General features: G+C 70.6%; 50 protein-coding genes and 2 pseudogenes (1 of these 52 running past the window's edge). 28 read left to right on the top strand and 24 right to left on the bottom strand.

All coding sequences use genetic code 11. The annotated features are described in order from the left end of the window. From BLR33_RS06620 to BLR33_RS06600, 5 genes are all read right to left on the bottom strand, one after another. Positions 1-1,673, bottom strand: partial view of a thiamine pyrophosphate-requiring protein gene (locus tag BLR33_RS06620; protein ID WP_093783345.1) — the 5' portion only. It extends 145 nt beyond the left edge of the window; the window shows 1,673 of its 1,818 coding nt (coding positions 1-1,673); its start codon is at positions 1,671-1,673; its stop codon lies beyond the left edge, outside the window. A gap of 168 nt (positions 1,674-1,841) precedes the next feature. Further along, complete coding sequence (locus tag BLR33_RS06615; protein ID WP_245771223.1) at positions 1,842-2,717, bottom strand: DUF3152 domain-containing protein; 876 nt, start codon at positions 2,715-2,717, stop codon at positions 1,842-1,844. Between the two features lie 293 nt (positions 2,718-3,010). Beyond that, positions 3,011-3,514, bottom strand: coding sequence for a PASTA domain-containing protein (locus BLR33_RS36680; RefSeq protein ID WP_093783344.1), 504 nt, complete (start codon positions 3,512-3,514; stop codon positions 3,011-3,013). Then, positions 3,511-4,035 (bottom strand): SigE family RNA polymerase sigma factor, encoded by a 525-nt coding sequence (locus BLR33_RS06605; RefSeq protein ID WP_407639655.1) that lies wholly within the window; start codon positions 4,033-4,035, stop codon positions 3,511-3,513. The genes BLR33_RS36680 and BLR33_RS06605 overlap by 4 nt, the downstream gene beginning before the upstream one ends. Positions 4,036-4,266: 231 nt before the next feature. Further along, positions 4,267-4,992: an SDR family oxidoreductase gene (locus tag BLR33_RS06600; protein ID WP_093783760.1), complete on the bottom strand. Its 726-nt coding sequence runs from the start codon at positions 4,990-4,992 to the stop codon at positions 4,267-4,269. A gap of 97 nt (positions 4,993-5,089) precedes the next feature. On the opposite strand from BLR33_RS06600, the gene BLR33_RS06595 reads away from it, so the two are divergent. Then, positions 5,090-5,680 (top strand): TetR/AcrR family transcriptional regulator, encoded by a 591-nt coding sequence (locus BLR33_RS06595; protein ID WP_093783759.1) that lies wholly within the window; start codon positions 5,090-5,092, stop codon positions 5,678-5,680. A 144-nt stretch (positions 5,681-5,824) separates the two neighbouring features. Here BLR33_RS06595 and BLR33_RS06590 read toward each other — a convergent pair whose 3' ends face one another. Next, on the bottom strand, positions 5,825-7,024 hold the full coding sequence (locus BLR33_RS06590; protein WP_093783343.1) for an MFS transporter: 1,200 nt from the start codon (positions 7,022-7,024) through the stop codon (positions 5,825-5,827). A 162-nt stretch (positions 7,025-7,186) separates the two neighbouring features. Here BLR33_RS06590 and BLR33_RS06585 point away from each other — a divergent pair, with 162 nt between their 5' ends. The 5 genes from BLR33_RS06585 (at position 7,187) to BLR33_RS06565 (ending at position 12,324) form a co-directional block, all read left to right on the top strand. Next, positions 7,187-7,828 carry a CGNR zinc finger domain-containing protein gene (locus tag BLR33_RS06585; protein WP_093783342.1) on the top strand — a complete coding sequence of 214 codons (642 nt, stop codon included), beginning with the start codon at positions 7,187-7,189 and terminating at the stop codon, positions 7,826-7,828. A 591-nt stretch (positions 7,829-8,419) separates the two neighbouring features. Next, positions 8,420-9,613: an acyl-CoA dehydrogenase family protein gene (locus BLR33_RS06580; protein ID WP_093783341.1), complete on the top strand. Its 1,194-nt coding sequence runs from the start codon at positions 8,420-8,422 to the stop codon at positions 9,611-9,613. Between the two features lie 111 nt (positions 9,614-9,724). Continuing rightward, positions 9,725-10,843 carry a zinc-dependent alcohol dehydrogenase gene (locus tag BLR33_RS06575; protein WP_245771221.1) on the top strand — a complete coding sequence of 373 codons (1,119 nt, stop codon included), beginning with the start codon at positions 9,725-9,727 and terminating at the stop codon, positions 10,841-10,843. A 126-nt stretch (positions 10,844-10,969) separates the two neighbouring features. Beyond that, positions 10,970-11,458, top strand: coding sequence for a flavin reductase family protein (locus BLR33_RS06570; RefSeq protein WP_093783340.1), 489 nt, complete (start codon positions 10,970-10,972; stop codon positions 11,456-11,458). Further along, positions 11,455-12,324, top strand: coding sequence for a Gfo/Idh/MocA family protein (locus BLR33_RS06565; protein ID WP_093783339.1), 870 nt, complete (start codon positions 11,455-11,457; stop codon positions 12,322-12,324). The genes BLR33_RS06570 and BLR33_RS06565 overlap by 4 nt, the downstream gene beginning before the upstream one ends. Before the next feature lie 31 nt (positions 12,325-12,355). On the opposite strand, the gene BLR33_RS06560 is transcribed toward BLR33_RS06565, so the two are convergent. Then, on the bottom strand, positions 12,356-12,697 hold the full coding sequence (locus BLR33_RS06560) for an ArsR/SmtB family transcription factor (protein ID WP_093783338.1): 342 nt from the start codon (positions 12,695-12,697) through the stop codon (positions 12,356-12,358). 141 nt (positions 12,698-12,838) lie between these two features. On the opposite strand from BLR33_RS06560, the gene BLR33_RS06555 reads away from it, so the two are divergent. Then, positions 12,839-14,299 (top strand): MFS transporter, encoded by a 1,461-nt coding sequence (locus tag BLR33_RS06555; RefSeq protein ID WP_176930167.1) that lies wholly within the window; start codon positions 12,839-12,841, stop codon positions 14,297-14,299. A gap of 52 nt (positions 14,300-14,351) precedes the next feature. Here the strand turns inward: BLR33_RS06555 and BLR33_RS06550 are convergent, their stop codons facing one another. Continuing rightward, a complete protein-coding gene (locus BLR33_RS06550; protein WP_093783337.1) occupies positions 14,352-16,007 on the bottom strand; it encodes a purine-cytosine permease family protein in 1,656 nt (551 codons plus the stop codon). 214 nt (positions 16,008-16,221) lie between these two features. Continuing rightward, the gene (locus BLR33_RS06545; RefSeq protein ID WP_093783336.1) at positions 16,222-16,824 is read right to left on the bottom strand and encodes a TetR/AcrR family transcriptional regulator; all 603 of its coding nucleotides are present in this window, start codon (positions 16,822-16,824) and stop codon (positions 16,222-16,224) included. Positions 16,825-16,898: 74 nt separating this feature from the next. Between BLR33_RS06545 and BLR33_RS06540 the strand changes: the two genes are divergently transcribed. Next, entirely contained in the window at positions 16,899-17,945 is a 1,047-nt protein-coding gene (locus BLR33_RS06540; RefSeq protein ID WP_093783335.1) for an aldo/keto reductase, read from the top strand. Between the two features lie 330 nt (positions 17,946-18,275). Next, positions 18,276-19,103, top strand: coding sequence for a YhjD/YihY/BrkB family envelope integrity protein (locus BLR33_RS06535; RefSeq protein WP_093783334.1), 828 nt, complete (start codon positions 18,276-18,278; stop codon positions 19,101-19,103). Between the two features lie 206 nt (positions 19,104-19,309). On the opposite strand, the gene BLR33_RS06530 is transcribed toward BLR33_RS06535, so the two are convergent. Genes BLR33_RS06530 through BLR33_RS06520 form a run of 3 tightly spaced genes read right to left on the bottom strand, consistent with a single transcriptional unit; the run spans position 19,310 to position 21,202 of the window. Next, complete coding sequence (locus BLR33_RS06530) at positions 19,310-20,086, bottom strand: GAF and ANTAR domain-containing protein (RefSeq protein WP_093783333.1); 777 nt, start codon at positions 20,084-20,086, stop codon at positions 19,310-19,312. Continuing rightward, complete coding sequence (locus BLR33_RS06525) at positions 20,083-20,796, bottom strand: ANTAR domain-containing protein (RefSeq protein ID WP_093783332.1); 714 nt, start codon at positions 20,794-20,796, stop codon at positions 20,083-20,085. Before BLR33_RS06525 ends, BLR33_RS06530 begins: the two co-directional genes overlap by 4 nt. A 4-nt stretch (positions 20,797-20,800) precedes the next feature. Continuing rightward, on the bottom strand, positions 20,801-21,202 hold the full coding sequence (locus BLR33_RS06520) for an STAS domain-containing protein (protein ID WP_093783331.1): 402 nt from the start codon (positions 21,200-21,202) through the stop codon (positions 20,801-20,803). 413 nt (positions 21,203-21,615) lie between these two features. On the opposite strand from BLR33_RS06520, the gene BLR33_RS06515 reads away from it, so the two are divergent. The 3 genes from BLR33_RS06515 (at position 21,616) to BLR33_RS06505 (ending at position 24,784) form a co-directional block, all read left to right on the top strand. Then, positions 21,616-22,656 carry a fatty acid desaturase family protein gene (locus BLR33_RS06515; protein ID WP_245771220.1) on the top strand — a complete coding sequence of 347 codons (1,041 nt, stop codon included), beginning with the start codon at positions 21,616-21,618 and terminating at the stop codon, positions 22,654-22,656. A 79-nt stretch (positions 22,657-22,735) separates the two neighbouring features. Continuing rightward, entirely contained in the window at positions 22,736-23,278 is a 543-nt protein-coding gene (locus tag BLR33_RS06510) for a GNAT family N-acetyltransferase (RefSeq protein WP_093783329.1), read from the top strand. Positions 23,279-23,899: 621 nt separating this feature from the next. Next, a complete protein-coding gene (locus tag BLR33_RS06505; protein WP_093783328.1) occupies positions 23,900-24,784 on the top strand; it encodes a SigB/SigF/SigG family RNA polymerase sigma factor in 885 nt (294 codons plus the stop codon). Positions 24,785-25,158: 374 nt separating this feature from the next. Here BLR33_RS06505 and BLR33_RS06500 read toward each other — a convergent pair whose 3' ends face one another. From BLR33_RS06500 to BLR33_RS34680, 8 genes are all read right to left on the bottom strand, one after another. After that, positions 25,159-26,595 carry a tyrosine-type recombinase/integrase gene (locus tag BLR33_RS06500; RefSeq protein WP_107408847.1) on the bottom strand — a complete coding sequence of 479 codons (1,437 nt, stop codon included), beginning with the start codon at positions 26,593-26,595 and terminating at the stop codon, positions 25,159-25,161. A 140-nt stretch (positions 26,596-26,735) separates the two neighbouring features. Then, complete coding sequence (locus tag BLR33_RS06495; RefSeq protein WP_093783327.1) at positions 26,736-26,993, bottom strand: helix-turn-helix transcriptional regulator; 258 nt, start codon at positions 26,991-26,993, stop codon at positions 26,736-26,738. 282 nt (positions 26,994-27,275) lie between these two features. Next, on the bottom strand, positions 27,276-27,986 hold the full coding sequence (locus BLR33_RS06490; protein ID WP_093783326.1) for a hypothetical protein: 711 nt from the start codon (positions 27,984-27,986) through the stop codon (positions 27,276-27,278). A 70-nt stretch (positions 27,987-28,056) separates the two neighbouring features. Beyond that, on the bottom strand, positions 28,057-29,040 hold the full coding sequence (locus BLR33_RS06485; RefSeq protein WP_093783325.1) for a hypothetical protein: 984 nt from the start codon (positions 29,038-29,040) through the stop codon (positions 28,057-28,059). Further along, on the bottom strand, positions 29,037-29,939 hold the full coding sequence (locus tag BLR33_RS06480; RefSeq protein ID WP_093783324.1) for a helix-turn-helix domain-containing protein: 903 nt from the start codon (positions 29,937-29,939) through the stop codon (positions 29,037-29,039). The genes BLR33_RS06485 and BLR33_RS06480 overlap by 4 nt, the downstream gene beginning before the upstream one ends. Before the next feature lie 96 nt (positions 29,940-30,035). Beyond that, positions 30,036-30,422 (bottom strand): hypothetical protein, encoded by a 387-nt coding sequence (locus tag BLR33_RS06475; RefSeq protein ID WP_093783323.1) that lies wholly within the window; start codon positions 30,420-30,422, stop codon positions 30,036-30,038. A gap of 197 nt (positions 30,423-30,619) precedes the next feature. Beyond that, a complete protein-coding gene (locus BLR33_RS06470; protein ID WP_143031650.1) occupies positions 30,620-31,399 on the bottom strand; it encodes a helix-turn-helix domain-containing protein in 780 nt (259 codons plus the stop codon). Between the two features lie 197 nt (positions 31,400-31,596). Further along, complete coding sequence (locus BLR33_RS34680) at positions 31,597-32,802, bottom strand: helix-turn-helix domain-containing protein (protein WP_143031649.1); 1,206 nt, start codon at positions 32,800-32,802, stop codon at positions 31,597-31,599. Between the two features lie 814 nt (positions 32,803-33,616). Here BLR33_RS34680 and BLR33_RS06460 point away from each other — a divergent pair. The 5 genes from BLR33_RS06460 to BLR33_RS06440 all read left to right on the top strand — a co-directional run bounded on the left by BLR33_RS06460 (position 33,617) and on the right by BLR33_RS06440 (position 39,861). Then, positions 33,617-35,008, top strand: coding sequence for a helix-turn-helix domain-containing protein (locus tag BLR33_RS06460; protein WP_245771218.1), 1,392 nt, complete (start codon positions 33,617-33,619; stop codon positions 35,006-35,008). After that, complete coding sequence (locus BLR33_RS06455) at positions 35,005-35,733, top strand: HAD family hydrolase (RefSeq protein WP_093783320.1); 729 nt, start codon at positions 35,005-35,007, stop codon at positions 35,731-35,733. The genes BLR33_RS06460 and BLR33_RS06455 overlap by 4 nt, the downstream gene beginning before the upstream one ends. Positions 35,734-36,190: 457 nt before the next feature. Then, complete coding sequence (locus tag BLR33_RS06450) at positions 36,191-36,694, top strand: chromosome partitioning protein (RefSeq protein WP_093783319.1); 504 nt, start codon at positions 36,191-36,193, stop codon at positions 36,692-36,694. 149 nt (positions 36,695-36,843) lie between these two features. Further along, complete coding sequence (locus tag BLR33_RS06445; protein ID WP_143031648.1) at positions 36,844-38,910, top strand: P-loop domain-containing protein; 2,067 nt, start codon at positions 36,844-36,846, stop codon at positions 38,908-38,910. A gap of 267 nt (positions 38,911-39,177) precedes the next feature. Further along, entirely contained in the window at positions 39,178-39,861 is a 684-nt protein-coding gene (locus tag BLR33_RS06440; RefSeq protein WP_093783317.1) for a hypothetical protein, read from the top strand. Between the two features lie 246 nt (positions 39,862-40,107). Here BLR33_RS06440 and BLR33_RS06435 read toward each other — a convergent pair whose 3' ends face one another. Together BLR33_RS06435 and BLR33_RS06430 are read right to left on the bottom strand one after the other, a co-directional pair. Continuing rightward, the gene (locus tag BLR33_RS06435; protein ID WP_093783755.1) at positions 40,108-40,320 is read right to left on the bottom strand and encodes a DUF397 domain-containing protein; all 213 of its coding nucleotides are present in this window, start codon (positions 40,318-40,320) and stop codon (positions 40,108-40,110) included. A 34-nt stretch (positions 40,321-40,354) separates the two neighbouring features. Then, positions 40,355-41,248 (bottom strand): helix-turn-helix domain-containing protein, encoded by an 894-nt coding sequence (locus tag BLR33_RS06430; protein ID WP_093783316.1) that lies wholly within the window; start codon positions 41,246-41,248, stop codon positions 40,355-40,357. A 275-nt stretch (positions 41,249-41,523) separates the two neighbouring features. On the opposite strand from BLR33_RS06430, the gene BLR33_RS06425 reads away from it, so the two are divergent. The 8 genes and pseudogenes from BLR33_RS06425 (at position 41,524) to BLR33_RS06390 (ending at position 49,233) form a co-directional block, all read left to right on the top strand. Further along, on the top strand, positions 41,524-42,027 hold the full coding sequence (locus BLR33_RS06425) for an ATP-binding protein (protein ID WP_245771217.1): 504 nt from the start codon (positions 41,524-41,526) through the stop codon (positions 42,025-42,027). Continuing rightward, positions 42,024-42,467 carry a DUF6415 family natural product biosynthesis protein gene (locus BLR33_RS06420; protein ID WP_143031647.1) on the top strand — a complete coding sequence of 148 codons (444 nt, stop codon included), beginning with the start codon at positions 42,024-42,026 and terminating at the stop codon, positions 42,465-42,467. The genes BLR33_RS06425 and BLR33_RS06420 overlap by 4 nt, the downstream gene beginning before the upstream one ends. Positions 42,468-42,567: 100 nt before the next feature. Next, entirely contained in the window at positions 42,568-42,843 is a 276-nt protein-coding gene (locus BLR33_RS06415; RefSeq protein ID WP_093783314.1) for a hypothetical protein, read from the top strand. A 315-nt stretch (positions 42,844-43,158) separates the two neighbouring features. Continuing rightward, a complete protein-coding gene (locus BLR33_RS06410) occupies positions 43,159-43,332 on the top strand; it encodes an FxLD family lanthipeptide (protein WP_093783313.1) in 174 nt (57 codons plus the stop codon). Positions 43,333-43,567: 235 nt separating this feature from the next. Next, positions 43,568-46,516, top strand: coding sequence for a lantibiotic dehydratase (locus BLR33_RS06405; protein ID WP_093783753.1), 2,949 nt, complete (start codon positions 43,568-43,570; stop codon positions 46,514-46,516). Next, positions 46,513-47,781, top strand: a complete 1,269-nt coding sequence (locus BLR33_RS06400) for a lanthionine synthetase C family protein (RefSeq protein WP_093783312.1) — start codon at positions 46,513-46,515, stop codon at positions 47,779-47,781. The genes BLR33_RS06405 and BLR33_RS06400 overlap by 4 nt, the downstream gene beginning before the upstream one ends. A 21-nt stretch (positions 47,782-47,802) precedes the next feature. Beyond that, a pseudogene (locus tag BLR33_RS37095) lies at positions 47,803-48,114 on the top strand (thiopeptide-type bacteriocin biosynthesis protein); the annotation flags it as partial. A gap of 60 nt (positions 48,115-48,174) precedes the next feature. Continuing rightward, positions 48,175-49,233 carry an SDR family oxidoreductase gene (locus BLR33_RS06390; protein WP_093783311.1) on the top strand — a complete coding sequence of 353 codons (1,059 nt, stop codon included), beginning with the start codon at positions 48,175-48,177 and terminating at the stop codon, positions 49,231-49,233. A gap of 291 nt (positions 49,234-49,524) precedes the next feature. On the opposite strand, the gene BLR33_RS37090 is transcribed toward BLR33_RS06390, so the two are convergent. Further along, positions 49,525-50,265, bottom strand: coding sequence for a ricin-type beta-trefoil lectin domain protein (locus tag BLR33_RS37090; protein WP_407639654.1), 741 nt, complete (start codon positions 50,263-50,265; stop codon positions 49,525-49,527). Positions 50,266-50,995: 730 nt separating this feature from the next. On the opposite strand from BLR33_RS37090, the pseudogene BLR33_RS06380 reads away from it, so the two are divergent. Together BLR33_RS06380 and BLR33_RS06375 are read left to right on the top strand one after the other, a co-directional pair. Continuing rightward, positions 50,996-52,235: pseudogene (locus BLR33_RS06380) on the top strand (IS256 family transposase). A gap of 229 nt (positions 52,236-52,464) precedes the next feature. Next, on the top strand, positions 52,465-54,429 hold the full coding sequence (locus BLR33_RS06375; protein ID WP_093783309.1) for a SpoIIE family protein phosphatase: 1,965 nt from the start codon (positions 52,465-52,467) through the stop codon (positions 54,427-54,429). A 42-nt stretch (positions 54,430-54,471) separates the two neighbouring features. Here BLR33_RS06375 and BLR33_RS06370 read toward each other — a convergent pair whose 3' ends face one another. Next, entirely contained in the window at positions 54,472-55,143 is a 672-nt protein-coding gene (locus tag BLR33_RS06370; protein WP_093783308.1) for a TetR/AcrR family transcriptional regulator, read from the bottom strand. A gap of 308 nt (positions 55,144-55,451) precedes the next feature. Between BLR33_RS06370 and BLR33_RS06365 the strand changes: the two genes are divergently transcribed. Continuing rightward, positions 55,452-57,671 (top strand): MMPL family transporter (locus BLR33_RS06365; protein WP_176930164.1); only part of this gene is annotated, 2,220 nt, incomplete at its 3' end.

Raw genomic sequence — 57,671 nt, 5'->3', positions numbered from 1 at the left:
AGGTCGGCGTGCGGCGGGATCGGCGGTACGGCCGGGTCGGTGCGGAAGTCGATCACGAACGGCCGGTCGGCGGCCAGCGCCCGCTGCCAGGCGTCCACCACACCACCCGGCTCCTCCACCCGCACCCCGTCCAGGCCGATCGAGCGGGCGAAGTCCGCGTACGGCACATCGGGGATGGCCTGCGAGGGCAGGAACTGCGGGGCGCCGGCCATGGCCCGCATCTCCCACGTCACCTGGTTGAGGTCCCGGTTGTTGAGCACCGCGACCACCAGGCGCGGGTCCTGCCAGCGGTCCCGGTACTTCGCCGCCGTGATCAGCTCGGCCATGCCGTTCATCTGCATGGCGCCGTCGCCGACCAGCGCGATCGCCGGCCGGTCCGGGTGGGCGAACTTCGCGCCGATCGCGTACGGCACCCCCGGGCCCATGGTGGCCAGCGTCCCCGACAGCGAGCCGCGCATGGCGCCGCGGATGCGCAGGTGGCGGGCGTACCAGTTGGCCGAGGAGCCGGAGTCCGCCGAGAGCATCACGTCGTCGGGCAGCAGGGCGTCCAGCGCGTGCACGACGTACTCCGGGTTGACCGGGTCGGCGTCCACCGCGGCCCGCCGCTGCATGACCTCCCACCAGCGGGCGGTGTCCTTCTCGATCTTCGCCCGCCACGCCCCGTGCCTGCGCCGCTTCAGGTGCGGCAGCAGCGCCTTGAGCGTCTCCTCGGCGTCCCCGACGAGGTTGACCTCGAAGGGGTAGCGCAGCCCCACCATGAAGGGGTCGATGTCGATCTGCACCGCCCGCGCCTGCCCGAACTCGGGCAGGAACTGCGTGTAAGGGAAGCTCGACCCGATGACCAGCAGGGTGTCGCAGTCGCGCATCATCTCGTACGAGGGCCGGGTGCCCAGCAGGCCGATGGAGCCGGTGACGTAGGGCAGGTCGTCCGGGAGCACGTCCTTGCCGAGCAGCGCCTTGGCCACACCTGCCCCCAGCGCGTCCGCGGCCTGCTCGACCTGCGCGCGGGCGGCCCGCGCGCCCTGCCCGACGAGGATCGCGACCTTCTCGCCCGCGTTGAGCACTTCGGCGGCCCGCGCGATGTCCTGCGGCGCCGGCTGCGGCGCGGAGTGCGACATGCCGAGGCTGGAGGGCACCATCTTGAAGGCGTGCGAGGGCGCGGAGTACGGCAGCTCCTGCACGTCGGCGGGGATGATCAGGGCGGTCACGGTGCGCTTGGCGTACGCGGTGCGGATCGCCCGGTCCAGGACGTTGGGCAGCTGCTCGGGCACGGTGACCATCTCGCAGAAGTCGGCTGCCACGTCCTTGTAGAGGCTGAGCAGGTCCACCTCCTGCTGGTAGCTGCCGCCCATCGCGCTGCGGTTGGTCTGGCCGACGATCGCGACCACGGGCACGTGGTCGAGCTTGGCGTCGTACAGGCCGTTGAGCAGGTGGATCGCGCCGGGCCCCGAGGTCGCGGCGCACACGCCGACCTTTCCGGAGAACTTCGCGTAGCCGACCGCCTCGAAGGCGGCCATCTCCTCGTGCCGGGCCTGGACGAACTCCGGTGTGTTGTCGGCGCGGCCCCACGCGGCGAGCAGGCCGTTGATGCCGTCCCCGGCGTAGGCGAAGACGCGCTCGACATCCCACTCGCGCAGGCGCTGCAGTACGTAATCGGACACCTTCTCGGACATGCCGCTCCCTTCCTTCGCTGCCGGCGGCCGGCCGGCAGGGCGTAGGCGCACGCCCTTCGCCTGCCCGCGCCGGGAGGGCGCACGCAGACCCCGGGGGGAAGGGACTGCTCGGCGATCGCCGTCGCGGCCCCGGGCCGGGCCGCGCGCAGACCTCGGGGCGGCGACGCCTCAGCGCTCGGGCGGCCCGGTGACGTAGTGGCCGTGCGTGTCGTAGGGCCAGGCGTTGGCGACGCAGCCCTTCAGGCCCTTGATCTGCTGCATCATCACCGGGGCGAGCTTTCCGGGGCCCGGGCACGTCACGTGCTGGTGGCCGAGGAAGTGGCCCATCTCGTGGTTGATGATCAGCGCGCGGTAGTCGTGGATCGGGCCGTCGAAGGTGGGGGAGCCCTCGACCCAGCGCCGCAGGTTCACCACCACGCCGCCGGGCACCTCGCAGTCGTACTGGCCGCCGGTGTCCTGGTGGATGCCCGCCCAGCACAGGTCGTCGGTCGTCTTCGGGGTGGCGATGCGCACCTTGAGGTCGTAGCGGCCCGAGCTGACCAGCTGGAAGGAGGAGGTGCCGTCGTGGGTCCAGCCGCGCGGGGCGGCGAGTATGCCCGCGATCTCCTGCGCCGCCCGGTCGGGGGAGATGTCGATGCCCTTCTCGACCTGGACCATGTAGCGCAGCGGCTTGGGGCCGCGGCCGACGACCTTGCCGCTCGCCCGCGCGGTGACGAAGGTGCCGGGGCCGGACTCGGGGAGCCCGTCCCCGGGGGGCGCCTCGGTGGCCGGCTGCGTGGCGGAGGGGCGGGGAGCGGTGTGCGTGGCGGTCGGCGCGGGGGCCTTGGCGCCGGTGGCGCCGCCGCCCGGGTGGTGCAGGACGGCGACGCCCACGGCGGCGACCACGCCGAGGAGGGTGAGCAGGAGGAGCGGGCGCCTGCGGCGGCCCGTGGCCGGCGTGTCGGCGCGCAGGCCGTTGCCCGTGCCGTTGCCGGTACCGCCGCGGGTGCCGTCGTACGTCTCTGCGGCCTGCCGGCCGAGCGGCGGTGGGGTCTGCTGCTGCAACGGGTAACTCCTCTGTCACGTCTGTCCCATGGGCGCGAGGCTCAACCCCGCCCATCCTCCAGACGCCCCCGGCCCTCCTTCCCGCTGCGCCCCCACCCGGCCCACCCCTGTGATCCCCCTCACGCCACCCCCGCGGCGGTCAACCAATGCGCTGATCACGGCTTTTGGGGCCTGCGTCCGGCAACTCGCCCATGACCGTTCTGTGTTCCGGCTGTGGCGGAGCCTGGTGGACCGTGGTGGAAAAGGCCGAGCGGCGGCCCCTGGGGGAGGGGGCGCCGCTCGGCTCGGGGTGGTCAGCCGCAGAGGGTGAGGTCGACGTGGTCGCCGGCGTGGACGACCGCCGGTGCGAGCGGGGAGACGGCGATGACCGAGCCCGGCTTGCAGTTGTCGACCGCCGCGTGGGTGATCGTGCCGGGCTTCAGGCCCGCCTGGCCCAGCGCCTGCGTGGCGTCGGCCAGGTCCATGCCGCCGATGTCGAACGGCTTGACGTAGGGCACGGTGGTGACGTTGCCCTTGGCCGGGGTGGTCGTGGTGGCGGCGGGCCGCGCGGTGTGCGAGCCGGTGCCTACGGTGGCCAGGGCGGTGCCGCCGCCGGCCGCGATGAGGACCGCGGCGGCCGCGGCGACGAAGCCGGCCCGCCGGCGGCGGGTGCGGCTCTTGATGCCCGCGGCGTCGAAGTGCGGCACGGGGGCGGTACGGGCGAACTCGTTCATGGCGGTTACCAGTTCCTGTTCGAAGAATGCGAGGTGGGCGTCACCCTCGCGGCCGTCGGAAGGCGGGGAAACGTAGCCGGTCATCCGGTACTGGCTCCTTTCCGGGGCCGCGATGGCGTCGAAGTTTCGGAGAGTGCGGGAAACTGGGCCCGGAGCCTTTCCAGCCCCCGGGTGAGCTGGGACCGTACGGAACTCGGTGATATCCGCAGGTCCTCGGCGATCTCGGCGTCCGAGAGGTCGTGGAAATAGCGCAGTACCACGACGGTCCGCATGCCCATCGGCAGGCGTTGCAGCGCACGGACCAGTTCGTCCCGGGCATCGACGCGTCCGTAGTCGTCCCCCGGCGCGGGCCGGTCGTCACCGGTGTCCTGCTGGGGTACGACACGGCGGAACCGCTGCCACCGGTCGTTGGCGAGATTCACCATGATCCGCCGCACATAGGCGTCCGGAGCGTCTTTCGCGGCGATGGTGCGCCAACGGCGGCAGGTGCGTTCCAGGGTTTCCTGGACCAGTTCCTCGGCGGCCTCGCGGCTGCCGGTCAGGACCAGGGCCGCGCGGAACAAAGCGGCCGATCGGGTCTCGACGAAGGAGTGGAAATCCTCCACCGCCTTCGCCGTTCCCGCTTCGGCCGATTCCGTTCCGGAACGACCGCGCAGCGGATTCCATTTCCCAGCCGGAGCCACACCGCTCCTCCCTTCCTGTCCCCCCACTGACTCCGTAGCGCCCTCATTTGCTGCACGCGCGGCTTGAGACCTGCGTCACACAGCGACGCTTTCGGTCCGACCGTGCGGCGGGCGTGCGTTCCGGGGCCCGGCGGCCAGGCGGGACCTGTCGGCCTAGGCGCCGGCGAGGAGGGCGCCTCCGTCGACGGTGAGTACGGTTCCGGTGACGAAGCGGTTCTCCATCAGGTAGAGGTGCGCCGCGGCGATCTGGCCGGCCTCGCCGATCGACTTGGTGAGCGTCCTGCCGGCGAGGGCCCCGAACAGCGCCGTACGCTGCGGCTCGGGGACCGCGTCCCACAGCGGGGTGCGGACGGCTCCCGGCCGGACCGCGTTGACGCGGATCGGGGCGAGTTCGGCGGCCAGCCCCCGGGTCAGGCCCTCCATGGCCGCGGCGGCGCCGGCCGCGAGCGCCGTGCCGGGTGCGGGGCGGACGGCCACCGTTCCGGACGTCAGCACGATCGAGCCGCCCGAACGGATGCGCCCCGCCGCGTGCTTGACCGCCGCGACGGCCCCCCAGAAGCGGACCTCGAGCAACTCCCGTGCGGCCTCCAGGGGTACGTCCGCCAGCGGCTGCGGGCGCACCGTGTCCCCGGCGGTGTAGACCACGTGATCGAGTTCGCCGACGCGGTCGAACAGGGCGGCCACCTCCGCCTCGTTGCGGGTGTTGACGACGGTCCCGTCGCAGGCGTCCGGCAGCTGCGCGAGCGCGGCCTCCAGGCGCCCCTGGTTGCTCGACGCGATCGTGACCGCCGCTCCTGCCGCTGCCGCGGCGCGGGCCGTGGCCAGTCCCATCCCCGAACTGCCGCCGATGACGACGATGCGCTGCCCGGAAAGATCCATGGTGCCCACTCCTGCTCCTCGAACGGTGATGACTCACTGAGTCGTCACCCTAGCACCCATGACGACACACTGAGACATCACTGCTAAAGTGGTGACCATGCCGCGATGGGACCCGAACGCCGAGGACCGGCTCCGCGACGCAGCACTGGAGCTGTTCCTCGAACGCGGCTACGAGAACGTCACCGTCGCGGAGATCACCGAGCGGGCCGGGCTGACCCGCCGCTCGTTCTCCCGCTACTTCGCGGACAAGCGGGACGTGCTGTTCGCCGGGTCCGACCGGCTCCCGGCCGACCTCGCCCGGTCCGTCCGGGCCGCCGACGACACCCTCCCTCCCTTCGAGGCCCTTCTGGCCGCGCTCGTGGACGCCGCCGGCGCCCTGACCGACCAGGCCCCCCTCGCCGCGCAGCGCCGCGCGGTCGTCCGGGCCAGCCCGGAGCTGCAGGAACGGGGCCGGACCAAGTTCGCCGCCGCGACGGAGGCGGTGGCGGACGCGCTGCGGGACCGGGGCTGCGCCGCGTCGGAGGCGACGCTGCTGGCGGAGGCCGGCGTCGCCGTCTTCCGCACCGCCCTGGAGCGCTGGACCGACCGGCCGGACGATGCCGACCTGCCGACCCGCATCAGGCAGGCCGCCGCCGAACTCGCCACCCACCTGGCCACGGTGAACCCCGCCACGCTGCTCCACCCCTGACCCCCGGGACCGCCCACGGACGAGCGCCGCTCGCGCTCAAGGGCCGGACCGGCGATGCCCTGCCGGGGGGTCGGGCGGGGAGCCCCCAAGAGCAGTCGGCGCAGTCGGCCGCCCAGGAAGCAACCACCCCCTGCGCGGTGTCGATCAGAGCGCCACCTTGTCCGCGCTCTCGGCCGGGGTGTCCTGCGGTGTGGCGCGGCTGCGGGCCGCAAGGTGGACCACGTGGCGGGCCAGGGCGAGCGCCGGCAGGACGGCGAGCAGTTCGCAGACGCCTGGCCAGCCCAGCAGGTCGTACGCGCGGACTCCCAGCCATGAGCCCGCGCTGCCGCCCAGGAAGGCACAGGTCATGTAGGCGGTGTTGAGGCGGCCGCGTGCCTCGGGGCGCAGGACGAAGATGCGGGCCTGGTTGGCGACCTGACCGCTCTGCATGGAGACGTCCAGTACCAGCATGCCGACGGTCAGCACCACGATGCCGAAGGCGCCTCCGGCCGATCCGAAGGCAAGGATGCCAGAGGCGAGCAGCGCGCCCAGGATGCAGACCAGATTGATCGCGTCGGGGCCGTCGCGGTCGGTGCGGCGGCCGGCGATCGGGGTGCAGAACATGCTGGCCGCGCCGACGAGCGCGATCAGGCCCACCGCCGAGGCGCCCAAGTGGTACGCCGGGCCGGTGACGTAGAGCGTGAGGCTGGTCCAGGCGGCGCTGAAGCCGGCGAAGACGGTGGCCTGGTACACGCACGAGCGCCGCAGGTCGGGCTCCTCGCGCAGCAGCCGCAGCGAGGCGGTGACCAGGCGCGGGTAGCGCTCCTGGGAGGTCGGGACGGTGGCGGGCAACACGGCGGTCATGACGGCCGCGAGGATCAGGATCAGGGCGGCGGCCACCAGATAGGGCGCTCGCCAGCCCAGCCACTGGCCGAGCACCCCGCTGAAGGTGCGGGCCAGCAGGATGCCGCCGATCAGGCCGCTGAGCAGCGTGCCGGTGACAGCGCCCCGCCGGTCGGCCGCCACCAGGCCGGCCGCCATCGGGATGATGATCTGCGGCACCACGGTGACGGCGCCGACGACCGCGCTGGCGACGACCAGTACGGCCAGGTCCGGAGCCGTACCGGCACCGATCAGGCCGAGGCCGGTGATACCGAGCAGCGCGGGGATCAGCTTGCGGTGCACCAGCCGGTCGCCGAGTGGCACGAGGAAGAAGATGCCGACCGCGTAACCGAACTGGGCCGCCGTCACCGCCGCTGCCGCCAGGCCGGTGCGCACCCGAAGGCCGTGGGCGATGAGCGGGGTGATGGCCTGCGGGAAGTAGATGTTGGCGACGCCCACGCCGCAGGCGAGCGCGAGCGTCATGACGAGCGACCGTTTCGGGCCGGTGGGGGACTCGTCGGCGGGCCGGACTAATCGGCGATCGTTCACCAGGAGCACCTCGTGGAGTCGCGTGTCAGCGGGAACCGGTTTTACCGGTTCTGACGGTACCAGTCCGACCGGTTCGCCGGGCAGTAATGTGGGGCCATGCCAGTCGCCGCCGAGGTCCCCGCCTTCCGTTCGGGAGCCGGGCGGCTGTGCCTGGACTTCATCCGGACGCTGCGCCACCGGGACAGCGCGGAAGCCGTGGAGGAGCTGCCCGGGCTGCGGCAGTTGGCCGCCTGGGTGGAGCGCTTCGGCCCGCCCGGACTGGAGCCGGCGGACCGTGAGGCCTGGCCGGACGGCGCCGGCGGCGTGCCGTACGACGAGCGGGCCCGGACCCTCCGTGAGGCGGTGCACCTGCTGATCGCCGCCGCCCGCGGGCCCGAGGGGCCGGCGGGCTGCCCGGCCGGCGCACGCGAGACCGTCAACACCGCCGCCCGGTCGCCGGTACCGGCCCCATGGCTGGACGCCTCGGGAAGACTGCGGTTCTCCGCCGCCGACCCGGTGCTCGCGGTGCTGGCACTCGTCGCCCGCGACGCCCTCGACTTGGCGGCCTCACCGGACATCGACCGGGTGCGCGCGTGCGCCAACTCGGGCTGCGGGGCGCTGTTCATCGACAACTCCCGGCCCGGCCGCCGCCGTTGGTGCTCCATGAACACCTGCGGGAACCTGGCGAAGAAGTCCGCCCTGCGCGCCAGGACCGGCGCGGCCGACACCGGTGCCGTGGCGGAAGAGCCCGGCCGGTAGCAGCCCCCACGAGGGCGGCGAGGCACGGTTGACGTGCGTGGCGCCGGCCAACGGCTCCTCGCGCGGCCCGCCCGGCGTGCGTACCCGGCCGCACGCCCGGCCTTCGGGCCTCCCGTACCCCTCCCGGCCGGCCTTGTGCGGCGCCCCCCTCCGCCGTTGCCGCCCGACAGGTCGACGGTTCCGGCCATGTTCTGCGGCGGATCGTCCCCGGGCCGCCCGGATGCCGCGTGGAAACCTTTTCCGAACGTGGCCGTAAACCAGGCATGCCTTCGCCGTTGCAGACCGGAATTTTCGGGACAATGCCCAGCCGTGCCGGAAACGGCAGGGGAATCCCCGGAAACGTTCGGGACATTGCCCGGTATCGGCGGCCGGTGGACCGTTTTCAATTGATTACTCAACGAATCTCTGCGATCGGGTCCCACCCTGCGGGTTCGGTCCTGGTCGATCTCCCGCGGATGCAATCGGCGCGGTTGTCCAAAAGAGCCCGCCGCCACTCTCGGTGGGTACGCGACCGGCTACCTCGTGCTTACCATTGCGATGTTCGTACGCATGTACTCGTACAGACGTACTCTGATGTGACATGGGGGTTTCATGGATGCGCAGCCATCGGTAGGCGCGCCGGCACTGCCGGCCCGACCACCGCGTACGCCGGACACCGCGTACTGGCTGGACCGGGCCGCGGCGGTACTGGGAGCGGTCGACGCGGACCGCGACAAGGCCGAGGTGAACCGGGCCTCATCACCGCAAGTCTTCGCCGAATTGTCCGAGGCCGGCCTGCACCGGATGTGGGTTTCCCGCGCCCTGGGCGGAGGCGGGGCAACACTGTCCGCGGGTATCGCGGTCATCCAGCTGATTTCCCGCCACGACGCCTCGGTTTCCTGGCAAGTCGGTGTTCAAGGAGCCATCGGGAGGATCTCCGATTACCTCCCTGAGGATGCCGCCCGCACCATCTTCTCCACGCACGACAAGCTCGTGGTGGGATCGGTCCATCCCACCGGCACCGCCGAACGGGTCGCCGGCGGCTTCCGGCTGTCGGGCAGGTGGGGCTTCGCCTCCGGCTCCGCGGGCGCGGCCTGGATCGTGTCCGCGGCCCGGGTCACCGAGGGCGGCGCTCCCACCGGCGAGGTGCGGATGCTGTTCACGCCGATCGCCGACGTCACCATGCTGGACACCTGGTACACCACCGGGCTGGCCGCCACCGGGTCGCACGACTACGCGATCCACGACGTGTTCGTGCCCGAGGACCACACGGTGGACGGCGCCGACATGACCCGTCCCGCGGCCCCCCGCGCGTCGCGCGGCTACGGCATCGGCTACTACGACTTCGGTCCCTTCACCGCTGCCGCGACCGTCCTGGGCATCGCGGACCTGGCCCTGGACACCTTCACCGAACTCGCCGCCTCCAAGGTCCCCTCGGAGGGCAAGGTCACCCTCAAGAACAGCCACACCGTGCAGGACCGGCTGGCCAGGGCCCGGGCGTCGGTACGCGCGGCGCACACCCTGGTCGACGACGCCGCGTGGCACGCGGAGCACCACGGGGACACCGGGGGCGACGAACTGTCCGCCCTGGTACGGCTGGCCTGCACGTTCGCCGCGCAGAGCGCCACAGAGGCCGTGGACGCGGTGTACGAGATGGCCGGCGCGACCTCCACCTACCGCTCGCACCCGCTGGAGCGCTGCTTCCGCGACGTCCACACCGCCGTGAAGCACATCACTCTCGCCCCGGCCAACTACGAGATGGTCGGCGAGTACCTGCTCGGCGGCGCCCTGCGCGCCCGCCGGTAGGACCACCGAGCAAGGAAGCGCCTTCGCACGTCCGCTGCTCCACGCCCCGCCCGCGACCCACCCGGTGCACGGCGGTGGCTGGACGACGCCTACGAAAGGGCATCCGTTTCCATGAGCATCAGCACCATGCTGGACGACCTGGCCTCGCCCGCGGAACCCGCGGTACCGGCCACGATGAAAGCCGTCGAGCTCCTCGCTCCCCTGACACCGGCGCTGTCGACACTGCCGGTCCCCGGTGTTCCGGCCGACGGCCTGCTGCTGAAGACGCGCTGCGTCTCCATCTGCTCGACCGACATCTCGTACTTCGAGGGACACCTCTTCCCGGACGTCTACCCGGTCATCCTCGGGCACGAGTACCTCGGCGAAGTCGTCCAGATCGGCCCCGACTTCGACAGCTCCACCCCCATCGCCATCGGCGACCGCGTCGTCTACTGGGGGCAGACCGACTTCGGCGGCTTCGCCGAATACCGCTCGGTGCGGCCCATCTTCTCCGGCGAGACCAAGTCGGACGTGTACTGGGCCGACCGCTACTTCCACGACGACCGCATGGCCTCGGCCGTCAAGGTCCCCGACGACCTCGACGACCTGCACGCCTCCCTCATCGAGCCCACCACCGGCGCGCTGCGCTCCTTGCTGACCAACCCGCCCGCCCCCGGCGACCGCGTCGCCATCCTGGGCGCCGGCCCCATCGCCGTCATCGCCGGATCGGTCATCAAGCGGCTGTTCGCCCCGCACGAGGTCGTCTGCGTCGACCTCAACAAGCACCGCAACGTCTTCGCCAAGGGCCAGTTCGCCGACCACGCCTACGTGCCCGAGGAGTTCGAGGAGACGGTGCCGCTCAACAGCATCGACTACGTCTTCGACACCCTGCCGACGGTCAAGGTCGACGACGAGGACCAGGACCCGAGGCGGGTGGCCATGCGCAAGCTGGCGCCGCGCGGCAAGTACGTGCTGTACGGCGCCTCGCAGGAGATGCAGAAGTTCGACACCTGGCTGATGCTCGCCAAGGGCATCAACATCACCGCCGCGCCGTTCGACGTCCACTCCTTCCCCATGCACCGCACGGCCAACGTCATCGCGTCCGCCATGCACATGATCCGGTCCGGCATCGTCGACGCCGGCGCGCTGCAGACGCAGGTCTGCCCCTTCGACGACTACACCCAGCTCGTCGAGATCCTGCGCAGCTACCGCTCCACCCACCACATGAAGACCGTCATCGACTTCCGCTGACGGATCCCCTGCCGGGCCGAGGTGCCCGCCCGCCGACCCGACCGCTCCCCCCGGGGCGGGGCGGGCACCTCGGCCCCTCCGGCCGGACCGGCCGCGCCGTCCCACCGCGAGAGGACCCGCGAACCCATGTCCGTACTGCCCGAGTTCTTCAACGCCATGGCCACCGTCCCGTCACCGGTCGCGGTCGCCACCACCGTCGACGCCTCCGGAAGACGATGGGGCTTCACCGGAAGCTCGTTCACCTCGCTGTCCGCCGACCCGCCGCTGATCCTCATCTGCCTCGGCAAAGGCGCCTCGACCCACGCCGCGTTCACCACCTGCGACCGTTTCCTGGTCAACGTGCTCTCGGCCGGGCAGGCCGAGGTGGCCCGCCGCTTCGCCACATCCGGCATCGACCGCTTCGCGGCCGGCGACATGTCCCCCTGCGAGTCGCAGCTGCCCGGACTGCCCGAAGCCACCGCCCGGTTGTCGTGCACCCTGTACTGCGTCATGGACGGAGGGGACCACTCCATCGTCGTGGGACGGGTGGAGCAGGCCACGCTCACCGGCGAAGCGCCGCTCGTCTCCTGCAACCGGTCGTTCACCCGCATCGCGCAGGAACCGAGCGTGGTGTGAAGCCCCTGCGCATCGCCCTGCTCGGCACCTCGCACGTCCATCTCGCCGACCACCTCGCCGCCCTGGACCGCCCCGGCCTGTCCCGCGCCGCCGGTCTGCCGCAGGCGGACGCGGTGATCCTGGGCGGTTCCCCGGCGGACCGCGAACGGCTGCTCGCCGAGATGACCGATGTCCACCTGCCCGTACTCGCGGAGAAGCCCCTCGCCAGGTCCGCCGACGCCACCGCCGCCCTGTTGCGGCGGTGGCAGGGGCACCTCACCACGGCGATGTTCCTGCGCTGCAGCCCGGTGTTCGCCGCGCTCCGGCACGCGGTGGCGGCCGGCACGCTGGGCGACATCGCGGCCGTACACGCCGATTTCAGCCATCCGGGCTGGTGGGACGGCGTGTTCACGGGCGCCGCGGCCTGGATGGGCGACGAGGAGCAGGCGCCCGGCGGCGCCCTGGCCGATCTGGCCGTCCACCTGCTGGACGTGCTGCTGTGGATACGACCCGACTGGCCGCTGACGGTGTGCGCGGCGGACAGGACCCGGTCCGCTCGCGCCGGACCGGTGGTGGCGGGATCCGCGCTGCTGCGCTGGGGGCCCGCGCTGGTGACGCTGCACACCGGGTGGACCTCACGGCCCGGCGGCCTGCGCGTCGCGATGGACGGCAGCCACGGACGCGCGGTGGTCGACCGCGGTGAACTCACCCTCGTCAACGGGAGTTCGGGGCCGCGCACCGTGCACCGCGGACCCGCCCCGGCCGCCGCCGACGCCGTGCACGCCTTCGTGGGCGAACTCCGCGGCGCCGGGAGCGTACTGCCGCGGGCGGCGGACATCCTGCGCTGTGCCGAGCTGGCCGACCGTCTGATCGGGCCGGACGACTGACGCCGGCGGCCGGCGGAACGGAGGGGCCGGGCTAGTCGCGGCCGCCGGGCGCGGCGCCGGGCTCGGCCTCTTCCGCGGTGAGGTTGGCCAGGACCGCGTCGAGCAGCCCCGGGAACCGCGCGTCGAGATCCTCACGGCGCAGGGAGAGCAGGTTCTCCCGCCCCGAGGGCTGCTGCCAGATCACCCCGGCGTCCCGCAGGACCCGCCAGTGGTGGGTCAGCGTCGACTTCGACACCCCGGACAGCACCGAGCCGCAAGGATGCTGCCCACCCTCGGCGAGCCTTCTGACCACGGTCAGCCGCATCGGGTTGGAGAGGGCGGCCAGCACATTCTCCAGCCGCATCTGGTCGAGCGTGGGGTGATGGGCGCGCATGCCGCCATGATAGTCGAACAGTACGTACTTGCCAGTACGGTCGAACTTTCCCTCTTTCGGGAGAGGCGAGGCGAGCCCGACCCCGCTAAAGTACCAATGTACTCGTACAGTCATAGCGTCTGTGCTCCGGAAGGCCCGCCCATGTCCATCGGACCCGTCCACCGTCACACCGGGCTGATCCTCGCCACCTTGGCCCTGGCTCAGCTGATCTTCTCCCTCGACATCAACATCGTCTTCGTCGCACTGCCCGACATCAGCAGCCACCTGGGCTTCACCGACCAGACCCAGCAGTGGGTCATCGGCGCCTACACCGTCTTCTCCGGCGGCTTCCTGCTGCTCGGTGGACGCGCCGCCGACCTGCTCGGCCGGCGGCGCACCTTCATCACCGCCCTGAGCGTCTACGGGGTCTCCTCCCTCGCCGGCGGCCTGGCCTCCACCACCTCGGTGATCATCGTCGCGCGCGCCGTCCAGGGCATCGGCGGCGCGCTGCTGCTGCCGGCGACGTTGTCCCTGATCAGCACGCTCTTCGAGGAGGGGCCCAAACGCAATCGGGCGCTGGCGGTGTGGGGCGGGGCAGGCGCCTCCGGCCTGACCGTGGGCGCCCTGCTCGGCGGCATCCTCACCCAGAACCTGGGCTGGCCGGCCGTCTTCTTCGTCAACGTGCCCCTCGCGGCAGTCGCGATCACCGGCGCCCTCGTCTACATCCCGGCCGACACATCGGCCCGGTCCCGCCGCCGCTTCGACCTGCCGGGCGCGCTCACCGTCACCGGCGGCGCCACCCTGCTGGTCTTCGGGCTGGTCGAGGGACCGGTCAACGGATGGGGCTCGGCATCCGACATCACCGCGTTCGTCCTGGCCGCGGCCCTGCTGGCGGCCTTCGCCGTCATCGAGACCCGCTCCTCCGACCCGCTGATGCCCCCCGCCCTGCTCGGCAACCGCTCCCTGGTCGTCGCGGTCACCATCACCTTCCTCTACATGGCCTCCTTCGGCACCCTGCCCTACTTCCTGACCAACCTCCTGCAGGGCGTGCACGGCATGGACGCCCTGCAGACGGGACTGGCCTTCCTGGTGCCCTCCGTCGCCATCGCCACCGGTACCCAACTCGGCGAGCGCCTGAGCAACCGGATCGGTGCCCGTACCGCCCTGATCGCCGGTCTGCTCGTCGGGGCGGTGGGCACAGCGGTGATGACCCTGGGCTTCCACCACCACTCCGGCTACGCCGCGCTCCTGCCCGGCCTCGTCGTCTCGGGGCTCGGCCAGGGCGTGGTCTGGACGGCCATGTGGATCGCGGCCGCCACCGGCGTCAGCCCCCAGGAGCAGGGAGTGGCCAACGGCATGGCCACCACGACCCTCAGCCTGGGCAACGCCATCGGCCTGGCGGTCCTCGTCGCCGTCGCCGGCCGGAACACCGGCGGACTGACCGGCGGCAGCCTCGCCGACGCCCAGGCCCGCGGGTACGGCAACGCCGTGTGGATCACCGTGGTCATCATGGCGGTCGGCGCCGCCCTCGCGCTGGCGCTCAAGCCGCGGGCCGCCGTCGAGCCGGTCGCGCGGCCGGTCGGCAGCACCGCGGCGCACCCGGCCAACGCGGGCCGCAAGTGACCGGCATTGCCGCGTCCGCGGTGACTGCCTCGCCTCGCGGGCGGCGCGTGCTTCAGCCGGCCGTGGGCACCGCGGGCAGGACGTGGTCGCCGACCTTGTCGGTGCTCAGGCACAGGGAGCAGACCACCGACGCGTGGGTCACGCAGGCTGCCAGGTCCGGCCGCTCGTAGGGCTGCCGGCAGACGTGGCAGTCGAGGGTGAGGGCGCTGGGGTTGCCGTCGGCGTCCAGCAGCGGTTCCGTCATGCCGTCGTCGGTGCGGCGCAGGTAGTACCGGCCCTTGGTGGCGACGGCCATGACGGGGGTGAGGACGAAGGCGAGCAGGGCGGCGGCCACCGGGGAGTACGGCTGGAGGGTGTCGCCCAGGGCGTGGAAGTACAGCGCGATCGACAGCCCCGACGCGGCGACGAAGGAGACGACACCGACCGGATTGACCGCGTACAGCATGCCGCGGCGGAACTCCGGCTGGAGCGGGGAGATCTTCAGTACGTACTTGTTGACGCCGATGTCGGTGGCCACCGTGACGACCCAGGCGATGGCGCAGTTGGAGTAGAAGCCGAGGATGCTGTTCAGGAAGCTGAACATGTCGGCCTCCATCAGCGCCAGCGCGAATCCCAGGTTGACCAGGACGAAGACCATGCGGCCGGGGTAGTGCCTGGTGACCCGGGTGAAGGAGTTCGTCCAGGCGAGCGAGCCCGAATAGGCGTTGGTGACGTTGATCTTGATCTGGCTGATGACGACGAGGGCGACGGCCAGCGGGATCACCAGCCACGAGGGCATCATGGCGTCGAAGGCGCCCTTGAACTGCTGGATCGGCTCGGGTGCCGCCGAGGAGCCGACCTTGGCGATGACGTACACGGCGAGGAACGCGCCGATGGTCTGCTTCAGGGCGCCGAGCACCACCCAGCCCGGTCCCGCCACCAGCACCCCCGTCCACCAGGCCCGCCGGTTGGCCCGCGTCCTGGGCGGCATGAACCGCAGGTAGTCGATCTGCTCGCCGATCTGCGCGATGAGCGAGAGGCACACGCCGGCGCCGAGCAGCACGGACGCGGTGTCCACGGCGCCGTCGCCGCCGGTGCCGGCATACCCGAGGAAGCGGTCGACGGTGCCCGGGTCGGAGGCGATCAGGTAGACCAGCGGCCCGACCATGAGCAGCAGCCAGATCGGCGTCGTCCACACCTGGAGTTTGCTGAGCGCCTTCATGCCGTAGATCACCAGCGGGATGACCATGAACGTGGAGACCAGGTAGCCGAGCCAGAGCGGCAGCCCGAGCCCCAGTTTGAGCCCCTGGGCCATGATCGAGCCTTCGAGGGCGAAGAAGATGAAGGTGAAGCTGGCGAAGATGACGCTGGTGAGGACCGAACCGTAGTAGCCGAAGCCGGAGCCCCGCGTGATCAGGTCCAGATCGATGTTGTAGCGGGCGCCGTAGTAGGCGAGCGGAAAGCCGGTCACGAAGATGACGACGGCGGCGACCGCGATGGCGAGGAGCGCGTTGCCGGTGCCGTGGGCGAGGCCGATGCCGGCCCCGATCGAGAAGTCCGCCATGTAGGCGATGCCGCCGAGGGCCGTGGTCGCCACGACCATCGGCGTCCAGCGGCGGTAGCTGCGCGGTGCGAACCGGAGGGTGTAGTCCTCCAGGGTCTCCTTCGTCACCTGCTCCGTGCCGGAGCCCGGTACTTCCGCTGTCTCGGGGGGTTCGATGGCGCTCATGGTCAGCCCTTCGCGGTGTGGGGGTACCTGGCGGGTGAGCGATCGTGCGACATCCCGGCCGACGTCGGCGGCGTCCGGGGGAGGTCGTGGGCCTTGGGGGTGTCCCGAGACCGTAAGTGCCGCCCGTTCCGGCCGGGTTCGGGCATGGTGAACGCTCTGTTGCCTGGGCCTCACCCCGTGGAGTCGTCCACCCGGGCGCCGGCCGAGGTGGCGATCAGGGAGAGTCCGGTGAGCCGGGCCGGCGCCGGTCCACCGTCCGCCTGCTCTCAGGCGGGGCCGGCTGTCCCTCGACGATCGCCATCAGGGCCGCGGTGAAGGGCGCGGGGTCCACATCGCCGCGGATCGCCAGCTGCTGGCTGTAGCTGCTGCACAGCGCCACGAACGCCTCGGCGATCTGCTCGGCATCCCCCCGCCGGTGATCGGGTACCAAGGCGGCCACCGCGGCCCGCTGGGCAGCGAGTTGCTGCCGGACGACGGTCGCCAGCGACGGTGACAGGGCTGCTTCCGCGTAGATCTGGGCCACCAGCCGGGCGTGGCCCTTCTCGCGCGCCATCGCGCGCACGTGTTCCAGGAAGCCGCTGACGGTCTCGGCGGTGAGGGACTGCGGCAGGGCTCCGCCCGCCTGCTCGCAGACGCCGACGACGATCTCCTCCTTGCTGGTGAAGTACCGGTAGATGGCCCCGATGGAGAGCCCGGACTCGGCGACGATGTCGGCCATGGACGTGTGGGCGAAGCCGTGACCGGCGAACCGGGCGCGGGCGGCGTCGAGGATCTGCTGACGGCGGGCGTCGAGGTGTGCCTGGCTGACCTTGGGCATAAAAAAGAGCGACCCTTCGCTTTTTTTGTTACGGTGATCGAGCCTACCTCGCACCCCACCCTCCAGGAGACGCCTTGCGTTACCAGACCTTCGGCCGGCGGACCGGACTGCGCGTGTCGGAGTACGTGCTGGGGACGGCGAACTTCGCCACCTCGGACGCCGGCGCGGGCGCTGAGGGCTCGCGGCAGATCTTCGAGGCGTTCGTCGACGCGGGCGGCACGACGTTCGACACGTCCGACATCTACCAGGACGGGCAGGCGGAAACCGTGCTGGGCGGGCTCCTCGCCGGCCGCCGCGACGACTTCGTGGTGATCACCAAGTACAGCGGGACCAGGCAGGCCCGGCCGCGCCCCGGCACGACGGGGAACAGCCGCAAGGTCATGGTCCGTTCGCTGGAAGCGAGCCTGCGCCGTCTGCGGACCGACTACGTCGACGTCTTCATGCCGCACTTCCCCGACGGGACCACTCCGGTCGAGGAGATCCTGGCCGGGTTCGACGACCTGGTCCGCTCGGGCAAGATCCTGCACGGTGCGCTGTCGAACTTCCCGGCCTGGCGCGTGGCCGGCGCCGCGGTCCGGGCCGACCTGCGCGGCCTGGCCACTCTGGCCGGGGTCCAGACCGAATACAGCCTCGCCGAACGATCGGCCGAACGGGAACTGCTGCCGATGGCGCAGGCGCACGGCCTGGGCGTGCTCTGCTACTCCCCGTTGGCCGGAGGGCTGCTCACCGGCAAGTACCGGCAGGGTGCGACGGGCCGGCTCAGCGCCAGGGGCGACGCGATCGAGGGCACGCAGCAGCGCACCGCCGTCGTGGACGCCGTGCTGGCGATCGCGGACGAAGTCGGCGCCGGCGCGGCGGAGGTCAGCCTGGCCTGGCTGCGGCGCCGGGCCGCGCTCGCGCAGACGGCGTTGATCCCGATCGTCGGCCCCCGCACCCCGAAGCACCTGGCGGGATACCTCGCTTCCCTCGGCCTCGAACTCGGCGACGAGCACTACCGACACCTGGACGAGGCGAGCGCGGTGCGATGGGGAGCCCCGCACGAGGATGTCGCGGCAGCGCTGAGCCACGGCCTCGACGGCGACCGCACCCTGCTCGACCCCCCGCCGGTTCCCGTCATCTGACCACCGGTCGCCCCACGCACCGGTCCTGCGGAGCCACCCGACCCGCGATCCGCACGTGCCCCGATGAGGCGACCACCCATGAGCGTCCGCCGCCGATCGGATCACCGACCGCACCGGGCCGCTTCTCGCACTCGAAGCAGCGGCGGGTCAGGTGCTCGGTGCTCCGCCGTACTTCGCGAACTCGGCGAGCTGGTCCCAGTTCTCCCTGCCCGGCCGGGGATGCTCCTGCTGTCCGGCGCGCCGTGCCGAGTTCGGCCGGCGGTGTGACGGGGGCCGGGGCTCCGGGGCCGGTGCCGGGGGCGGGGCAGCCGGCCGTGGTAGTCCACGTGCATGCCGATGCGTCCCTCCGATGCCGCGGGGGGCGACTCCCTGATCTCGCGGCTGCGGCGTACGGTGCGCCGCTCGGCCGTGGGGCGGGGGTGGAGGCGGGGGGCCGACCTGCAGCTGGGTCAGCGGGCCCTGGGCTTCGCGGCGCTGGGGCTGCTCACGCTGGTGCCGCTGCTGATCATCGTCGCCTCGGCCGACCCCGGCCGCGGGCGGGGGTTCGCCCAGTGGCTGGTGGAGGGGTTGGGGGTGTCGGCGGAGGCCCGGGGCCAGGTCGAGAAGCTGTTCAATCAGCCCGGCCAGGCGCTGCGGTCCACCACCGGCTTCGGCCTCGCGGCCCTGGCCGTTTTCGGGCTGTCGCTCGGGGCGGCGGTGCAGACCGGCTACGAGAGGGTCTGGAGCCTGCCCGCGGCCCGCTGGTGGGCCCGGTGGCGGCACGTGCTGTGGCTCGCCGTCCTCACCGGTTTCCTCTTCGTCGTCGCCACGACCACGCTGCCGCGCAGGTCGCCGGTCGGCGGGCTCGGTACGGTCCTGAGCGCCGTGGTGTTCCTGTGGTGGTCCCAGCACATGCTGCTTACGGGCAGGGTCCGCTGGCGGGCGCTGCTGCCGGGCGCGGTCGCCACCGTGCTGGGGCTGTTGGGGCTGCGGGTCTTCTCCGCGCTGGTCTTCTCCCCCCTGATCGCCTCCAACACGGTCGCCTATGGCCCGATCGGGACGGTCCTGGTCCTGGAGTCATGGCTGGTGGGGGTCGGTGTGGTCGTCTTCGGTGGCGCCCTGGTCGGCCGTCTGGCGCACGAGGAGCTCGTACGCCGGGCCCGGACGCGGAAGCGGTAACCGGTCACCGGGGACGGTCGCGGGGAGGGAGCGGGGAGGGGGCGGAAGCGGTGCGGGCAGGGATCGGCCCCGGGCGGCATCCCCTCATCGCGACCGTACTCTGCGATCGCTTCCTCTTCCCCTCTCCCGGATCCGCGGCCTCTGCCAGTTCACGGCCCGCCTTCTCCCATCCCGGGGACCGCAATCGGCAACGGCACCGGCCGGCGTCACGGCGTCGTCGGGGACGGCGGCGAGACGGGCGGCGGAGGCACGGGGGCGCTTCTGATCCGAGCCGTGTCGACGGTGCCCTCGGTGATCTCCCGGGCCAGTTCGGAGAGCTTGCGGTGGTGCGCGCGGGCATAGCCGCGCAGGACGCTCAGGGCCTCGTCGACGGGGAGCTGCCAGCGTTCGGCGAGGATGCCCTTGGCCTGTTCGATGACGATGCGGCTGTTGAGGGCGTACTGGAGCTGGTCGCGTTCTGCCTCGGTGTGGGCCCGTGTGCGCTGCTGGAGGATCGCGATGGTCGCCACGTCGGCCAGGGCCTGCGCCAGAACGAGGTCGGCGGGGGCGAGGGGTTCGGGATCGGTCTGGAACAGGCCGAGCGCGCCGATGACCCGGCCGCGCAGGCGGAGCGGCAGGGCGTTGGTGGACACGAAGCCGATGTCCCGGGCCACGGCGGCGAACTCCGGCCAGCTCACGCTCACTTCCTCGTCGGTGAGGTCGATGTGGGTGCGTGCCCGGCCGCTGCGGTAGCACTCGACGCAGGGGCCCTGGTCGTGCTGAAGGGCGAACACCTCCAGCAGCCGGGTGTCTTCGTCGGAGGCGGCGAGCACGTGCAGGAGGCCGTTCTCGTCCGCGAGCAGGATGCCCACGGCGGCGGCGTCCAGGATCTCCCTGCAGCGCACGGACAGCCGCTGCAGGAAGTCGATGGCGTCGAAGTCGGCGATCAGGGACTCGGCGACCTCCACGAAGACCTCGGTCACCTGCTGTTCGCGGCTGGTCATGGCGTCCGGTCCTTGTCTGCGGCGGGTGGCGGGGGGTCGGTGTCGGGAGCAAGTCGCAGTCGCCTGGCCACGATGTCGCGCGCGGTGTCGGTGAGGGTGCGCCCGCTGCTGTAGGCGTGGGCACGCAGGCGCAGCAGGGCTTCGGCCAAGGGTACGGCGAGCTGGACGCTGACCATCCCGGTCGCCTGGTGGACCTCGGCGTGCTGCAGGAAGGGCAGCGGGTCCGAGTCGTCCCGGGGCAGCAGGGCCGGGTCGCCGCGCTCCAGCAGACACGTCGTCAGCCCGGCCGCCAGGGCGAGGGCGTCGTCGCTCTGCTCGTCGGTCAGCCCACCCGGGGCACGCCGTACGGCGGTCAGGACGCCGAGCGCGATCGCGCCGATCCGCAGCGGGAAGCAGAACACCGCCCGTACTGCCTGGCCCGGCACCTCCGCGGCCAGAGCCGGCCACCGCTCGGGGCGCACGCGCGCCAGATCGTCCACCCGTACCGTTGTGCCGTCGGCCAGGCAGTCCGGGCCCGGGCCCTCGCCGAGGACCCTCTGGAGATCCTCGAACCGCTGGGAAGTGTCGCCGGAGCACCAGAGGATCTCGCCGCCACTCGTCCTCGCGGCGACGGAGACGGCGACCCCGTCCACGTCCAGGGCTGCGGCGGCGCGGCGCACCGTGCCGCCGACCCCGGGGCGTTCCCGCAGCAGGTGCACCACCTCGGCCATGCGGTCACTGACCACCGGACGCCGCCGCCCCCCTCGGAGTGGGCGGCGGGGGCTCGTCTCCCTTCGGCTGGAGGGAGCGGAGCGGCCCGGCGCCGGCGTGGTCGAAGAGGAAGACGGTGTTGGTGAGGTCGAAGATTCGGTGGACGGCGGGCGACGGATGCCGCAGCCGCAGCCGGCCGCCGCCCGCGTCGAGGGCCCATGAGGCGGTCAGGAAGGCATTCAGACCGCTGAGGTCGCAGAAGGTGAGCCGGGCCAGGTCGACGTCCACGTGGACGACTCCGTGGCTGAGGCAGTTCCGGACGGCGGCGGTCACGTTGGCGGCGGTGTCCAGGTCGATCTCTCCCTCAAGGAAGATCGTCGCGCGGTTGTCGCTCTGATGGGCGGTCAGCGTACGCATGACAGTCATGCCTCGATCCCCGGCTGTCCGCGACGGGCGGACCCACGGGTGGGTCCCCTCGGTCGCGATCGGACTGTGGGCGGAGCCTGTCGGACAGGCCGGCGCCGGTGTGAGGTCTGGTCCGCTCGAGCGGTGGTCAGAGGATCAACCGGGCCGGCCACGCCGGGGTCTGGGACGCAGTGTGAGCCTACACCCGGGCAATCCGCGCCTGCCGTACGTCCGCACGGCTCCGCGAATCCGCCTTCCCGCGGCTGAATACGGCGGTAGGCCCCGGTGGAAACCGGCATAGGGGGTACTCTGGAAGTCTCTCGCAACCTTGAGACGCGCCCCTGGGGGCGCGTTCGGCCGTGACCCCGCCACCGGCTGCGTGGAGCGACCCCGCGGCATCGGCCCGGGTGACGTCCACCGAAAGGGTTGCCACCGTGTCCGCGGATATCTCCGCACCTCCCTCACCTGCCGTCGGCAGTGACTTCGCCCGGTTGTCGCGGATGATCGCCGAGACCGGCCTGATGGCCCGCCGCCCCGGCTACTACGCCCTGCGTTTCGTGGCTGTCGCCGTGCTGTACGCCGGTGGCTGGACCGCTTTCGCGCTGGCCGGCTCCAGCTGGTGGACGCTGGCGGTGGCCGCGTTCCTCGCGGTGGTCTACGGGCAGGTCGCGCTGCTCGCTCACGACGTGGCCCATCGGCAGGTGTTCCGGCTGCGCAGGGCGACCGAGGTGACCGGGCGGATCGCCGGAAACGCCGGTATCGGCATGGGCTACGGCTGGTGGCAGGACAAGCACACCCGCCACCACGCCAACCCCAATCACGAGGACCTCGACCCGGACGTCGCACCCGACCTGCTGGTCTGGTCCCAGGACCAGGCTCGCGCCGCCAGGGGCCTGCCCCGGTTCATCGGACGCTCGCAGGCGTACCTGTACGTCCCGTTGCTCACGCTGGAGGGCTTCAACCTGCACGTCGCCGGGGTACGGGCGCTGGGCGACCGCTCGCTGAAGAAGCGCGCGCTGGAGGGCACGCTGCTCATCGCGCACTTCGCGGTGTACGCCGCCGTGCTGTTCCTGGTGCTTCCGCCGGGCATGGCGGTCGCGTTCCTCGCCGTCCACCAGTGCCTGTTCGGTGTCTATCTCGGCTCGATCTTCGCCCCCAACCACAAGGGCATGCCGATCCTGACCGGGAAGGACCGCCCGGACTTCCTGCGCCGGCAGGTGCTCACCTCCCGCAATGTGCGCGGCGGATGGTTCACCGACCTCGCGCTCGGCGGGCTGAACCACCAGATCGAGCACCACCTGTTCCCCAGCATGCCCAGCCCCCACCTGCGCAAGGCACAGATCCTCGTCAGGCGGTACTGCGAGGAGCTGGGCGTGGCCTATCTCGAAACCGGTCTGATTACCTCGTACCGGCAGGCCCTCGCCTCCCTCCACCGCGCCGGGGCCCCGCTGCGTGGAACGCACACGGCGTCCTGACGCCGGCCGCCCGGCCCGGTCACAGGACCGCCTCGGGCCGGGGAATGACGCACGAAGGCGTGGGAGAACAGGAGGGGACATGGCGGAGTTGTTCCTGCGAAGGCTGACGCGTTGGCAGGCCGAGAAGCAGCGCGAGTCGTTGGCGGATCTCTACGTGGAGGCGTACGTAGGCGTGGCCGGCGAGGAGTTCCGCGACCGCCAGGACTTCCTGCGCCGGTTCGAAGGGCATGTCCAGCAGCCCGACTTCGAGTTCGCGGTGGCTGCGGCCGAGGAACTGGTGGGGTGCGCCTACGGGTTCCGCGTCTCCCGCTCGGGCGAGTGGTGGCGGGGCGTTGACCAGGCGCTCTCCTCCCATCTTGAGGAACTCACCGCCTCCGGACAGGTCTTCGCCCTCGCGGAGGTGATGGTCCTCCCTTCGTGCAGGCGCCGGCACGTGGCGACGCGCCTCGTGGACCACCTGCTGGCCCGCAGTGATGCCGCGCGGACGATCGCACTCGTGGATCCCGGGAACGCCCCCGCCCGGGCGGCGTTCCGGTCGTGGTCGTGGACGGGACTCGGCGTGTCCGGCGTGGCTTCGGACGCGCCCGCGCCGGAGGTGTGGAGCCGCCTGCCCACCCACTGACCCCCACCCCACGGACTCCTGCCCGGCGGCGGCCCCGGCGGAGCGGGTACTCCGCCGGGGACCGCACGGGAGTAGGGTCGGGACACCGAGAGTTCTCCGTGCACCCGCATCCCGCGCCCGTGTCGTTTTCGGCGATCGACGACCACCGGTCCGGTCGACCCCGGTCCGGGGTGAGGTTCGCGTCATGACTGCGACGAACGGCGACACGCCAAGGGCGCGCGGATGCGTCCGCGGCCTTCCTGACGTTCCCGCGGCTCCCGAGGCAGTGCCCTCCGTTGCGCGGCCACTGCGGTCGTCCCTGGTCCCGGCCGGTTCGGGCCGCAGCTTCATGCCGCGACCGATCCGCTGCGGACCTCGGCCCCCTGCGACCTGGTGGACGAAGCAGGCGGTAGGCACGAGGCGGACCGCACCGCCGCCGGAGAATCGGTTCTGGGACTCCGAGGGAGGCCAGGCCCCCCGCCGTCCGATCGGCGCACGGACATGACAGCTGCGGTCGTCCCGATCGTCCTCGTCACCGGTGCGGGGCCCCTGACGGCGTCGGCGTCCGGGAATGCGACCCGCGCGGCACGCCTGGCAGCAGGTCACCGACCCGCGACACGACTGACAACGTTGGGACTCCACATGGCGGTAGCCGCGCACGCAACGGGAACGACCACAGCGCCGGCGCGGGTGGTCCAGGATGTTCCGGTTAGGGGCGGCCTGCCGCACATCCCGTACCCGGCGAAGGTCACGCCGAAGGACGCCCGGGAGCTGTCGAAGCTGTTCTTCGACCGCCTCCGGACTCTGGAGGAGGGGACCGCGGAGTTCAGCCGCGTACGCGGCACGCTGATCGAGATGAACATGTCGCTGGTACGCTTCGCCGCCCGGCGCTTCCGCAGCCGCGGCCCGCAGGAGTGGGAGGACATTGTCCAGGTCGGCACGGTCGGGCTGATCAAGGCGATAGACCGCTTCGACCTGTCCCGCGAGACGGAGTTCACCACCTTCGCCATCCCGTACATCGTCGGCGAGACCAAGCGCTTCTTCCGTGACACCTCCTGGGCCGTCCACGTACCGCGCCGCCTGCAGGAGCTGCGGCTCGAACTGGCCAAGGCGCGCGACCACCTGACCACGGTGCTGGACGCGGCGCCCACCGTGGCGCAGATCGCCACGAGCCTGGGGATCGACGAGGACGAAGTCGTCGATGGCATGCTGGCCGCCAACGGCTGCACTGCCGGCTCCCTCGATTTGCCGACCGGCGACGGCAGCGGGGAACGCGGCTTCCTCTCCTACGCCGAGACCATCGGCGCCGCCGACCCCGCTCTGGGCCTCTTCGAGAACCTCCACACGCTCGGCCCCCTGCTCGACACGCTGGACGACCGCGAGCGCCGGATCCTCCGGATGCGCTTCGGCCAGGAACTCACGCAGTCCGAGATCGGCGGTCGGCTCGGCCTGTCGCAAATGCACGTGTCCCGGCTGCTCGCCCGCATCCTGGCCAAGCTCCGCGCCGGCATGTTCACCGACGCATAGCCGCCGTGGGTCACGGCCATGGCGAGTCGGCAGCTTGGAGCGGCGGCTTCCAGGGCGAGCCGGTCATCCGCGACAGGTCATGCCCCACGGCATCCGAGCACAGTTCGCGGACTGGTGGCAGCGAAGTGCAGGGATCGCCTGCTTCTGGAGCCTTGAAGCGGTAAGGGCTGGACCGGCGGGGCGGAACGAGGCCCGTGCCTCTGGTCTGTGGGGCTCCGACAAAGCCTTGGCGAGTAGTGCCGGGGGACACGGAACGCCTTCGGGGGCCGGCCGGTGGCCGGACGCCTTCGGACGTCTTCTGACCAGGCAACACGAGGCGGTACCGGTCGGCCGGCCGCGAGTCCTCTGATCATGGGATCAGGGGCTCTACGGGGTCAGCATTCGATGACGTTCACCGCGAGGCCGCCGCGGGCGGTCTCCTTGTACTTGACCTTCATGTGGGCCGGTTTACGAAATACCGCGCTGACCTGCGGACTCGTTGCTGTTTGGGCGATCTGTGACCATGGCAGGGACTTCTCAGGGACTTCCGGTTGTTGATCTTCAGCCAGCCATCCGTCCATCGCGGCGAGGCCGTGCCTGCCCGCACCGGGCATGAAGTGGGCGTAGTGATCGAGGGTGATCTTCGGCGATGAGTGCCCGAGCCACGCGGACAGGCTGACGATGGACTCGCCGGCTTCCAGTTGGACGCTGGCGTACGTGTGGCGCAGGACGTGGAACATGTCGGACCGGGAGAGCTCGAAGACCGGGTGTCGCCGGATGCGCCCGCCGTGCGTCTCCACCTTCTCGCCGGCTGTCCGGAGGATCCCGGCCGCTGCGAGCGCGGGCTTCCAACTCCGCTCGTTCCAGGTCTTGTAGTTGATCCTCAGCCCATGCGAGGTGGTCAGGACGAGCTTGACGGTGATCGGCCGCCGCTGACGCTCTTCAAGACGGGTGGTGGGCTCATCGGGGTTCCGCCACGGGAGAGTGCACTCAACGCTTGGGAATCGCCGGAAATGCGCGCGGACGCGCTGTGCCAGGGCGGGAGAGAGGGGGACGTCCCGGGTCTTCTGTCCCTTGGGGAGGCAGAAATAGGGGCGGCCCTTGGCGTCCCATCGGAGCTGGCGCCGTACGTGCACAAGGCTGGCCTTGAAGTCGAAGTCCTCCTCGGCGAGCGCGAATGCCTCGCCTTGGCGGAGGCCCAGACCGAGTCCGAGGTCGATGGCGAGGTGATAGCGGTCCTGCAGCCCATTCCGCACGGAATCGACGGTGCCGCGGCTCCACGCCTTGGCCTTGCTCTTGGCCGGCTTGGGCCTCTTGACCGTGCGGTGCACTTTCGCCGGGCTTTTGAGAAGACGCTTGTCGTCGACCGCGGCGTTGAAGATCGTGGTCATGTGGATCCAGATGATCTCCGCGGTCGAGACGTCCACCCGGGAGAGCAGTTCCGCCTTGAACGTGCGCAGTGCTGAGGCGTCGATGTCCCGAAGGGCGTAGGAGCCCAGGAGCGGGATGATGTGTTTCCAAATGCGGCTGCGCATGGGGTTTGCTGTCGACGGCTCATCGGTCCTGCTCGGCCACCAGTGCTCCTCGATGTACTCGGTGAGCGTGATGTCGCCGTCGCGCGGGTCGACAAATTCTCCTCGCCTGCTGTCCGTCGTGGCAGTGGACAGCCAGAGCTTGGCGTCCGCCTGAGTCTCGAAGGACCTGTCCTGCACGCCGGGTATGCCCTTGACGCGGTAGCGCATGCCCTTGCCCCACAGGGCTGTGCGATCGCGCTGCCCCGTAGCCTTGTTCGGCCTCTTCTTGAGCCACCGGTCTTCTATGTATCCCGCCATCTGGTTGAGATCCTCCGGTCACGGGTCGTCGAGTGGTTCCTGGACGGTGTTCGGAACGCTTCTTCGGCCCGATGCATATCCCGGTGTGTACGGCAGGTCTGATGTCGATTGGATGTCGTTGCTGGGTGCGGTCTCCCTTGTCACCGTGCGCGGCGTTGGGGCTTGCGATTCAGTGGGTTGAGCGCCTGATTCGATCGGGAGTCAGCTCGTTCCTGCTGGACAATCCACTCGTCGAGTGCCGAGATGCGATACATGACGCGTCCCCCCATGCGGAAGCTGGGCGGACCCTGCCTCCTGTGGCGCCACACGTAGAGGGTGTTCGGCGAGATTCCCAGGTATGCGGCAGCCTGGGGCAACGTGAAGAAGGCGGGCCCTTGGCTCTGAAATTTGCTGCCCACTGCGATCCTCCGGTTCTCCGCGCGGTTGGACAGCGATGATCCGCATATTCCTCGCCTTGGGAGTTCCGGGGATCTGTGGTAGTGCGCTCGAAGGGTCCGAAGTGGGCCGTGAATCTTGCGATCGATCGATAACGAGCGGTGCTGAGCGGGCGGACACCCATGGTTCGCTCACTTGGTTGGTGAAGGGGCCCGTCGCGGGTTCGAGGAGGTCCCGGGCGACGTCGCAGGGCGCAAGCTGGTTTGTGCCCCTTCGAGGCGCCGGACAGAGAGCGGACGGGGCTTTCAGGCGAGTCCGGCGGCGGCGAGTTCTTCGTTGAGGTCGACCTCGGTGACGTTGTGCAGGGCGACTTGGTATTGCACGCCGAGGAGCATGGGGATGTGGGGGTGGTTGAAGGGGAGGGAGACCATTTCCTCGACGCCGTTGGTCTTTACAGGTGTGATGCCTCCGGGGTGGATGGAGCTGGGTCGGTAGAGGGTGCCGAGGATGCCGGCAAGGAGGGGCCGTCCGACGCGTAGGGCGGTGAAGCCGTTGTTCCGCTTGCCGTGGGGGCATTGGTCGGCGGCTGCCTTGGCGTGGGGGAGGCACAGCGGCGGCTGGGTGGTGGACCAGCCTTGAGGCCAGCGGGGCTTGGTGCGGGCTTCGTCGTCGGCGATGTCGAGGAAGAGGAGACCCGAGTCGGTCTTGGAGGCTTCGCCTTTGCAGACGTGGCAGAGCAAGGCGGCCATGCATTCGCGTTGGCGGGCGGCGTTGACCGCCTTCCAGAAGGGTTTGCCGGTGGGCTGTCCGCCGGCGTCGAGGGGGTTTTGGGTGTGGCGGGAGAGGAGGATGCCGTGGGGGTCGCGGTCCTCGGCGGCCTCGTCCAGGTACGTGAGTTTGTGCCGGGGCGGGATGCCGAGGGCGGGCGCGCCGCCCACTAGCTGGACGGTGAGAGCGGCGTCGCTGGTGTCCTGCTCGCCGTCGCGGAGGGTGATGTAAGGGACGAGGTCAGGCATGGGTGCGGTGTCCTGGGTGATGTCTCGGTCGAGTCGAGCCGGGTCGCGGCCTGGTCGGAGTCGGGGTGGGTCAGGCTGCGGTGATGTCGAGGCCGGCGAGGGCCGCCGCCAGGGCGCTGCGGCGGAGGTGGGCGATGACGATCTGGTGGTCGGAGATCTCCTGTGCGTCGATGACTTCCACGGAGGCGACCAGGTCCGGGTGGGCGAGTAGATGCCGGCTGGCGTAGAGGGCGTCGACGGCGGCGTCGGGGCCGTGGGTGGGGTAGGCGAGCATCGTTGGCTCGCGCCGGTGCCCGTCTCGCGTGGAGAGGTGGGCGGTGATGTCGAGCAGGCCGGCGGTGTGGAGGAGGTCGTCGGGGACCTGGTCCATGACCCTGGTGCCGTCCGGGTGGAGGCGGGAGCGGTGGGCCCGGTGCGGGTGGTCCGGGATCTTGCCCAGCTCCGGTAGCGGCGGTCCGTTGTGGATGCGGTGGGGGTAGGAGTTGCGGTCGACGCCGCCGATCATCACCGCGTGGCAGCAGCGCCCGCTGGGCAGGGTGAGTCGCTTGTCGTTGAAGGTGGACCACCAGCCGGCTTCGATCTCCCTCAGGAGCGCGCTGGCGTAGTTGAGATGAGCTGAGGTGGCGATGATGGGTGTGGAGTCCTCGCCGGCGTCGCGCAACTGCAGGGTGACGGCGGTCGGCGGGAGCTTGAAGCCGTCCCAGGGGTTGTCCCAGTGGCCCAGGGGGCGGAAAACGCGGGTGTCGGCGAAGACGGCGGTGCAGGAGCGCTCGCCGAGCCAGCCGCGCATGGTCGGGCCGAGGGCTTCTTCCATTTCGTACATCACGGCGTGCTGGGCCTGGTCGGCGCCGGGCATCTCCTGCCGGAACAGCAGGTGGATGCCGCGGCCGGCGAGGAGTTCATAGGCAGCCTGCCGGAGGGCGGGCTTGCCGCGGCCGTTCAATTCGAAATTGAACGTGGCGACCCCGACGAGGTCGTCCCCGTCGTCGGGGGTACCTGGTTCGGCGGCTTGGGCCGGGTCCTCCTGGGGCGCTGCTGTGGTCGAAGGGTTCATCGTGCCTCCGTCGCGGTCGGGGCCTGGCGGGTTTTGGCCTGGGCGGCTTTGGCGTATTCGTTGCGGGCGGTGGCGATCAGGGTCAGGGAGGGGTCGGGGGGCAGGGCGGCGGTGTGGAGGAAGTCCCGGGTGATCCAGGCGGTCGCGAGGACGGCGGGGTCGCTGGAGCGGGTGACGGCCTGGTGGCTTTGCAGGTGGGCGAGGATCGTGCCGTCCTGGAGGGTCATGATCCGCAGGGCACTGGCCAGGGCGCTTTGGGGCTCTGCGCCCAGCGGCAGGACGCGTATGTCGATGCGACCGCCGCTGGCGAGCAGCAGGAGGAGCTGCAGCTGGTCGGCCATCACCTTGGCGGTGCCGACCGGGCGGCGGATGGCGCTCTCGCTGAGGATCACGTGGTAGCTGGGTGTCGTGGCGCCCGGATGCAGGGGCGTGGTGCGGACCCTCGTGGCGCCGTGCTGCTCCCGGCCGTTGGGCGATGTTTTCGGGACGTTGTGCGTGTCGGTGAGTGCTTGGGCGTAGGGGCGTGTTTGGAGAAGGCCGGGCAGGAACTGGGCGTCCCAGTCGCGGATGACCACGGCCTGCGGTTCCAGCGTGCCCATGGGGACCACCGATGCGGGTGAGGAGGGCTCGCGGCCGAAGTCGATGTTCCGCACGAAGAAGTCGCCGGTCTCCAGGATGCGGTCGACCTCCCGGGCCAGCTCGATGTGGATGCGCCGGCGGCCGGACTCCAGGTTCGCCAGGTGCGAGGTCGTGATGAAGAGGCGACGGGCCAGCTCCGCCTGGCTGAGCCCTTTACGCTCGCGGTGGTGGCGCAGTTCGGCGCCGTAGAGGGCGCGCGGTGAGGCGGACGGGTCGAGTGTGTGGCCGCCGGTCTTCGGGCGGGGCTGGCGGGTGGTCAACGCTGACTCCTGGAACCAGGGCGTGTAGGGGCGGGAGTGGTCGGGGTGGTCCGCCGCCCGTCCCGACGGGGGCGGGTCGGGCGGCGGACCGGCTCCTTACGGCAGTGCCGCAGGAGCGTTCGGGGAGGGGAAGCCGCCGGTGCCTTCGCCGGTGCCTTCGCGGGCGGCGTCTTCCAGTGCTCGGAGGAGCTGGGGGTCGACGGCCGAGGGGAGTGCGGGGCCGAGGGTGTGCAGGTCGCGCACGGGGATGCCGTCGGGGATGATCAGCCGGGGGATCGTGTCGGAGGCGAGGCGGATGCGTGCGCGGTGGTCGCCGGCCGCGGTGGTGGGCGGTGTCGGGGCGAAGCGGACGTGCATGCCGAGTCCGGTGCCGCATTCCCACAGGGCCTGGGAGGCGGGGTGGCGGTCCGGGCGCGGGCCGGTGAGGACCAGGTCGTGGACTCCGGCGGCTGCGGCCGCGCGCACGGCGTGCAGCCATGCCACGGTCAGGGTTCCGCTTTCGAGGGCGAGTTCGAGGACCGGCGGCCGGGGCGGCGGACAGACTGCGGGGGCGGCAGGGACGGGGTGGCTGGGCAACGGGATCTCCGGTCGGGTGTAGTGGCGGCCCCGGTGGGGGCGGCACGGGGGGTCAGCGGGGTGCGCCGGGTGGGAAGTGCCCGCAGCGGTGCGGCTTGGCCGGGCTAGGGGGTGGCAGGCCGGCTGCGTGGGTGGCGTCCTGCGGGACGTAGCTCCACGTGGGCTTCGGCGAGCAGGTTGCGGATTGTCGAGGGCGGGATGCCGCTGGCCAGGGCGATGAGTCTGATGCTCGGCTGGCTGGGCCCCTGGTACGCGGCGGCGATCCGGCGCCTGAAGCGGGCCCGCTTCCTGCCGGTCAGGCGCGTGCCCGGCGCGTAGCGCGGCAGCTTCAGCTCCTTGATCCTGTCGGCCGCAGGCTGCCCCTGGCGGTGGGGTGCCGGCGTGCGGGGCTCGCGCCCGGCCGGCCGCAGGCAGACCCCGGCTTCCAGGAGCAGGTTGTACATGGTCGAACGCGACAGCCCGGTCGCCTGGGCGAGCAGGCCAAGGCCCGGGTTGAGGGGCCCGAGGTAGGCAGCGGCGACCTGTTCGGCAAGGCGTGCGCGGTCCTGGCTGCTCAGCCGTGTGCCCGGGGCGTAGCGCGGCAGCTTCAACTCCGCGATTTCCTCGGCGGTCCACACCCGCGGCTGGCGGCGCGGCGGAGCCCATCCCGGGGGCGCTGTCCAGCCCGGACCGCCGACGGGAGGACGCAGCGTCACCCCGGCCGCTTTCAGCAGCCTGTGGACGCGCGAGCGGGATTTCCCGGTCGCCTCGGACAGGAGCCGGATCCCGGGCTTACCAGGTCCCTGGTAGGCGGCTGCGATCTGCTTGGTGAACTCCTCCAGCCGGTGGCCGTGCAGTGGTTCAGGGCACCAGGGCAGTCCTAATTCCGCGGCCTCCTTCCGCATCGCCGACTGCGGCCGCTCCTTCGAGCCGCGGCCCCGAGCCCCGGGCGAGGGCACCGAGCCGGCGGCCGGCACGGTCGCAGCGGGTGACGGTGCACCGCGCCGGCCGGTGTTGCCGGAGGGGGCGGCGCAGTCCGGTGCCGTATCGCGGCGAGGAGAGCCGGGGCCGGAGATGTGAGTGCGGGGGGTCGTAGGGGCGGTCATCGGGACTCCGGGGAGCAAGAGCACGAGATGGGTGGGGTCCGCCGCCCGTCCCGAGGGGCGACGGGTCGGGCGGCGGAGCCTTGGACGCTGCTCGGTCCAAGCAGCGCACGGCCGGGGTCGGCCCGACCGGATCCAGCGGTCCGGGCGGCCAGGGACAGCGCGCGCAGGCGCCAGGTGTGGACCAGAGCGACCAGGTGCGCCGGGGTCCTCGCACCCGCCTTGGCCAGCAGCGCATCGATGGCTCCGGGGACCAGATCCTCGGCGAGGCCGGTGTGAGCCGCGATCCGGCCGCGCTCCGGCAGACACCGAAGGGCGTGGACGAGGGCCAGGTCGGTCTCGTCGAGCGCGGGAGGTGGCGGCACCGGTTCGAGAGGCGTGATCTGCCCGGTGGACAGGGCGGCATCCACCCGGCTGGCATCGCTGTACCTGCCGAGCCGGCGGCCTGCGCCGATGAGGTGGTGGGTGACCATGGCGTAGGACAGGCGGAGGCTGAGGCCGACCTCCGTGACGCTCCGGCCCATGGCGATCAGCTGGAGCACCTCGGCCTGAACCGGCGTCAGCAACCCCATGGCATCTACTGCATCGCCGTGTGGTCCGTCCGGCGGTGCGCCAAGGCTCTCGCTGAAGGACCGGCCGGCACCCCCGCCAGCGGGTGCCGAGGGCAGAGCCCCAGCGATCAACCCGGGGCCGCCGGATGCGCGGGATCCGCCGCCCGAACCAGCAGGGCTACCAGTCGGGCAGTCGACTTCAGTGCGCGGCCCATGCGGTGCCCGCGGTGCGGCCGGTCGGCCGACGGGGCGCAGCTCCACGCCGCCTTCCAGGAGCAGGCTGCGCACGCGCGTGCGCGCGATACCGGTTGCCTCGGCGAGCAGCCGCAGACTGGGGCGGCCGGGCCTCTTATATGCCTTGATGAGCACCGCGATGAATTGCGCGCGCTCCTCGCCTTCGAGCGTGGTGCCCGCGGGATAGTGCGGCAGGCTCAACGCGCGCGCCTCCTCGCTCAACCGCACGCAGGCGGATACTTGCGTGGCCTCACCCGAGCCCGCCTTCGAAGCAGGGCGTATCGGGCCGCTAGCTGGCTGCGAATCCGCAGGGGCTTGCGCACGCTCCACGCGCTCGGACACGCCGGTCGCTCGGCGTATGTCGGCGCGTGCGGCCTCGCGGCGCGAGCGCACAGGGGCGCCGACGGTGCGGACGGTCATGGAGATCTCCGGACGAACGAAGAGGGTCGGCATCGCAAGCGGGGCAGTTCAGGCGCACTGTGGGCTCGGGGGCCGGTCGGGGGACATGTCGACCGACCCCCGAGCGTCATGGCCGCCCGCGCGGCAGGGCCGTGGACCGGGGATCAAGACGATGAGGCGGGGTCCGCCGCCCATTCCGACGGGGGCGGACTGGGCGACGGGGTCGGTGGCGGCCGGGCAGGGGATCAGAAGACTGCCGGGGCCGGGGCGGATACGTCGGTGGGCCCAGTGGTCGGGGTGCTGCTCGGATCGCTGGGATCTTCGCCAAGACGCCCTCGAACCGGTCTGCGGCGACCGCGTCCACGCTCCCGACGGCGCGACCGCAACGCACCGCAGGCGCGACCCCCGCCGCAGCATCGCCAGCACGGCCGCGCGGCAGTCGGTGGCTGGCAGGTCGAGAACGGGACATCACATTCCTCGGAGGCGGTCGGCTGTTGGTCTGCGAGTGCGCGGGAGCGGTGAAGGTCGCGGCAAGTGCGAGGCGGCGTGTGCCAGAGGCCGATGTGAGCGCGAACCCCCGAGCAACTGCCGGTCGCAGTAGGGTGGCTGAGAGTGGCCGCCAGTGACCATTCGCGTAGGCATATTCGCGGAGAAATACGAGTCACTGGTTGTCCACAGGTGGAGCTCCCATCACAGAGAGGCCGCTATGGACACACGGCGGTGTGACCGCTGTGGCTGCAGGCTCAGCGAATACAACGACGACGGAAGTCTCTGCGGGCCCTGCCAACGAACCGCTGCCGAGGCATCAGTCGTACCCGACAGGGTGTGGCGTGATGTGGTGGTGCAGGAGAGCCTCCGCGAGCTGGATTTCGGCAGGCTCAGCAAGCGGCTGCGGGAAATCGTTCCGCTACGGCAGGACGACCTCGCCCACCTGGTCGGACTGACACAGGGGTACTTGTCCAGGCTGGAAGCCGGCAAGGTACGGCTGACCCACATCGACAGGATCATCGAGTTCCTGGACGCCGTCGGAACTCCCGCCGGTTTGGTAGGAATCCCTCTCCGATACGTGGGAGCAACAACCACCAAGTCGCCTCGCCGTAGCCCCGGTTCACGCTCAGAACAGGGCGAGGCCGCCGCTCCGTGGACGACGGACCGTATGGTGGCGGCGCTATACGATGCGACGCGAGGGGAGTCCGACGCCATGCGCCCGAACCGCCGCCAGTTCCTTCTGACGGGCATTGCCCTCACCGCCTACATCCATCAGTGGGGAATCGCAGAGGCCGAGCCGCTGCACCGAGCCTTGTCCGGAGCCCGGGTAACCCCGGAACTGGTCGAAAGCCTGCAAGGGACCATCGACCATCTGCGGACCATGGACGCCAGCTCCGGCGGCGCCCCGGTGGCCGGCTTGGCGCGGGCCCATCTCCGCGTCGTCCACGAGGCGTTGAAGTCCGGCAGCTACAACGAGGAAACGGGCCGCCGTCTGGCCGGCATCGCAGCCGATACCGCCGCTCAGCTCGGGTGGTCCTACTTCGACGCCGGATACCAGGACCTGGCCCAAGGCGCCCTCCTTGCAGCCCTGCGTGCGGCGAAAGCGTCCGGCGACCCGCGATTCGGCGCAGCCGCCTTGTCCTTCCTGGCCATCCAGAGCTACTCGGTCGGCGACCCCCGCGATGCCGTCACCGCCATGCAGGCCGCCCGGAAGGAGATCCGCTCACTTCCCACCCTGCACCTGGAGGCGATGCTCCTGACCCGCCAGGCCCGCGGGCACGCCAAACTCGGAGAGGACAACCTTGCACGGAGCGCCCTCGGCCGGGCCGCAGACCTCGCCGGACACGACCCCGCAGAACTGGACCCGCACTGGCTCTACTGGATGAACGACGGGGAAATCCTGGGCCAGACCGCCAGTTGCTACCTCGACCTGGGCGAGCACAAGGCCGCGGCGTCGTACTTCGCCCGAGCAGCCTCGGCAGCGAACCCGCGTGAAGTGCGCACGCAGGCCCTGTTCGCCTCGCGCGCTGCTACCGCGCATCTGCTCGCCGGCGATCGCGACGGCGGCTTCGAAGCAGCAGACACCGCCCTACGCCTTGCGGGCAGTGTCCACTCCGCGAGACTCGCCGACCACCTCACCACCACCGCGGGGTACTTTCAGCGCACGCACGATCCGCGGTCGAAAGACCTGACGGAACGAACACGACAGGTAATTGCAACCGCGGAGAGCCAGCAGTGACCGACGTCCTCGTCCTATGGGACATCGACCGCACCCTGATGTATGTCGGCCAGATCGACCGCGCCGTCTACAGGGCCGCGTTTCGCCAGCTGACGGGCCGCGAGGCGACCCAGCTTCCAGCTCGGGGTACCGGCCGTACGGTGCCCCTGGCCGTACGGGAACTGCTTGCGACGAACGGCGTCGACCACCACGACATCGAGCCACTCGCCGAGCAGATGGTGAGCCTCCTCCCACATCTCCTCACTGAGAGACTCCAGGAACTGCGGGATGAAGGTCAACTTATGGACGGTGCCACCGAGGCGCTCCAGGCAGTCCGCGCCAGCGAGCGTCTCCTGCCCACGGTGGTCACCGGCAACCTGCAGCCGTCCGCAGAGATCAAGCTCCGGGCCTTCGACCTCGACCAATACGTGGACGTATCCGTCGGAGGATTCTCCTCCGACGACGCCCACCGGCCTGCCCTCGTCGGCATTGCCCAAGGACGAGCTGCCGCACGCTACGGCGGAACCTTCGACCGGTCGAACACCGTGATCGTGGGGGACTCCCTGGAAGACGTGCGGACCGGTATCGAAGGCGGAGCAGCCGTGATCGCCGTAGCCTCTGGAACCACACCCCGCGATGATCTGGCTCGTGCAGGAGCGGACCGCGTTCTGGACAGCCTCGTGCACGCCGACGAACTCCTCGACGCCATCGCCGACCTCACCGTGACGCGAAGCAGCAAGGGATAGCGGTCGAACCTTCAGGTGGGCGGCTATTCCTCGGCGCGGTGAGGCGCATGGCTTCACGGGATGAGAGGGTGCTGTCAGCCGTTGATGTCCGAGCTTTCGCTGCTGCGTTTCCGCCACAGTGCCGGGGCCTCGCGGGCCTTTAGGGTGTGGGGGTGGTCGGTGCCCAGCACGCGACGCTGGTCCTGCAGCAGCTCGGTGAAGGCGGCCGCGGACGGCCCCGGGCGGCGCCCCTCGTGGGTGGGGCGTCTTGGAGTGGGGCCAGTTCGGGGATTCCTGCCTTCTTTTGCGGCGTGGTCCGGTATTGATGGTGGCATGTGCGGCCCCGGGTGGACCGGGGTACTCGATGAAATACACCGGTCCGGACGGCAGTGTCCGCCCGTGTGCTGGGTGGGGCCGGCCATGGGCGCCGGGCGGGGATGTAGCGGGGTGACCGCTACGGGCGAAGGGGGCGAGTCGCGTGGTGATCGAGGCCGGGGTAGCGGCCGGGTACGTGATCGCCTGGGCGGTACGCAAGGCCCATCGGGCGGCCGGCCGTCTGGATGCCGAGGCCGATGCGGTCATCGATGCCGGGTTGGACAAGCTGCACACGGTGGTGGTCGTCAAGCTCGGCGCGCATCCCGCACTGGATGATCTGGCCGAGGAGGCCGCCACCGGTGACGGCCAGGTCAGCGAGTTGACCCGCCAGCAGGTGGAACTGGCCGTCACCGCCGCAGCGCGCAGAGACGACGAGTTCGGCCAGACGGTCACCGAGCTGGTGGCCCAACTGCAGGCCGCTGAGCAGGCCGGCGGCATCTCGGTGGTGGCCGGTGCCGGGTCGGCGGTGTTCACCGGAGACGCCCAGGCCCAGGCCAGCGGTAAGGGGATCGCGTTCGGACAGGTCGCTGGGGACGTGCACCTGGACCGCGGTCCTGTCGGCGGGCAGCGGCTGGACCCTACCGAGCCGGGCCGGTCACGCCCCTGACCGTACCCGGAGCATCCGGTGGCATGGCCGGTACCGCGGCGCCGCGGTCACCGTATGATTCCGTCGGCCCGTCACCCGGGCACGCCGCCGGGACCAGCTTCGGGCACGTCGCCGGGAACGTCGCGGTTCACCACTACGAGGCGTCTGCCGTGGCGCGGCCGGTGCGCTCGGCGTACCGGCGGCAGGTGGAGCGGATCGCCCCACCCGAGCTGCTGGACCGGGACGCCGAGCTGGCCGAGCTGACCGGCTTCTGCCTGGACGATCACCGTGGTCCCTACGTGTGGTGGCGGGCCGGGCCATGGGCGGGGAAGTCCGCACTGCTGTCCACCTTCGTCCTCAACCCGCCTGACCGTCTCGCCGCCAGCGGGGTGCGGCTGGTGTCGTTCTTCGTCACCGCCCGGCTCGCCTCGCAGGACACACGGGAGCCGTTCACCACCGCGCTCACCGAGCAATTGTGCGGCTTGCTCGCCGTGGACCTGCCGACCGGCGGCGACGAGGGGACCCGGGAAGCGGCCCTGTTGGACCTGCTCGTTTCGGCTGCAGAGGCGTGCCGGCACGCGGGTGGCCGACTGGTACTGGTCGTCGACGGGCTGGACGAAGACCGTGGGGTGACCACCGGGCCGGGGGCGCACAGCATCGCCGGGCTGCTGCCCGGCCGCCCACCGGCCGGGATGCGCATCATCGTCGCCGGCCGGCCCAACCCGCCGATCCCCGACGACGTGCCCGACTGGCATCCGCTGCGCGACCCGGGCATCGCCCGCCTGCTCGGCGACTCCCCGCACGCCCGGGATGTGCAACGGCTCGGCCAGTCAGAACTCAAACGCCTGCTCACCGGCAGCCCCGTCGAGCAGGATCTGCTGGGCCTGCTGACCGCCGCCCGCGGCGGCCTGTCCGGCACCGACCTGCGTGAGCTGACCGGTGCGGACCTGGTGACCGTCGAGGAGATACTGCACACCGTGGCCGGGCGCACCTTCACCCGCCGGCCCGCCGCCTGGTCACCGGACGACGGCCAGCAGGTGTACCTGCTCGGCCACGAGGAACTCCACAACGCATCCGCTCACTACCTCGGGAACGACCGCCTGGCCCACTACCGCAACCGGCTGCACATCTGGGCTGACAGCTACCGCACGCCCACCGGCGGCCGGCCGGCGTGGCCGCCGCACACCCCCGAGTACCTGCTGACCGGCTATCCCCGCATGCTGGCCACCACCGGTGACACCAGCCGCCTGGCCACCCTGGCCCTCGACCCGGCACGCCACGACCGGATGCTCGACCTGTCCGGCGGCGACACGGCCGCCCTCACCGAAATCACAACCTGCCAGGACCTGCTCCTGGACGGCCCGGAGCCGGACCTGTACGCCCTGGCCAGGCTGTCCCACCACCGCGGCCAGCTCGAATCCCGCAACACCCACATCCCTATCCGTCTCCCAGCCGTGTGGGCCGCCCTAGGCCAACCCAACCGGGCCGAAGCACTCGCCCGCACCCTCACCGACGCGTACCAGCAGGCGGGGGCACTGACCGGGCTGGTCCGGGTGGTGGCCGGGGTCGGTGACCACGAGCGGGCCGAGCAGATCGCCCGCACCCTCACCAACCCGGCCCAGCGGGCGGAGGCACTGACTGGGCTGGTCCGGGTGGTGGCCGGGGTCGGTGACCATCAGCGGGCTGCAGAGCTGGCCACCGAGGCCGAGCAGATCGCCCGCACCATCACCCACCCGTACCAGCAGTCGCGGGCACTGACCGGGCTGGCACAGGTGGTGGCCGGGGCCGGTGACCACGAGCGGGCTGTCGGGCTGGCCGCCGAGGCCGAGCAGATGGCCCGCGCCATCACCGACCCGGACCAGCAGGCGTGGGCACTGTCCGAGCTGGTCCGGGTGGTGGCCGAGGCCGGCGACCACGAACAGGCCGAGCAGATGGCCCGCGCCATCACCAACCCGGCCCAGCAGGCGGAGGCACTGACCGAGCTGGCACAGGTGGTGGCCGGGGCCGACAACCATCAGCGGGCCGAGGAGATCGCCCGCACCCTCACCAACCCGGACCAGCAGGCGCATGCACTGACCCGGGTGGCATCGGTAGTCGGTCTGCCGCGGGCCAGTCACTTGTTGGGTGAGGCATTCGCACTGGGGTCGTGGCTGACGCCTCTGCCAGTGTTGGCACTAATTTACCCGCAGGAGGTGCTCCGGATCGCAGACGCGGTCCGCGCGTACGATCGTTCGTGACACACGAAGATCAACATGACGTCCCCGCAGGTCGCGACTGTCGCGCCTCCCCTGCACGGACCTATGTGACGTCAACACCTGTTTTCGACACGGCCGGGGAGATGAAATCGGCGTCGCCCGGGTCAGCACCCGCGATCAGCATCCCGAAGCCCGGCAGGACGCGCACCGCGCGGCTGGCTGCGAGAAGGTCTTCACCGCCTTCGGGCCGCGGCCCGGCCAAATGCCTGAGGTACAAGTGCACCTCACGTAGTCGAAAGGCGAGGGACGATGATCGAGATACCTCTCCTCGGCGCGGTGGGGCCCGCGCAGAGCGACGAGCTGGTGCACTTCACCAGCAGGGGCAGAGAGCCCGGACCGGGTGCGCCGCCGGACGTCCGGGCAATGACCGCCAGCCAGCGGCTGGACTCGATACTTGGCAGTGAGACCCTACGCTCCTTTGCCCCGTACGGCGTAGCCCGCGCGTGCGTCTGCTTCTCCGAGAGTCCTCCCACCCACCTCGCCCATCTCATCGGGGACAGGGGGTTCGAGCCATGGGGCATCGTGGCCACCCGGGACGGCTTGCTCGCCGCCGGCGGAGGCACGGTCGCCTACGTGCCGGACGAAGTCTACGAAGCGTTCCGTACAGCTGGGCTGGAGCACTGGGCGGTGCGAACCAGCGCTGGCTCCGCCTGGATGCACGAGCGCGAATGGCGGGTCCCTGCTCCAGACGGTGCCGATGGTCTGCAGTTGTACAACCTGAGGGCCGTGCTGGTCGGAAACCCCAACTGGCGTCCGACTGAGGTTCGCACAGGATTGTTCATGCACATGGACCAGGGAGAGCTGTGCGGAGGATGCAACGATCCCTTCTGCCAGGAAAAGACGGATCTCCCGCGTCTGTGGTTGCAGAGCGAGATATGGGTCTGGAACTCGGCGGTCCGCCAGGTGGAGGTGTATCCGCCCGGCGCACTGTGATCAATCACTGGGACGTTGCCCGAAGGTCCGTTTCGCAAGGGACGCGTCAGCTTGGATGATCGGCCACCCACAGCGCCATCAGCGTCGTCCCGACCAAAGTTGGAAACGCAGTCCGCAGATGCGGCTGAAACCTACACTGAAAGTGCGCGACGCCAGCGGGGGCGAGCGTCGCGCCGGGCAGAGACGAGCGCCGTACCCCTCAATAGGGCTGAGGGGTACGGCGCTACGGTTGTGCTGCGGTCCTTCTCAGATCAGGCCAAAGTCGGCGCCGTTGGCGCGGACCAGCGCCAGCAACCCATTCCACTCGTTCTGGGTGAAGTGCAGGGCTGGCCCGGTCTTGTCCTTCGAGTCGCGGACGACGATGTCGCCGTGCGTCGACAGACGGCTGGCGACCTCGACGCAGTTGTTGCCGGTGCCGTCGCTGTACGACGACTTGACCCACGCCTCGTCGGGGAGCAGTTCGTTGGCTGGAACGTGAGTGTTAATAGCTCTACTACCTTCGCGCTAGTTCTTCCAGGAAGTTGATGGTGTCTTCGAGGCCCAGGGCCACGCCCACCATCGCGGCGAACCGGCGGGTGAACCGATCCACTTCGCGGGGCTTGTCCGACGTGGAGACGGCGCCCCAAGCATTGTCCGTCTGCACCCGGGCAGGCAGCTCGCCGCCGAGGTCCAGAATCGTGAAGTCGTTGCTCGACCGGTAGCCGCGCTTGAAGGGCAGCACCTGGATCGAGACGTGGTCCTCGCGCGCCAGCTTGATGATCTCCAGGTACTGCTCCCGCATCACGTCATCATCGCCCACCGGAATCCTCAGTGCCGCCTCACCGAGGATGACGTGGGTACGGACCGGGTCCTCCCGCTCCATGACTCGGCGCTTGCGTTCCATGCGCAGCTCGACATTGCGCTTGATGAACTCCGCCGTCGTGTCCTCGACCGGGCGCTGCACCTCGAAGAGGGCACGGGCATACGCCTCGGTCTGGAGCAACCCGTACACCACCGTGGGGTGGTAGGCGCTGATCGCCCTCGCTTCGGCTTCGAGCCCGACGTAGTGCGGCATCCCGGTGGGCATGAAGCTTCGGTACTGGGTCAGCCACTCGTCGTTCACCCCCTCGCGGTTCAGCTCGACCAGCTGCTCGATCAGAGACTCGTCCGTGACGCTGTACCTCTTGAGGAGCGTCCGCAGATCCGAGGGGTTACGGCGGAAGTTCAGCTCACCGTTCTCGATCCGGGCAAGGCTTGGCTCCGAGAGAGCCTTGAGGCCCCGGACTGCAGCTCTGCGCGTCATCCCGCGGGCGCGGCCCTCCTCGATGGGTGGGCAGTTCTCCCGCAGTTGCCTCAGCTGGATGCCCAGTTCCAGCCGCCTACCCGTGGCGCCTCGCTTCGCTGCCATCTGTGCACTACCCCCAAGCGCCTGTGCGTGCTGTCTACCACCGTGCGCAGAGTGTCGCATCTCCTGCGCTGCCATTGATACCCCCTGTGCAACCTCGCGCATAGTCCAATTCAGGACCTCACTGAAATTTCAGCGACGATTCGGTTGCAAGCCACGGAGGTCACCAGCCACGGTAGTTGAGCCAGCACGACCAAGGGCAGGAGCACGGCAGAAGCGACCGGCGGGTTAGGTCCGGTTCATGCCGCGCTGCTCCTCTGAGCTGCGGAGAGGTAAGCATGGCTGTCACTGCACCGGGCCGGGAGATCCTTGCGGAGCTGCACCCCGGATGCCCGGCAGATGCTCTGCCCGAGGTCCTGGAGGACGTCTCCATGACTGTCGAACGCGAACCCCTGACCGAGGACGGGGCCGTTCGCAGCTCTACAGCCGTCAGAGTCGGCCAACTCCGCAAGATCGCAAGGGCGAAGCTGGCCCTCTGGGGCCTGTCGGCGCTGGCGGAAGACGCTCAGCTCCTGATCAGCGAACTCGTCACCAACGGATTCCGTTACGGCACGCAGCCGGTGGTCTGCCTCCGCCTGCTGATCTGCCTGGAGTTGCTGGTGGTGGAAGTCGAAGACGGCTCGCCCGAGCGGCCTCAACTGCGGGCGAGCAGCCTCGACGCGCTGAACGGCCGCGGGCTGCTCCTGGTCAGCGCGCTGGCTGCGTCCTGGGGCGTGAGCGAGGACGGCACGAGGACCTGGTGTCTCCTTCGGCTGCCGGCACCGGGGCGGGCGCACCGATGAGCCACAACACGCTGGCACCCGAGGTGACCGTTGCCACCGAGGTCTACGCCGATCCCCTCGCCACGGTCGCGGATAACAGCCCCCGGGCCAAGGCCCGAGTGCTGGCCGGACTTCGGCAGCGGTTCCTTCTGGAGACTCCCAGCACTCCAAACGTTGAGCTGATCTTCGAGGACCTGGACGCCGTTCTCGGCGAGTACGGCGGCGACCTCACGGCAGCCGAGATCGCCGACATCCGGCCGAGGCTTCATGCCGCCCTCCGGCGAATCGTGTTCGTGTCGCAGCAGCCCGCAAGCGGAGTGTCCCAGCACCGCTTCGACGCGTCACTCCGACTGCTGACGGAGAGGTTCCCCGCGGACTTCACCGCAGCCCTCGGCCACCTGCGGCGCCTCGCCATGGCCGTGTCCGACCTGCTGGATGAGCTGCTGGAGGACCTGCCGTGACCAAAGCAACGGACCAGCACTACGAGGGCCGAGACATCGACCGCCAGCTGGCCGACGCTGGACTGGCCGCCGAGTGGCGGCGCCGTCCGGTGGTGAAGCGATGAGCCTTCTGGTACTCGATGTCGGCACTTTGGACGTGTGCGAGCTGACCAGCTTGATGCAAGCGCGCTGCGCGCACTGCCTGGGCACCATGGCTGAAGACGCTGACCCAGTACGCAGCTCGCTGCTGGCCTCGCTGTCCGACTGGGTGCGTGCCGATCACCCCGGCAGATGCGTCATCTGCGGCGCCCGCTTCCGGGCCGGCGCCGCCATTGCGCCGGAGGACGAAGGCTGGCGGGCGGACTGCTGCCCGACGGGACCGAGGCGGCTGCAATGACCGTTCTGACCTCCCGCTTCTGCCGTCTTGCGTGGCTCGAAGCCCCGGCGGCTGTGGCTGCAGACGCATGGGCAGCCGCACAAGCTGCTGCCCCGGCCGGTGACTTGCCACGGCCTGATGATGGCCGCCCGCTGGCCCTGACTCGGGATCGGACCGGCGGACGGCGTTCCACCCCCAACCTTCCCGGCTCGATCATGCGCGCCGGGATGGCCAGGACTGAGCCCCGAGCGTAGTGCCGTCGCTACGCTCCGGCCGTCAGTGCTCTGGCAGAACCACCCTGTCCGCACCATCCAACGAGTCACCTGGAGAGTTGTCATGACGCCACCCGTCAGTCAGAGCGCCACCCAGGTCCAGGAGCCGACGAGCCAGTCGGACGGGTTCGACCTGAACGTCTCCCTGCTGGAGGTCTCGGACGCGGCTGGGCTGACCAGCCTGACCGACGACAACTGCGGCAGCACCTGCGGCGCCTGCACCACCAACGTCGCCTGACCTTGGCCTCTGGCTGTGAACGGCGGTCGGTGCCAGCGCGCCGCTGGCGCGGCGGCACCGACCGCCCCCAACCCCGGTTGCAAGGAGACACGTGGCTACCCCCCAAGCGTTCCAGGCAGGTGGGACTGCCCTGGTGCGTGCTGTCGCTCGGCCGGCTGCGGCCCGGCTTCCCTGGCCGGACTTCGACGACCGATCCTTCAAGACCGAAGAACTGGCGGAGGTCACCGCCGGGCGCCTGGCCTGGATTCGCAGTGTCTGGCGGGACCCGAGCCTCGTGCAGGCGCTGCACCATGCCAGCCCGGTCCTCGCTCAAGAGGCTGAGGCCCTGATCAGGGCCGTTGCCCCGTCTCCGCGAGACGTTCGCCGCGTCGGGCTGTCGGTGGCGCGCTACCTGTTGCGCGCGCTGCACCGACCCACGCCCTTCGGGCTGTTCGCCGGAGTGGCCGCAGCCTCCTTCGGTGCTCCGCGGGCCGCCTGGGGCGAGGACCACGCGGTCGTTGCCCGCGCCGGTGCGGAGTGGCTGACGAAGCTGATCGAGCAGTTGGAGAGGAGCGGGGAGCTGCTGCCGCTTCTGTCGGTCGTCGTCAACAACACGGCTTTCGAGCGCGACGGGAGCCTCATCGTGCCCTACCAGGACGACGGTCCGGCCGGTCGGCGCCGAGCTGTCGAGGCGGCCGTCGATCTCTCGGCGCCGGTGCGGCTTGTTCTGCGCGCGGCCGGAGCGCCGGTCCGGGTCGGGGAACTGGCCGACAAGCTGGCGGCCGAGTTCCCGGCCGTGGCGCCCGAGCGCGTCCACGGGCTGCTGGCGGGCCTGGTACGGCGACGCGTTCTGATCACCAGCCTCCACGTGCCGGCCACCGAGACCGACGCTCTCGGCCACCTCATCGCGCAGCTCGACGGGGCCGGCGCCGGGTCCATCCCCCTCCTCGCACACATGGTGCGGGAACTGCGTGCCGTTCGCGTCGAGTTGGAACTGTGCGGCACTGCGGAGGGGCGGGACGCCGCGGCGGCGCGTATGCGCGACCTGGTGCCGGGGCTTCGCCGCCACCCGCTCGCCCTCGACTTACGCCTGGACGCCGACGTGGTGCTCCCAGAGGCGGTCGCCCGCGAGGTGGAGCGCGCCGCTGCGCTCCTCACCAGGCTCTGCGCCCGCCCGTACGGCACCGAGGCGTGGACCGAGTACCACCAGCGGTTCTACGAGAGGTACGGCATCGGCACGATGGTGCCGCTGCTGGAGGTCGTCGCGGACAGCGGCGTCGGCTACCCCGACGGCTATCCGGGCGTCCCGGCGGGCGCGCGTCGTCGGCGTCTGTCGCCCCGGGATGACGTGCTGGTCCGGCTCGCGCAGGCCGCGGCGCTCGACGGCCGCGATGAAGTCGTGCTGACCGACGAGATCGTGGCCGGCTTGGACGTGGGTCCGCAGGAGCCGCGGGTGCCTGCGCATCTGGAGGTCGGCGTGCGGCTGGACGCGGCCAGTCTCGGGGACGCCGCCCGCGGGCAGTTCACCGTGGAGATCATGAGCGTGTCCCGCGGGGCGGGGGTGTCCAGCGGTCGCTTCCTCAGCGTCCTGGCGCCAGCTCAACGCGATTTGCTCCAGGGTGAGTTGGCGGATCTGCCCACCGCCGACGCGGGCACCGTGGCGGCGCAGCTCTCCTTTCCCCCGCTGCTGCCCGACACCACGCACGTCACCCGGACTCCGCGTGTGCTGCCGCTGGTGATCAGCCTGCAAGAACACCGTGCCCCCGATGCTGCGGTGCTCACGCCGGCGGATCTGGCACTCGCGTGCGACGGGCGCCGGATGTACCTGGCGGCTCCCGCCCGCAGCCTGCGGGTCGAGGCCGTGTCGATGCACGCGCTGAACCTCGCCGAACACACGCCGCCGTTGGCCCGGCTGATCACGGAGGTGTCCCGGGCCCAGAACGCCCAGGTCACCGTGTTCGACTGGGGCGCAGCCGCCGTCATGCCGTTCTTGCCGCGCCTGCGGTACGGCCGCATCGTGCTGGCGCCGGCCCGCTGGCGGCTGGAAGCAGGCGACTTGCCCGACCGACACCGGCCCGGCCGGGAGTGGGATGCCGCGCTGTCGCTCTGGCGGGAGCGCAGGCGGCTTCCGCGGCACGTGCACCTCGTCCAGGACGACCGGCGGCTGCCGCTCGACCTCGACCAGGCCGGACACCACAGCCTGCTGCGCCAGCACCTCGACCGTGCCCACGCGGCGGTCCTGACGGAAGCCGCCTCACTGGACGCGGACAGCTGGAGCGGGGGCCGGGCGCACGAGATCGTGGTCCCCCTCAAAGCGGTCCGGCCTGCGGCCTGGCCGGCGCTGCCCGCCCCGACCCCCTCCCGCGTCCTGTCCCCGGACCAGATCCAGACTCCGGCGGCCTCCTCGGAGCTGCTGGCCGCCCTGTACGGCGACCCGCGGCGCCAGGACGCGATCCTCGCCCGCCACGTGCCCGACCTGATGCGCCGCCTGGGCTCCCCCTCCTGGTGCTACATCCGCTTCCGCGACCCTCAGCAGCACCTGCGGCTGCGCATCGCCCTGCCGGACCCGGACGACTTCGCCGACACCGCCCACACGATCAGCGCCTGGGCGCACGACCTGTGTGCCGCCGGGTTGCTGGCGGACCTGCGCTACCCCACCTCCTACCGCGAGATGGGCCGCTGGGGCTCCGGGCCGGCGTGGGAGGCGGCCGAGGACTGTTTCCGCGCGGACTCCCGGGCCGTAGTGGCACAACTCGCCCAGCCCGTCCGGCCGGACCCGCGCCCGCTGGTCGCCGCCCAGTTCTTCGCCATCGCCGCCGACTTCCTCGGCAGCCCGCAGGCCGGCGCGCGCTGGCTGATCGACCACATCCCGCCCACCGCGCCCGCGCCGGTGCCCCGCCCGCAGTTCGCCGAGAGCGTCACGCTGGCCGACCCGAGCGGCCACTGGGCGGCACTGCGGTCGGCACCGGGCGGCACCGCGATCGTGGACGCCTGGACCGATCGCGCCGCCGCGCTCGCCGCCTACAGGCCGCACCTGCCGGGACCGCACACCGACGGCATCGCCGCAGACGACGTGCTGACCTCCCTGCTCCACGTCCACTTCGTCCGGCACGTCGCGGTGAACTTCCCCGAGGAAGAACTCTGCCTGTACCTCGCGCGTGCCGCCGCCCTGGCCTTCACCGCCCGCACCCGGAGGCGACCGTGACCGACCGCCCCGCGCACGCTGTGGCTACCGCCGTAGCCGACCGCCTCGCCCACCCCGACGGGGCGCCAGCGGAGGCCACGGCCGACACCAACCGGCAGCACCTCGCCTTCGGGCCGACCGGCATCGCCCTGCTGCACATCGAGCGCGCCGCGGCCGGCCTTGCCCCCTGGCAGCGCGCCCACGACTGGCTGGCCGCCGCGACCCGCCAGCCCTTCACCCGCGGCCCCGACAGCCACCCCTTCTACGGAGCCCCTGCCCTCGCGCACGCCCTGGCCTGTGCCGCCGACCACCTCCCGGGCTCCTACCGGCGCGGCCTCGGCCTGCTGGACCAGCAGGTGGCCGCGGACGCCCGGTGGCGACTGGACGCCGCGCACCGCCGCATCGACGCCGGGCAGCTCCCGGCGCTCGCCGAGTTCGACGCCATCCGGGGCCTGAGCGGCTACGGCGCCCACCTGCTGCGCCGAGACCCGGACGGCCCGGTAACGCGGGCCGTCCTCGACTACTGCGTGCGCCTGACCGAGCCGGTCACCCAGGACGACGAGCGCCTGCCGGGCTGGTGGGCGCCGACCGGGCCGTCCGGCCGCCCGGACGACCGATTCCCCGGCGGCCACGCCAACCACGGCATGGCGCACGGCATCGGCGCGGTCCTCGCACTGCTCGCGCTCTCCGCCCGCCGCGGCACCACCGTCACCGGCCACCACCAGGCGATGCGCACCATCCTGGCCTGGCTGGAGCAGTGGAAGACAACCACCGCGCGAGGCACCGCCTGGCCGTACTGGATCACCCGCGACGAACTGCGCGCCGGGCGGCTCGCGCCCTGCGCGCCACTGCGGCCGAGCTGGTGCTACGGCACGGCGGGCCTGGCCCGCGCACAGCAGCTCGCCGCGCTCGCCCTCGGCGACACCAGCCTCCAGGCCGACGCCGAGAACGCCCTGCTGGACGCGCTCACCGACCCCGCGCAGCTTCGCGCCACCACCGACAGCGGCCTGTGCCACGGCTTGGCCGGCCTCATCCACATCACCGCCCGTACTGCCGCCGACGCCGCCCCGGCCAACGCCGGCCAGCTCCGCGCCACCATCCCCGCCCTTCTCACCGTGCTGCTCCCGCCCGGCACCGCTCCGGACACCGCAGCCGCCCGCCTCCTGGAGGACGAGGCGGGTGCCGGCCTGCTCGACGGAGCCGCCGGAACCGCGCTCGGACTGCTCGCCACCGACAGCGCGGAACCACCCTGCACCGCCTGGGACGCCTGCCTGCTCACAGCCTGAACCCGAACGAAGGACACCCCGATGCCTCCCGACCGCTGGCAGCAGCACAACGTCACCTTCCCCAACCGGGACACCGCACGACGCGCCATCACTCAACGCCTCGCCCCAGCACTGCTCGCCGCTGAAGCCGACGGGCAGCTCTACGGCTGGTGGTTCATGAACAAGCAGCCCTGGCCCCTGCGCTACCTCGCCGACCGCCCCTCGCTGACCATGACGGCCCTGCTGGACGACCTGGTCGCCGACGGCACCGCGCAGTCCTGCACGCTCGGGATCTACGAGCCGGAGACCGAGGCGTTCGGCGGGCCCGAAGCCATGACGGCCGCGCACGACCTCTCAATGTGTACGATGTTCACATCAAAAGGGTGAACTCTGCTCAGTGAGGGGGCCGTCGCCATGGCGGACCGCATTCTGGTGACCGGTGGATCCGGTTTCATCGCCGGATACTGCGTGACGGAACTGCTCGACCACGGATATTCCGTGCGAACCACGGTCAGGAATTCCGGCGCTCCGGATAAATCCGCCCGGCTGCGCGAACTCGGCGACGTGGAAGTGGTATCGGCCGACCTTTCCTCCGACACCGGATGGTCCGAGGCGATGGAGGGCTGCGCCTTCGTCCTGCACGTCGCCTCGCCCTTCCCCGCTGCCATGCCGAAGGACGAGGACGATGTGATCCGCCCGGCCGTCGACGGCACCTTGCGGGTGCTGCGTGCCGCCGCGGACAGCGGCACGGTCCGCCGTGTGGTGCTGACCTCGTCGGTCGCCGCCATCGCCTCGGGCCATCCCCGCGACCACGGCGTCTTCACCGAGGCCGACTGGTCGGTGGTGGACGCGGTCCCGGCCTACGAGAAGAGCAAGACGCTCGCCGAAAGGGCCGCGTGGGACTTCGTCGCGGCTCTGCCGGAGGGGCAGAACTTCGAATTGGCCGTCGTCAACCCGGGTTTCGTGCTCGGTCCGGTCCGGCACGCGCCGGTCGGGACATCGGCGAACCTGGTCCGTCGACTCCTCGCGCGGGAAGTACCGGCCTCGCCGCCCATCGGGCTTGCCGTGGTCGACGTGCGGGACCTCGCCGTGGCGCACCGGTTTGCGATGGAGACGCCCGGCGCTGCCGGCAACCGCTACATCTGTGCCGGCGACAACGTCTGGATGCAGGACATCGCCCGGATCCTGGCCGATGACTTCGAAGGGTCGGGGTTCCGTGTGCCGACCGGCAGGATGCCCGCTTGGCTGATCCGGCTGGCGGCGCCTTTCAGCAGCGAGATGCGACAGGTCCGGTTCCTCGCCGGAAGCCCCGTGCGCGTCAGCGCGCAGAAGGCGCATGGCGAACTCGGCTGGAGTATGCGCCCCTTGCGCGAAACCGTCGTCGACACGGCCACCAGCCTCATCGAGACCGGCATCGTCCAGGCCCCCGCCGAGCGCGCGACCCGTCCGCCCCAGACCGCCACCAAGTCCTAGCCGGCGGATTGTGGGACATCGGAGGCCCTGACGGGCGGATGGACCGGCACGGACCCGCACAGTTCCCTGGTGACTGGGGCGCCCGGCGGGCGGGATGGTGGCCCTGGCCGGCGCCCCGAGTCGCGCGTGGCCGGGCCGAGTCCTGCGTGGGCGGCGAGCCGACCAGCGGCCGAGACGGTGCTGCCGTCGCCCACCACGATCAGGGGGCCGGTGAGCCGAACCGTTCCGGCAGTGTGAGGGCGGCTGTGAGCCGAGGGGCCGGTCGGCGGTGCCGAACCGGGTAGGCGCTGATCATGGCATCTCCCATCGCTGGTTCGCCTGCCCCGTGCAGACCATGATCGCCATCGTGCTCGCGTCGAGGCAACGGCCCGACTGCGGATTGACGATCTCACCGAGCGAATCCCGAGCCCACTTCTGCGCCGGGGTCCTATTGCAGGTGAACAGCTGAACGGGAGAGTCGTTGTCGACTGCCGCGTTTATCACGTCCAGGCAGCGCCCACCGTTACGCAGCGAACCGTCGGCTTCCGGTTGCCAGCGCTGTCCGGCGGCTGAGGTGCACGCGGCGAGTCCCAGTCCAGTGCCGCCATGGGAGTTGTCCCGGCCGGGGACCAGGCACCGTCCTGACGCGCTGACCACCGTTCCGCTGTAGACGCGTGCGTTATGCGGTGGCGTACCGGCACGCGAAGGGGTGCTGCCGGCGGGGCCTCTGCCAGAAGGCGTGCCAACTGCCGACGGTGACAGATGCTGCCCAGTCGCGGCCGGCGAATGGGTAATCGACTCCGTTGCGGCACCGGTCGGCCGCGGACGGGAAGCCCGCGCGTCGGTCCCTCGCAGCCGGGTCGGTGGCGGAACGAACGGGAGCCCTTTGCCAATCGCCGTTGCGACGACGCCGGACGGCTTTGAGGGGCCGTGGGCCGACCGATGGACTACGACTGCGGCGACCGCCACGCAGGCGACCAGGCCGGCCACACCCCAGACGATCCACCAGCCATGCCGCCCGGCCTCGTCTCTCCGTCGGCTCCGGTGCGGCATCTCCCTCGCCGGCGCCTTCTCCGGGACGGTGACGGTTTGGTCGAGACTGTCTGCGGATGTGCCGGCTGCATTGACGCCGGTTGCGACCACGATCCGGTAGACGGCTCCGCAGCCTGGACAGCTGATGGCCCCGTTCAGTTGGCGTCGGCAGGGTTCGCAGTAGTCCATATCAAATCTCCGTTGTCTTACCCAGCGAGGTTGCGCAACCCCGGCCGCGGATCGTGGTACCGCGGGCAGGCCGGTGCCGGTGCCGGCGCCAAGTCGAGGTCGCGGCATGAACACACCCGCCGGCGGCGGAGAGCGTAACCCGCATGCGCCGAGCGAAAGCTCTGCCGCCGCGTCAAAGACCGTGACACTTCCCTTCCGGCCAACAATCCCTGTCCTATTCCCCCCGGGGGCTTTCACGCTCCAGCAAGATCGGGGCCGGGTGCGCTCGAAAGAGGCCCTGCGGCAGTCCTGGATACGTTCGGGAGTAGCCCACTGCGGGACAGGGACTGCCCGCTGCATCAGTACATCGGCCAATCCGTGATGCCGCCTCGATGATCTCCCGGTGGTCCCGTGCCGACTGCCTGTCCGGCATCGGTGGGCAACGACGGTTGCGTCCTTGGAAGTGGTGTAGCGGGTGGGACCCGATCCGGGGGTTTGTCCCGGCGTCTGGGTGGGTGCCCGTATAGAAAGACGGCCACCGGCTGATCTTCGAAGTGTCTAAGCCTCGAAGGAGATCAGCACGATGACCGCACCAGACAGTCTGCCCCTGCACGCCCTCACCGAGTCCAACCTCGCCACGGCGAGTCCCGACCTGCTGCGCGCGATGGTCAAAGCCTTCGCCGACGCGCTCATGTCGGCCGAGGCCGACGCGGTCTGCAACGCCGAGTACGGGCAGGTCAGCGACGAACGCGTCAACCACCGCAACGGGTATCGCCCGCGCGAGTGGGACACCCGCGCCGGCACGGTAGAACTCGCCATCCCCAAGCTGAGGTCGGGCAGTTACTTCCCGACCTGGCTGCTGGAACGCCGCCGCCGGGCCGAACAGGCCCTCATCTCGGTCGTCGCGACCGCCTACCTCCTGGGCGTCTCCACCCGTCGCGTGGAGAAACCCGCGCAGTCCCTCGGCGTCACCCAACTGTCGAAGTCACAGGTGAGCGCGATGGCCAAGCACCTGGACGAGCAGGTCACCGCGTTCCGCAACCGACCTTTGGACGCCGGCCCGTACGCGTTCGTCCGGGTCGACGCCCTGACCCAGAAGGTCCGCGAGGAAGGCCGGATCATCAACATCCACGCGCTGGTGGCGGTCGGAGTCAACGCCGATGGGCACCGCGAAATCCTCGGCCTCGACGTCGCCACCGCCGAGGACGGCGCCGGCTGGCTCGCCTTCCTGCGATCTCTGACCGCCCGCGGTCTTTCCGGTGTCCAGCTCGTCGTCTCCGACGCCCACACCGGCCTCGTGACCGCGATCGGAGCGGTTCTGCCCGGCGCGTCCTGGCAGCGGTGCCGCACCCACTACGCCCGCAACCTGCTCTCCCCAGGTCCCCAAATCGGCACAGCCATGGGTGGCCACGCTCCTGCGGACGGTCTTCGAGCAGCCCGACACCGACGCCGTCCACGCGCAGATGCGGCACGTCCTGGACGCCCTGGAGACCAAGTTCCCCAAGGCCGCAGACCACCTCGACACCGCCCAGGCAGACCTGCTGGCCTTCACCGCGTTCCCCCGTGAGATCTGGCGGCAGATCTGGTCCAACAACCCCCAGGAACGGCTGAACAAGGAGATCCGCCGCCGCACCGACGTCGTCGGGATCTTCCCCGACCGCACCGCCGTCACCCGCCTGGTCGGCGCCGTCCTGGCCGAGCAGAACGACGAATGGACCGAAGCCCGCCGCTACATGGGACTCGACCTGCTCGCCAAAACCCGCCCCACCCCGAACGAGTCACAAACCGACAAGATGGACCTGCCGACCGCACTCACCGCATAGCCTCACAACGAGATCACCGAGTGGCCGTCGATACACCACTCCCACGGACGTGACCGCAACGACTCGATCCGTCCCGGGCCTGTTCATTCATTCACCTCATGTCTGCGCGCCACGCGTCAGCAACGCCGCGGGTCACTACGGCCGGCCGCCCCGTACATCAATGCGGACATTTGGTTCTTTTCGCCTCGTGCTCGCTATGCTGAGGAGAGAGTGAGTCCTGGGGTGGCGCATGAACACTGCTAAGTCAGGCGGCGAGAAGGCTGGATCGGTGGAAGAGGCGCCGCTCGCCCTTGTGACTACGAAGGGCGACGTCCGTTCGCTCAACGCGTCCATGGCGCAGCTTCTCAGCCGTCCCGCCGCAGAGTGCGAGGGGCGAAGTTTCATCAGCCTCCTCCCTGAGCATCAGCGGGAGATGGGCGCGTCATTCCTTGCTCATGTCAGGGCAAGCGGAACGCCCTCTTTCCGCGTCATCGAGTTCCCGGTGCCGGACGGTTCCACGGTGGCGAGTCTGATGGAGGGGGCCTTGGTCCCGAGCGGGCCGGGGGAGAGTCTCGTGCGCGTCAGAGCAGTGGATTCGGGCAAGGACGACGACGGGCTGCTGATTCCCTTCCGTATTACGGCGAAAACGGCAGGGCTGACACTGGTCGGCAGGCGGGGGGACCACATCGTCTGGCTGGGGGGCTCGGCCGGGCTGGCCGGGCTGGTGTCCGAGCCTTCTTTGTCGCTGCGTTCCGCCTTTCAGCGCGTGCATACTCAGGACAAGTCTGCTCTGCGCGGGCTTCTCCGGGGGACAGCCGCTTCGCACGAGTGGACTCCGCTACGGCTGCGCTTGCACGACGAAGGCTGGACACATCTGGCGTGCCAGATCCGCAGGCTCCGTCTGGGGTACAGCGGGCGTGAGCAGACGATCGGGATCGTGCGTGATGACACGCAGGCGGAAACCCGGCGCCTGGCGCTGCTGGCCAGGCGGCGGCAGGAGCAGGAACGCGCTGATCTACTGCAGGCCATCTCCTTCGCGCTCATCAGGGCCACCATGGAGGAGGAGCTTCGGCAGGTCGTCCTCACCCGGGCGACGGGGACGCTCGGGGCTGACGGGGCTTTGCTCGCCCTGGTGAGGGGCAGGTCCCTGGAAGTGGTATCCGACGGCGGGGACCACCCCGAACTCGCGCAAGCGATAGACGGTATGCCCGTCGCAGGACCGCAATTGCTGCCTTTTGTGGTGCGTACGGGATCACCGGAGTTCATCACGGATCGAGCCGAGTACGTTCGGCGGGGCCCGCGCAGGAGCAGGTTGTTGCGTCTCGGCTCTGGCGCTTCCATTTGCCTTCTTCCCCTGACCCGTGGGGATCCCCGGCTGGGGGCGCTGGTCATGACCTACAACGAACGACATGACTGGTCCCCCGACGAGCGCGCGCTCGTCCGGCTGGTTGCCGAACTGGTCGGGCAGGCACTTCAGCGTATACGGAAGCAGAAAATTCGGGACGATCTTGCGACGAGCTTTGAAGATTCACTGAAACCGACGATGCCCCAGCGGCTGGCCGGCATAGAACTCGCGGCTCGATGTGAGCCTGCCCAGGACGGGCTCAGTGTCAGTGGCGATTGGTATGACGCCTTTGTCCTCAAGGACGGAGTACTGACCCTCGCGATCGGCGACGCACAAGGGCATGATGCTCACGCGGCGGCGTTCATGGCTCTGGTGAGGACGTCGATCCGGGCCATCGCGGCGCACGAACACGATCCCGGGATCATTTTGGCGCACACCAACGACGTCCTCACCTCGATGAACGTCGAGAGCTTCGCGAGTTGTGCGCTCTTGAGATTCGACCGCCACAAAGCAAAGATCACTGGAGCGAGCGCTGGGCACGTCCCTCTGGTGCGTCTGCGCAACGAAGCCCCGGGCTACCTGATAGAGACCCTGCCGAGTGGTCCTCTGCTCGGGGTGCTGGAAGGAGCCAGCTACCCGGACACTACATTCGATCTCGGTAAGGGAGACGCGGCGGTCCTGGTCACCGACGGAGTGGTCGAGGGCCCGCGTCTCAGTATCGATGACGGCATACGCCGCGTGGCGGGAATTGCTGCGCGGGCGGCGCGAGACGGCTGCGACGCCCAGACCATCGCGCAGCGTGTGCTCGGCTGTTCAGCCGAGATCGGCCAGGTCGACGACGCAGCCGTGGTGGTTGTGCGTCACGTTTGACCACTGCCTTCCAGGCCTGACGTCCCGTGGCTTTCGGAGGTCTCAGGACTGCCCGATCGCTGATGTGCGATGCAGATGCGCCAGGTCGGCGACGAGTTGTGCAAGAGTTTTCTCCTCGTCCGGCCAGGGGACCGAGAGCAGGTTGGCGCGGAGCCCGGCGTAGCCGTGCAGGGCCGACCAGACCATGAGCGCGCTGGTGAAGGCGTCGGAGCTGTCGGAAAATCCGGTGTCGACGCATGCCTGGATGCCGTCCACCAGGTTGTGGAAGAGTCTCGCACCGGATTCCGACTCCCACTGGGACGGCTTCGGGGTGCGCAGCCCAGACTTCTGGCTGGGGCCGAGCGCGGTCGTGAACAGCAGGGTGTAGAGCTGCGGTGAGTCGGTCGCGAACCGCAGATATGCGCGGCAGCCGGCGACGAGTGCGCCGACCGGGTCCTGCTCCGCGGTCATGGCTCGGCCGGTGGCCTCGGCCATTTCCGTGAATGCCTGGTCGGCGATGGCGTCGAGGATCTCCTCGCGGTCGGCGAAGTGGCTGTAGATCGAGGTGGTGGCGATTCCGACGTCGCGGGCGACGGCTCGCAGGGTGATGGCCTCGGGTCCGCCGGCCACGAGCAGCCGCGTGGCCGCGTCGAGGATGTCGCCGCGCAGTTTCGAGCCCTCGCCTCGCTTGTTGCGGGGCCGGTCCCCGCTGGGTGGGGTCCTGGTCACCGTCATTCGTGGTCGCCCTCCCTCATGTCGTTCCGAACCTCATCGTAAGACTACGGCCGTAGCCGTACATGTGTTGACGTCGATGGCACCCATAGGTAAGACTACGGTTGTAGCACGACATGCGAAAGGCTACGCCCGTCCACTGCGGTGCTCCGGGTGCCGCCCGCGCAGCACTTCCCATGCTCTTGCCCTTCCAGCAGATCAGCAGCGCTCGGCAGCTGTGGCGCGACGCCGCGACGTCGAGGCGTCCTGCATCACGCACCGCGATCACCCAACTGCCCGCGTTCACCGGGTCTGACAAGGAGTTCACCGTCATGGAAGCTCTGGGGCGTCTCATCGCCCGAAATCATCGACGTGTTCTGGTGGTGGCCCTGCTCGGGTTCCTCGCCCTGTCGGTCTACGGCATCACCGCGTTCGGAAAGCTCAGCTCGGGTGGTCAGGTCGACCCGAAGGCCCCGTCGACACAGGCCGAGCAACTCGTCGACGATCACTTCGGCGGAACGCAGGGGCTCGTCGTCCTCGTCACCGCGAAGGCCGGCACCGTCGACAGCCCCGCCGTTCAGGCGGTGGGCGCGAAGATCGCCGCCACCCTGCACGGACAGCCGTGGGTCGACAATGTGACGTCCTACTTCACCACCCACGCGCCCGGTCTGCGCAGCACCGACCAGCGCTCGGCCCTGGTCCTGGCGCACGTCCAGGACGAGGACGGGCACAAGAGCGGCGTCGACACGCTGCTCAAGGACCTGAAGGCGGACGGCGGCGCTGCGGCCACCGTGCGCAGTGGCGGCCAGACCGGCGCGGACAGCGCGCTGACCACGCAGATCGGCAAGGACCTCGGCATCGTCTCGATCGTCGCCGTGCCGATCACGATCGTGCTGCTGTACTTCGTCTTCGGAGGCCTGCTCGCCTCGCTGCTGCCGCTGGGCGTCGCCGCCATCGCGATCATGGGCACCTTCGCCGAGCTGCGCCTGCTGGCCGGCTTCGTCTCGGTCAGCACCTACGCCATCGACCTGAACATCGCCCTCGGACTCGGGCTGGCCGTCGACTACGGCCTGCTCATCGTCAACCGGTACCGCGAAGAAGTCGCCCACGGACACGCCACCGAGGACGCCCTCGCCCGCACCGCGACATCGGCCGGCCGCACGGTGCTGTTCTCCGCCGTCACCGTCGCGCTCGCGCTGACCGCGCTGCTGGTCTTCCCCGTCTACTTCCTCAAGTCCTTCGCCTACGCCGGGATCGCCGTCGTCTTCTTCGCCGCCGTCGGCGCACTCCTGGTCCTGCCCGCTCTCCTGGCCGCGATGGGCGCCCGCGTCGCCAGGCGCCGGCGCAGCTTCCGACGCCCCCGCCCCGCACGCGCTGCGGACCCGGGCGCCCCCGCCGTAGTCGGCAGCCGCGGATGGACACGCGTCACCACCGCCGTCACCCACCGCCCCCTGGCCTTCGCCGCCCCGATCCTGCTGGCCCTTGTGGTGATCGGACTGCCCCTGCTCAACGTCCACTTCAGCACCCCCGACGACCGCGCCCTGCCGACCTCCGCAGCCGCCCACCAGGTCGGTGACGCCCTGCGCGACCGGTTCGCCGGCAACGGCAACAGCGCACTGACAGCGGTCACCGCGAAACCCGCGGGATCCCCGGCCGCACCCACCCCCGCACAGACCCGGGAATGGGCGCAGTACACCGCGCGGCTGTCACGCCTGCCCGGAGCCGAACAGGTACAGGGCCCCGGCGGCACCTACCGCAACGGCCGGCCCGTGCACGAGACCGGCCCCGCCCTGTCCTGGTACCACGACGGCTACGTCACCTGGACCGTCGACAACACCCTCGACGCCACCAGCGGCCAGGCCGCCGACCTCGTCCACGACATCCGCGACACACCCACGCCCGCCCACACCTCCGTACTGGTCGGCGGACGGGCAGCCGACCTCGTCGACCAGAAGCACTCCATCGGCAGCGGCCTGCCCTGGGCCGCCGCCATCATGGTGATCGCCAGCTTCGTCATGCTCTTCCTGTTCACCGGCAGCATCTGGATCCCGGTCAAGGCCCTCGTCCTCAACGCCCTCACCCTGTTCACGATCACAGGCGCCATGATCTGGGTGTTCCAGGGCGGCCACCTCTCCGGGCTCCTCAACTTCACCCCCACCGCCACCTCCACCACGATCCCGCCCCTGCTCGTCGTCATCGCCTTCGCGCTGATGATGGACTACGAGGTCTTCCTCATCAGCCGCATCAAGGAACTGCACGAGCGCGGCCTGGCCAACCGGGAAGCGATCGTGCAGGGCATGGCACGAGCCGGCACCATCGTCACCACCGCCGCGGCCCTGCTCTCGGTCACCTTCTTCGCCTTCGGCCTGTCCAGGATCAGCTTCCTGCAGTTCTTCGGCATCGGCACCGGCCTGGCCGTCCTCCTCGACGCCTTCGTCGTCCGCGGAATCCTCGTCCCGGCCGCCATGAAACTCGCCGGCGAACGCATCTGGTGGGCCCCCGCCCCCCTGCGCCGCCTCTACGACCGCTTCGGCCTACGGGAGGAGGACGAC

Origin of the sequence: Actinacidiphila guanduensis (assembly GCF_900103985.1) — a bacterium.
Taxonomy (GTDB): Bacteria; Actinomycetota; Actinomycetes; order Streptomycetales; family Streptomycetaceae; genus Actinacidiphila; species Actinacidiphila guanduensis.
This window is presented reverse-complemented; position numbering and strand designations above follow the sequence as displayed.

Coding starts and splice junctions, on each gene's coding strand:
- BLR33_RS36680 (WP_093783344.1), bottom strand. CDS start 3,514: ATGACCGGCTACGTTTCCCCGCCTTCCGACGGCCGCGAGGGTGACGCC.
- BLR33_RS06600 (WP_093783760.1), bottom strand. CDS start 4,992: ATGGATCTTTCCGGGCAGCGCATCGTCGTCATCGGCGGCAGTTCGGGG.
- BLR33_RS06595 (WP_093783759.1), top strand. CDS start 5,090: ATGCCGCGATGGGACCCGAACGCCGAGGACCGGCTCCGCGACGCAGCA.
- BLR33_RS06590 (WP_093783343.1), bottom strand. CDS start 7,024: ATGACGCTCGCGCTCGCCTGCGGCGTGGGCGTCGCCAACATCTACTTC.
- BLR33_RS06585 (WP_093783342.1), top strand. CDS start 7,187: ATGCCAGTCGCCGCCGAGGTCCCCGCCTTCCGTTCGGGAGCCGGGCGG.
- BLR33_RS06580 (WP_093783341.1), top strand. CDS start 8,420: ATGGATGCGCAGCCATCGGTAGGCGCGCCGGCACTGCCGGCCCGACCA.
- BLR33_RS06575 (WP_245771221.1), top strand. CDS start 9,725: ATGAGCATCAGCACCATGCTGGACGACCTGGCCTCGCCCGCGGAACCC.
- BLR33_RS06570 (WP_093783340.1), top strand. CDS start 10,970: ATGTCCGTACTGCCCGAGTTCTTCAACGCCATGGCCACCGTCCCGTCA.
- BLR33_RS06560 (WP_093783338.1), bottom strand. CDS start 12,697: ATGCGCGCCCATCACCCCACGCTCGACCAGATGCGGCTGGAGAATGTG.
- BLR33_RS06555 (WP_176930167.1), top strand. CDS start 12,839: ATGTCCATCGGACCCGTCCACCGTCACACCGGGCTGATCCTCGCCACC.
- BLR33_RS06550 (WP_093783337.1), bottom strand. CDS start 16,007: ATGAGCGCCATCGAACCCCCCGAGACAGCGGAAGTACCGGGCTCCGGC.
- BLR33_RS06545 (WP_093783336.1), bottom strand. CDS start 16,824: ATGCCCAAGGTCAGCCAGGCACACCTCGACGCCCGCCGTCAGCAGATC.
- BLR33_RS06535 (WP_093783334.1), top strand. CDS start 18,276: ATGCCGATGCGTCCCTCCGATGCCGCGGGGGGCGACTCCCTGATCTCG.
- BLR33_RS06530 (WP_093783333.1), bottom strand. CDS start 20,086: ATGACCAGCCGCGAACAGCAGGTGACCGAGGTCTTCGTGGAGGTCGCC.
- BLR33_RS06525 (WP_093783332.1), bottom strand. CDS start 20,796: ATGGCCGAGGTGGTGCACCTGCTGCGGGAACGCCCCGGGGTCGGCGGC.
- BLR33_RS06520 (WP_093783331.1), bottom strand. CDS start 21,202: ATGACTGTCATGCGTACGCTGACCGCCCATCAGAGCGACAACCGCGCG.
- BLR33_RS06510 (WP_093783329.1), top strand. CDS start 22,736: ATGGCGGAGTTGTTCCTGCGAAGGCTGACGCGTTGGCAGGCCGAGAAG.
- BLR33_RS06505 (WP_093783328.1), top strand. CDS start 23,900: ATGGCGGTAGCCGCGCACGCAACGGGAACGACCACAGCGCCGGCGCGG.
- BLR33_RS06500 (WP_107408847.1), bottom strand. CDS start 26,595: ATGGCGGGATACATAGAAGACCGGTGGCTCAAGAAGAGGCCGAACAAG.
- BLR33_RS06490 (WP_093783326.1), bottom strand. CDS start 27,986: ATGCCTGACCTCGTCCCTTACATCACCCTCCGCGACGGCGAGCAGGAC.
- BLR33_RS06485 (WP_093783325.1), bottom strand. CDS start 29,040: ATGAACCCTTCGACCACAGCAGCGCCCCAGGAGGACCCGGCCCAAGCC.
- BLR33_RS06470 (WP_143031650.1), bottom strand. CDS start 31,399: ATGCGGAAGGAGGCCGCGGAATTAGGACTGCCCTGGTGCCCTGAACCA.
- BLR33_RS34680 (WP_143031649.1), bottom strand. CDS start 32,802: ATGACCGTCCGCACCGTCGGCGCCCCTGTGCGCTCGCGCCGCGAGGCC.
- BLR33_RS06440 (WP_093783317.1), top strand. CDS start 39,178: ATGATCGAGATACCTCTCCTCGGCGCGGTGGGGCCCGCGCAGAGCGAC.
- BLR33_RS06430 (WP_093783316.1), bottom strand. CDS start 41,248: ATGGCAGCGAAGCGAGGCGCCACGGGTAGGCGGCTGGAACTGGGCATC.
- BLR33_RS06425 (WP_245771217.1), top strand. CDS start 41,524: ATGGCTGTCACTGCACCGGGCCGGGAGATCCTTGCGGAGCTGCACCCC.
- BLR33_RS06420 (WP_143031647.1), top strand. CDS start 42,024: ATGAGCCACAACACGCTGGCACCCGAGGTGACCGTTGCCACCGAGGTC.
- BLR33_RS06415 (WP_093783314.1), top strand. CDS start 42,568: ATGAGCCTTCTGGTACTCGATGTCGGCACTTTGGACGTGTGCGAGCTG.
- BLR33_RS06410 (WP_093783313.1), top strand. CDS start 43,159: ATGACGCCACCCGTCAGTCAGAGCGCCACCCAGGTCCAGGAGCCGACG.
- BLR33_RS06390 (WP_093783311.1), top strand. CDS start 48,175: ATGGCGGACCGCATTCTGGTGACCGGTGGATCCGGTTTCATCGCCGGA.
- BLR33_RS37090 (WP_407639654.1), bottom strand. CDS start 50,265: ATGCCGCACCGGAGCCGACGGAGAGACGAGGCCGGGCGGCATGGCTGG.
- BLR33_RS06375 (WP_093783309.1), top strand. CDS start 52,465: ATGAACACTGCTAAGTCAGGCGGCGAGAAGGCTGGATCGGTGGAAGAG.
- BLR33_RS06370 (WP_093783308.1), bottom strand. CDS start 55,143: ATGACGGTGACCAGGACCCCACCCAGCGGGGACCGGCCCCGCAACAAG.